This is a genomic window from Streptomyces sp. NPDC090741 (assembly GCF_044769045.1).
Classification (GTDB): domain Bacteria; phylum Actinomycetota; class Actinomycetes; order Streptomycetales; family Streptomycetaceae; genus Streptomyces.
Genome location: NZ_JBIVXF010000015.1, coordinates 55526 through 113196, shown reverse-complemented (window position 1 = coordinate 113196; position 57671 = coordinate 55526). Strand labels below are relative to the sequence as shown.

Here is a 57671-nt window from a genome sequence, read left to right as displayed (position 1 = left end):
ACCTCACCGGCCAGGTCCCGCACGACTGCGTCACCTGGACCAACCTGCGGCCCAGCGGCACCTGCGACCCCGTCACCTCCGTGATGCCCGACTGGAGCGGGCGCATCTGGTGGGTCACCCGCCAGGGCCGCGTGGGCACCGTGGATCCGCGGACCTCGCAGATCCGCTCGATCAGCCTGCCGGGCGAGGAGATCCAGAACTCCTTCTCGGTCGCCGAGGACGGTGTGTCGATCGTCTCCGACCACGCCCTCTACAGCTTCCGCGCCGCCGCCGACGGCACCCCCGAGGTGCAGTGGCGCCAGACGTACGACCGCGGTACGGGAACCAAACCCGGCTCCGTGAACCAGGGTTCGGGCACCACCCCGGACCTCTTCGGCGACGGCTACGTCGCCATCACCGACAACGCCGACGACCGGATGAACGTCCTGGTCTACCGGCGGGGCACGGAGGTACCCGCCGACCGGCGGCTGGTCTGCAAGGTCCCGGTGTTCGGCAGCGGTGCCTCGACCACCGACAACTCCCTGATCACCTGGGGCAACAGCATCGTCGTCGAGAACAACTACGGCTACGAGAACCTCACCAGCCTGCTGCTCGGCAAGTCCGTCGTCGGCGGGGCGAGCCGGATCGACGTCCGCGCCGACGGCAGCGGCTGCGACACGGTGTGGCAGAGCCCCGTCCGCTCGCCCTCCGTGGTCCCGAAGCTCTCCACCGCGAACGGGCTGCTCTACTTCTACGAGAAGGAGCCCAACGCCTGGGGGATCGACGCCTGGTACCTGACGGCGGTGGACTTCCGCACCGGAGAGCGCCGCTGGCGGCAGCTGACGGGCACCGGGCCGCTGTACGACAACAACTGGGCGCCGATCACGCTCGGGCCCGACGGCACCGCGTACGTAGGCGTCTTCAACGGCATCGTCGCGGTACGCGACGGCGGCTGACGCCGGGCCGGCCGACGCGCGATCCGCGTGGGCCGGCCCCTCAGTCCTCGGGGCGCTCGGCCTGCTCGGGCTGCCACAGCGGGTGCTCGCACTCGGCCCAGGCACGGCCTACCGAGCCGGTACGCAGCCCGCGGCGCGCCTCGGGGTCGGCCAGGGCCTTGCCGATGTGCGCGGCGAGCACGACGGCGACGGCGAGGGCCAGCCAGTCGTGGACGAAGGTGGCGGCCGTCCGCTGGACCAGCGGTACGAGCCCGGTCCACCACATGAGCATGCCGGTGCCCGCCATCACCAGTACCGCCCCGGCCAGCCAGCCCGCGTACACCTTCTGCCCGGCGTTGAACTTCCCGGCGGGCCGCCTGGTCACCCGGTCGCGCCGCAGGGCGGCCCGCAGCCAGACCCTGTCGTGCGGCCCGAACCGGCCCAGGCGCCGCAGATCGGCGCGGAAGGCTCGTGAGGCGAGCCCCAGCAGGAAGGGCACGACGAGCAGCAGCCCGGACCAGACGTGCACGGTGACGACGAGGTGGCGCCGGCCGACGATCTCGGCGAGCGGAGGCAGGTACAGACAGGCCGCCGTGGCGACGCACAGGCCCATCAGCGCGGCGGTGGACCGGTGGATCCACCGCTCGGCGCGGCTGAACCGGTGGATCCGCTCGGCGCGCTGCCGTACCGGATCAGACGGTCGGGGCATCGTCGCGTCCGTTCGACCGGCCGACCCAGGCGTCGACTTCGTACCCGAGGTCCTCCCAGTAGCCGGGTTCCACGTCACGGGTGAGGGTGATGCCGGAGAGCCACTTCGCGGACTTGTAGAAGTACATGGGGGCGACGTACAGCCGGACGGGACCGCCGTGCGAGTGGCTCAGCGGCTTGTCCTGCATGCGCAGCGCCACCATGACGTCGTCCCGGCGGGCCTGGGGGAGGGTCAGCGACTCGGTGTAGGTGCCGTCGAAGCAGCTGAAGCGGATGGCCCGGGCCTCCGGGCGCACCCCCGAGGCGTCGAGCAGCCGCGCCAGCGGCACCCCCTCGAACGGGGTGCCGGGAACCCGCCAGCCGGTGACGCACTGGACGTCCCGTACGACGCGGGTCTGCGGAAGCGCCCGGAGCGCGTCGAGGGTGTACGTCATGGGGCGGTCGACGAGGCCGTCGACGGTGAGCCGGTAGTTCTCGGGGCCGCGCTCGGGAACGGAGGAGGCCACCGAGTAGTAGCGGAACCCGCCGCCGTTCGGCAGCAGGCCGGTGAGGCCGGTGGGGTCCTTGGTCGCGGCCGCGCCGAGGAAGGCATCGAAGCCGCCCTGGAGGTACGGGGCGGTGACCAGCCCGGCGGCGCCGAGTCCGACCATGCCGAGGACCAGGCGGCGCCCGACGGGCGTGCCCTGACCGTCGGGGTCCGGTGGCTGGGGTGCGGGTACGGCTGCGGGTGCTGGGCTCACGGCCCGATTCGACCACCGCACGCCGCGTCCGCGCCAGGCCCGGCGGTGTTCCGTCAGACTTCCGTCACACTTGCCCGGCGAACAGGGGTGGGCCGTTGGGGCGACCGGTAGGGTGCCCGTTGATCAAATCCGTTCATCGGGCAGTCACACACGGAAGCGGCAATAACGCAATGAGCGCGTCGAGAGCCATCGGACACCCAGGGCCGGGGGCCGTGCCGGGGAGCGGCGCCCGCCTGGCCGCCCTGGACGGCGTCCGGATCGTGGCCGCGCTGGGTGTCGTCTGCTACCACTACCTGGCACTCGACAGTGGTTGGGGAGAACCGGCCGCCACCGTCTTCCCCGTCATGAGCACCTGCGCCGCCTACGGCTGGCTGGGCGTCGAGATCTTCTTCGTCGTCAGCGGGTTCGTCATCTGCATGAGCGCCTGGGGCCGAGGTGTGGGCGAGTTCGCCGCTTCCCGCATTGCCCGGCTGTTTCCGGCCTACTGGGCGGCCGTCCTCTTCACGGCCGGCGTCCTGTTCGCCTGGCCGGAGGTGCGCGGGATCAAGGCGTTCAGTGACGTCGTGGTCAACTTGTCGATGCTCCAGGGCGGCATCAAGGTCCCGCACATCGACGACGCGTACTGGACCCTCTTCGTCGAGCTGAAGTTCTACGCGCTGTTCGCGCTGGTCGTCCTGCGCGGCGTCACCTACCGGAACTGCGTGGTCTTCTGCACGGTCTGGACCGTGGCCGGCGTGGTGGCACCCACCGCTGACAGCGGAGTGCTGTCCTTCTTCGCGATCCCGACCTTTTCGCCGTACTTCATCGCGGGAATCGCCTTCCACCTCATGCGCCGCTTCGGGCCCAACGCCGTCCTGTGGGGTATCGCGGGCCTTCAGTTCGTCCTCGCGCAGAGCTACGTCCAGGGCCGGATGATCAGCAATCTGGGGAGGGGCGTCGCCGCGCAGACGCCCGTCTGGCCGGCCCACGTCGTCATCGCCTGCGGGTTCCTCGTCATGGCGGGGATCGCCCTCGGCGCCTTCGACCGCGTCCGGTGGCGCTGGCTGCGGCACGCGGGGGAGGTCACCTACCCGCTGTACCTGATCCACATGATGGCCGGGCTGACGGTCATCCACCACTTCCGCCACGACGTGCGGCCCGTCCCTCTCGTCCTGGGCGTCACCGCGCTCATGGTGGCGCTCGCCTGGCTCGTGCACCGGCTCATAGAGCGCCCCTTGGGGCGTCGGCTGCGCACCGGAATGCGCCGAGCCGTGCACGACATCCGCCGGCACACCGCGCACCCGGAACCGGTCCCCGCGATCCCGGCCCAGCCGCCGGCACCCGAGGCGGAGCGCGTCCCCTCGCCCCGCCGCTGAACCGGCGGCCCAAGGCCCGCGGCCGGGCTACGCCTTCCAGAAGAAGACGGCCGTCATCCGCTTCTCCTCCAGGGTCTGGCCCCAGTAGCCGGTGGCGCTGTGGATCAGGTTCGCGGAGTAGAGCAGCAGCCGGTTGGCGCGATGGGGGACCCGTACGTCCTCGGTGAAGGATTCGGGGGAGACGAAGCGGGTGCCCAGTGCGTCGACCAGGTTGTTGTGCGGTGCGATCACCTGGTTGCCGCCCAGCGCACCGCCGGGCAGGCTCTGGCGGTAGAAGCTCGTCCCGCAGTCCTTCGGCACCTTCGGGTTGAGGTAGAGCACGGCGGCGTAGCGGCACAGGCTCCGCGAGTCGGTGTGCGGGCGCGGCTCGCTCTCGCCCTCGCCGACGACCTGGACGCAGTTGTGGTTGAACGTTCCGCCGCCCGCTGGCCGTTCGGCCCAGATCTTCGGTGCGCCGGTGGACTTGCGCACCAGCCGCTCCACCAGGGCCAGTTCATCGGGCTCCAGACCCGGCATCGCGCGCAGCCCCGGCCAGCTCTCGGGCTTGTGCGGATAGCCCTCGGTCCAGTCGTCCTTGGCCAGGCAGCGATCCCGTACGGCGTCCGGGTCCGGCAGTACGTCGTCCAGTACCCAGTAGTCGCGCCCACGGGTCGGCTTGCGGTACGGGAGGACCGGGAGGGGAGGAGGTAGGGGCATGGCAGGGACGGTAGCCACCGGGCCCGGTGCGGCTCACTCCCGATGGAGTCAACGTTCCGTCAAGTGTTCGCCATGGGTGGCGAGATCACCGGGACACGCTTGCGGGCGCGCGCCGCCGTGCGGACCGGGTGGTTCACTGGCGGCATGCCGCTCGAAAACTACGGAGTGCTGTCCGGAACCCTGCACCGCCACTTTCGTGACCGGCCCGACGACCAGGGCCGCTGGTTCCACGTCCACCTGGAGGTCGACGCGCCCGCCGGCCGCTACGAATGCGCCATCGACGTGGACAGCAAGCACTCCACGATCGGGGTCCAGTGGAAGGTCTTCACCCTCCACGCCTCGGTGCTCGACCCCGTCGCCTCGCCGGCGCCCGGGTACCACGACCTCGCCCGGACCTCCGGATCGGGCGCGCTCGACTACCTCCGGCACCCGGCGCTCGCGGACCGGCCCGGCTGTCTGCTCGGCGGCCACCCGCCGCAGTGGTTCCAGCGGATCCTCGACCGGTTCAACCCGCCCCGGCCCTGGATCTCGGGCTCGTACCTGGAGGCCTCGCAGGCGCTGGAGCCGATCCTCGTCGTGGGCCGGCCGGTCCTGGTCTTCGGCGAACCCTTCGACGAGGGGCTCGGCATGCACAACATCCACCAGAACCAGGGTGACCCGTACGGCAGCCAGTGGTGGCCTGACAACGGCATCTGGCAGGACGGGGCCACGCTCACCCGGCGCCCGGACGGCCTCTTCGACGTGTTCATCTCCAGGTTCTCCACGCAGATGGAACCCACCGACGCCGACGGCCATCCGGTCTCCTCGGCGGCGGCCACCCCTCAGTGAGCCGCGCGGCAGGCCCCGCTCGCGTCGTTCGCGGAGACGCCGACCGCCTGGAGGCTCGCGGCGCAGCTGGTCTGGTTGCCGATCTGGCCCTCGTAGCACGCCTGCCCCACGCCGTCCGTGACCTGCTTGCCGTGTTGTACGAGGTACTGCTCGCACTCCTGGACGCCGGTGGGGGCGGCGGTGGCGGCCGGGGCGGCGAAGAGGGCACCCCCGGCGGCGAGGACGAAGCCGGCGAGGACGCTGGTGATACGGGCCGACGGACGCATGCGGATGTACCTGCTCTCTCGGTCGGTCACGCGGTCCGCCGGTGCGCCGGACCACGGGCGGGGGCGGCGCGGAGCGGGCACTCCGGGGGGCGACGGGCTCGACGCATCGGTCATCCCCGCCCTTCCGGCGCTAGAGCACCGGGCGGCGGGTCGCCACCGCCGCGCAGACCGCCGCGAGCGGCAGCTCCGCGCACACCGCCAGGGCCAGGGCCGTCGCCCGGGCGCCGCCCGGAGCCGAGGTCGTCACGTCGAACCAGGCGTCCATCAGCAGCAGCGCGGCCGTCGCGGCGGCCAAGGGAGCCGCGCGGGGATCGTGGCGCCTGAGCAGCAGACCCGTACCGCTCAGTCCCGCGGCCAGCAGGGCGTCCAGCCCGATCCAGGCGGTGGACCAGTTCGCGACCTCCGCGGTCTGCGGCAGCGTCTTCGCCAGCACCACCATCCACGGCAGCAGCGCCACCCCGGCGCCGGTGAGCAGCGTGGCCGGCCGGGGCCAGGGCGTGCGGCGGGCCTGGAAGCGCGGGGCGACGAGGGTCATGGCGGTGGAGCTCCTTCCGGCCCCGGTGGTCCGTCCTCCGGGTACGACGATCACTCTGGTCGCGCGGGGGACGGGAATCAGTAGCGGCACCGTCCGAACCGGGGGTGGCACTGGCTACACCCCCGACCGGGCACCAGGGTGATGGAGCGGCTCTGACCAGTGCGATTACCGTACGGGCATGGGACTTTCCGGGGCGCTGAGGCGTACCACACGCTGGATCGCCGACCACGCGCCCTGGTCGGCGTGGGCCTGGCGCAGCACCGCGTTCACCGCCGCCGCGATCCCGATGGCCCTGCCCGCCGTATCGGCGTTGGTGTTCCTCAAAGCCGCCCCGCTCACGCTGCTCGCGCTGCTGCTCCTGACCCCGCTGCTCACCCGGCTCCAGCGCAGCCGGTTCCGGGAGCTGCTGGAGCGGGAGATTCCGGCCGTCGCGTACGGGCACCGGCCGCTGCGTCCGCGGGCGTTGCTCGAACGGCTGCGCTCCGAGTCGACCTGGCGGCAGTACGGGTACCACCTGCTGGTCAGCCCGCTCGCGGGGGTGGGCGGGGCGCTGATCGTCCTCGCCTGGGCGTGCGGGTTCGCCGGGGCCACTGTGTACGGATGGTCGTGGCTGCTGCCCGTCGAGGAGGCGTACCCGGGCTGGACCCGGGCCTACGACACCGCCACCGTGCTCGGCGCTCTGCTGCTGCTCGCCACCCCGTGGCTGGCCGCCGCCCTGGCCCGGCTCGACGCCTTCGCCGCGGCCTCCCTCCTCGGACCCAACCGGGCCAAGGAGTTGGAACGCCGCGTCGAGGACCTGGCCGAGAGCCGGGCCGGGGTCCTCGACGCCGCAGACCTCGAACGCCGCAGGATCGAACGGGACTTGCACGACGGCGCCCAGCAGCGCCTGGTCGCCCTCGCCATGAACCTCGGCATCGCCCGGGCCACGCTCACCGATCTGCCGCCCGAGGCGAAGGCGGTGATCGACGAGGCCCACCGGGAGGCCAAGGAGGCCATCGAGGAGCTCAACAGCCTCGTACGCGGCCTGCATCCGGCGGTCCTGGAGGACCGCGGACTCGACGCGGCCCTCTCCGGGATCGCGGCCCGGGCACCCCTGCCCGTCGAACTGACCGTGGAGCTGGCGCACCGGCCCGGCCCCACCGTCGAGGCCGTCGCCTACTTCGTCGTCTCCGAAGCCCTCGCCAACGTGGCCAAGCACGCCAAGGCCTCCCGCTGCCGCGTGGAGGCCCGCCGGGACGCCGACACGCTGCGCATCACCGTCACCGACGACGGGGTGGGCGGCGCGGACCCGGCCCGGGGCACCGGGCTGGTGGGCCTGCGCAAACGCGTAGGGTCGGTCGACGGAACCATCCTGATCAACAGCCCCCTCGGGGGCCCGACCGTCGTGACTGTGGAGCTGCCGTGCGGGCTGTGATCGCCGAGGACTCGGTCCTGCTGCGAATAGGACTGGTCAAGGTCCTCGAAATGGCCGGGTTCGAGGTGGCCGCCGAGACGGGGGACGCCGAGGGACTGCTCGCCGCTGTGGCCGCGCACGAGCCCGACCTCGCGCTGGTCGACGTCCGCATGCCGCCCGGATTCACCGACGAGGGCGTACGCGCCGCCCTGATGATCCGTCAACAGTGTCCCGGGACCTCGGTCCTGCTGCTGTCGCAGTACGTGGAGGAGCGCTACGCCGCCGATCTGCTGGCCGGCCGGGCGGGCGGCATCGGGTACCTGCTCAAGCAGCGGGTCGCCGACGTCGAGGAGTTCATCGACGCCGTCAGGCGGGTCGCGGCCGGCGGCACCGCCCTCGACCCGCAGGTCGTCTCGCAGCTGCTGCTGCGCCGGGGCGGGGGCCTCGACCCGCTGGAGCGGCTCACCCCGCGCGAGCGGGAGGTGCTCGCGCTGATGGCCGAGGGGCGCTCCAACGCGGGGATCGCGGCGCAGCTCGTCGTCAGCGAGAGCGCGGTCGCCAAGCACATCAACAACATCCTCGCCAAGCTCGACCTGCCCCAGGCCGACGGCGACCACCGACGGGTGCTCGCGGTCCTGCGCTTCCTGGACGGTGCCTCGTGAGCGGGGGCGGACGCCCGGGCGGGTCGCGTCCCCGGCGCACGGCGTGGATCGCTGCCGCGGCCCTGAGCGCCGCCTCGGTCCTCGCCCCCGCCGCCTGGCAGGTCTGGTCGTACACCTCCAGCGAGAGCGGGACGCTGAGCGGCGGCAGCGGCGAACGGCCGGTGTCCGCCGTGGAGATCGACGCGGGCGGTGCCGACGTACGCCTCACCCCCCGCTCCGACGGACAGGTGGTCTACCGGGCCGAGACGCGCTGGTCGGTGGCCGCCCCGAAGATCGAGGAGAGCTGGCTCGGCGACACCCTGAAGCTGACGCCGCACTGCCCCGCGGTCGGGGACCTCGTGACATCGGGCATCGGCTGCTCGGTCGATCTGGGCGTCACCGTGCCCGCCGGCATCCCGGTGAAGGTGACGGCCGGCTCCGGCACGGTGGTGATCAGCGGGCTGGGCGGCGCCGTCGACGCCGAGGTCGGTGCCGGGACGCTCCGGCTGAGCGCGCTGCGCGGACCGCTGCGGGCGAGCGTGGGCTCGGGCTCGCTCGAAGCCTCGGGGCTCAGCTCGCCGCGGGCCGAGATCCGGGCCGGGGCGGGCTCGGCCGTCGCCCGGTTCGCCGCCCCTCCGGAGCGGGTCACCGCCCGGGCGGGTGCGGGTCGGCTCCGGCTCACCGTGCCCGCGGACACCCGCTTCCGGGTCACGGCCCGTGCCGGGGCGGGCCGTTGTGACGTCGCGCCCGGTATGGACGACCCCGCCGCGCCGGGCCGGCTGGACATTTCGGCGGACGCGGGCCGCGCGGAGGCGGGCTATTGAGGGCCGTGCCCCTGGGGAGTGTGCTGCGGCGGCCACGGCAGGGCGCCGTGGCCGCCGTGGCCGTCAGGCGCGGGGCGGTACCCGGGAGGGGCGGCCGCCGCCGCGGGTGAGGGAGTACCCGAAGATGCCGGCGAGGGCGCCGAGCAGTCCGCCCGCCGCCGTCCAGACCCAGCGGTCGGACCACCGGCCGCCGGACCAGCCGTCGGCCGGCTCGCCGACGGCCGCCGGCTGCGGGGCCGAACTGCCCGAACCCGCCTGCACGGTCTTGCCGATGCCGGGTACGAGCGGTGCCGCGAGGGCGCCGTCCACCGCGAAGGCGCCTCCCGTGTCGCGGGTGGAGACCTCGACCTCGGCCCGTACCGGAAGACCGAGGTCCTCCTCCGCCACGCCGACGACCGTCAGACGGACGTAGTAGCTGCCGGGCAGCGGGTCGTTGGCCCAGGGCTCCGCACCCGGGCGCACGGTGCGCAGGGTGCAGGACAGCTCGACCGAGGCGGCCTCCTTGGCCGCCGCGGCCTGCTGCGTGCCGTACGTGCACGCCTGGCGGCGGCGCAGCCCGTCGTAGACGTCGAGCTGCCAGGTCGAGGCCCCGTGCCGGTTCGCCGCCGGAGGCAGCTTCACCGTGGCCTTGACGGTGGCCCGCTGCCCCGAGTCCAGCGGGACCGCCCAGTACAGGTAGTCACCGGTGGACGCGTCGGCCGTGGCCCGCTGGCCCGGCTGGATCGCCGTGGCGGTACGGAAGGCCGTGCCCGCCTCGGTCGGCCCGGAGGCCTTGCCGCCCGGGCTCGCACCGGCGCTCGCGCTCGCCGACGGGGTGTCCGCCAGGGCGGCGCCCGCCATGCCGAGCACACCGCCTGCGGCGAGGGCGGCGGCGGTCAGTATGCGTACGGTACGCATCAGTTGGTCCTCCAGACCGAGATACGCCAGCGGGAGATCCAGCCCCACAGCAGACCGGCGACGAGACCGGCGAGCACCAGCACGCCGAGCAGCCACCAGCCGCGGCCGAGACCGAACGCCGCCGCGTCGGACGCGTCGTCGGGTCCGTCGACCACGTCGATGGTGAGCTCGACGGGCAGGCCCGGCGTGGTCTTGACCGAGGCGGGCGCCGAGAAGGAGTTGCTGACCTGCAGACAGACGGTCTCCACCGCCGGCTTGCCGTCACCGTTCTTGTCCGCGTCGGAGTCGTCGAGTTCGGCCTTCGGGTAGCGCAGACCGGTCGAGATCATGTCGGTGCGTCCGTCGCCCGCCTCCGAGCCGCGGACGATCTCCCGTCCGTGCACGGTCGTCGCGCGCAGCATGACCCCGTAGTCGTTGCTGACGGCGCGGTCGGCGCCGATGCTCACCGAAGCGCGCAGCTCCTGGCCGGGCTTGACGTCCACCCGGTACCAGCGGTGCTCGCCGAACGTCTCGCGGTCGGTGTACAGGCCCGCCCCGAGCTGCGGCGCGCCGGCGCACTGCTTGGCGCCCTCGGTCGCCACCGGGGTGACGACCGGGGTCGCCGCCCGGTCCACCAGCTGCTTGACGCGGCCGGAGAGTTCGGCGGTGTGCTGGACCGAGGTGTAGGTGCCGCCGGTGGCCTCGGCGATGCAGATCAGCTGGTTGCGCGTCTTGGCGTCGGGGACGAGCCCGAGCGTGTCGATGACGAGGTGGATGCCCTGGGCCGCGATGTCACGGGCCACCTCGCACGGGTCGAGCGGGGCACAGGTGTCCTCGCCGTCGGTGATGAGCACGATCCGCCGGGTGGCGTCACCGCCCTTGAGGTCTTCGGCCGCGCCCAGCAGGGCCGGCCCGATCGGCGTCCAGCCGGTGGGGGCCAGGGTGGCCACCGCCGTCTTCGCCTCGGTCCGGTCGAGCTTGCCGACCGGGTAGAGCTGCTTGGTGTCCTTGCAGCCGAGCTGCCGGTCGTCACCGGGATAGGTGGCCCCCAGGGTCCGTATCCCGAGCCGTACCTCGTCCGGCGTGGCGTCCAGTACCTCGTTGAACGCCTGCTTCGCCGCGGCCATCCGGGACTTGCCGTCGATGTCGGTCGCCCGCATCGAGCCGCTGACGTCGAGGACCAGCTCGACCTTGGGGGACTCCTTCGCCACCGGTTCACCGGCGGCGGCATTCGCCGGGAAGAGCCCGACCGCCAGAGTGGCCAACAGGCCGCAGGCCCCGGCCGCCACCCATTTTCTTGTGATCATCGCCGGATCGTATTGAGGATCGGCCCCCGGAACCAAAACGCTCCCCCCGGGGAAGCCCGGCTGCCCGGCCGCCCCCCGGCCGACCTGCCGTCGGCGCCGCCCGCGGCTACGCTGGACGGGGGGCTGTCCGCAGTGCCCCGACGGAGGCGATCTCATGAGACGACGCCATCACTTCCACATCGATCATGCGGGGCACTCCGTCAGCGCCACCGTCGAGACCGGCCGCCACGTCGAGGTGGAGATCCTGGTCGACGGCAAGGAGACCGGGCACGGAACGACGCACCACGACCGGCCCGTCACGGTGCAGGTGGAACTTCCGACCGATCCTCCGACATCGGTGTCCGTACGTGCGACACCCGGCCCAGGGGTCCCGCGCTGTGTCCTGGAGGCCCCGGACGCCGTTCCCCAGGTCATGTCCCCGCGTCGTTACTGACGAGGCCGAGCGGCACGCGCCCCGGCCGCGGGGCCGGGTCGCATGCCGCTCGTGGAGCGGATCAGGAGGCGGGCGTCAGCTCGCCTGGAGGGTGACGTCGTCCACGACGAAGGAGGTCTGGAGGGACTGGTCCTCCACGCCCTGGAACGTCAGGGTGACGGTCTGGCCGGCGAACCGGGACACGTCGTAGCTCTTGAGCACGTAGCCCGGGGCCGCGTCCAGGTTGGACAGGGTCTCCAGGGTCTGGCCGCCCACCGAGACGGTGAACCGGTCGTAGACCACGTTCTCGTCCTCGTCGGTGTCGATGTGGAGGTAGAAGGCCAGCCGGGCCGTGGCACAGCCGGCCGGGAGGGCCAGCGACTGCGATGCGCTGTCGGTGTGCGAGGCGCCGTAGCCGTTCAGCCACGCCATGTACGCGCCGCTGTGCGAGACCTGGCCGGACTGGTTGGTGACGACCCCGGCGGTGGCGGTCCACGGGCTGCTTCCGCTCTCGAAGCCGCCGTTGACCACGACCTGCTTCGGGGTGCACGTACCCCCGCCGCCGCCGACGGTCAGGGTGTAGGTGGTGCTGTGGGCGACCGTGCCGGTGCCGGTGACGGTCAGGGTGTAGGTGCCCGCCGCGGTGGCCGCGCCGACCTGCACCGTGAGCGTCGAGGAGCTGCCGGACTGCACGGAGGCCGGGCTGAGCGTCGCGGTCACCCCGGACGGGGCGCCGGAGACCGACAGGGCGAGCGTCTGCGGGCTGCCGCTCACGGTGGTGGTGTTCACCGTGGAGGTGACGCTGGTGCCCGGGGTGGCGGAGCCGGCGGCCGGAGAGGTACCGATCGAGAAGTCCTGCGCCGGGGTGTCACCGCCGACGGCCTGCTTCCAGATCGCGTAGGCGACCCCGTCGGCGCTGCGGTCCAGCACCGTCGCGTTGATGTTGTTCGCCGTGTCGCAGGAGCTGTGGTAGCAGGAGTCGTACGCCGCGTTCGCGGTGCCGCCCCACTTGGTCGCCTGCGCCGAGGTCTTGCGGGCGCTGGCGCCGGCCGCGTAGCCGGAGGTGGGGATGCCGCCCTGCTGGAAGGAGTAGTCGTCACTGCGGCCCTGGCCCTCGGTGTTCTCCTCGGGGGCGAGGTTCAGCGAGGCCCAGTACGCCTTGAGCGGCGCGGCCGTGGTCGAGTCGAGGTTGTTGATGAAGTAGCCGCCGTTGGGCGAGCCGACCATGTCGAAGTTGTAGTAGCCCTTGATGGCCGCCTTCTCGGCGCTGCTGAGCCGGCCCACGTAGAACTCCGAGCCGTTCAGGCCCTGCTCCTCGTCGGTCCACCAGGCGAAGCGCACGTGCTTGGTCAGGGTGGGGTTCTTCTGCGCGAGGACGAGCGCGTTCTCCAGCAGGGTCGCGGAGCCCGAGCCGTTGTCGTTGATGCCCGGGCCCGCCGAGACGCTGTCGAGGTGGGCGCCGAACATGACGGTCTGGTCGGCCGGACCGCCGGGCCAGTCCGCGATCAGGTTGTTGGACGGGTAGGTGCACGAGGTGCAGTTCTGCTCGGTGACGGTGAAGCCGGCCGCCTGCAGCTTGCCCTTGATGTACGCCACGGACTGGGTGTAACCGGCGCTGCCCGCCCGGCGGTTGCCGCCGCTCTGCGAGGCGATGGTGTTCAGCTGGGTCAGATGCGCCTGGACGTTGGCCACGTTGATGTTCGGCGGGTCGTTCCCGGGCTGGGTGCTGCCGACGTTGAGCGCGTAGTCGACGGTGTGCGCGAGGCTCGGGCCCTGGCCCTTGACCGTGACGGTGAAGGAGCCGGGCGCCGAGTTGGCCGTGGCGGACAGGGTCAGCGTCGAGGACTGGCCGGACTGCACGGTGGCCGGGTTGAAGGAGGCGCTCACCCCGGACGGCAGGCCGGTGGCGGTGAGCGTCACCTGCTGCGCCTGGCCGGTGGTGGTGCTGGTGCTCACGGTGGTGGTGACCGAGGCGCCCTGCTGGACGGTGCCCGAGGACGGGTTCAGCGCCATCGAGAAGTCGTCGTTCTGCCCGCTCGGGGTGCAGGTCGGGTCGCCCGACTGGGCGGGCACGCTGATCGCGTCCCAGGCGGCCTTGGTCCTGGTGAACAGGTTGCAGGTGGCCGGGTCGAGCGACTTGGCGGAGCTGAGGGTCGCCGTGCGGTACTTCTTGTAGGACATGCTGCTGGTCTTGAGCAGCATCCCGCCGTAGAAGATCTTGCCGGCGGTCTGCACGCCGACGCCGGTGACCGTGGACTGGTTGCAGGTGGGGCTGCTCGGCTTGCCGCCGCCCGGGTTGCTGCCCTCGGCCAGCAGGTAGAACCAGTGGTTCAGGGGCCCGGCGGCCGCGTGCACCTCGGTGCCGGGTATCGCGGAGCTGTAGCAGGCCGGGTCGTTGTTGACGGCCGGCGGGTTGTACATGTTCCGGATCGGCCCCCGGCCCTGGAGATTGATCATCTCGCCGACGGTGTAGTCCGGTGTGTCGTACGGCGCCGGCTCGTTCGCGTACGCCTCGGTCAGCGCGCCGAAGATGTCGCCGGTGCCCTCGCCGAGACCGGACTCCTGGCCGCTGGTGCCGCCGGGGGTGTTGGAGTCGATGGCGTGCCCGTACTCGTGGCCCACCACGTCGATCCCGGCGATCCACTCGTTGGCGCTGTTGTGCCCGATGGTGACCGAGCTGCCGTCCCAGTAGGCGTTGAGGTCGCCCAGGCCCACCTTGCCGGGGAAGCTGCGGCCGTTGCCGCTGACGCCGTTGCGGCCCAGCCACTGGCTCAGCATGTCCCACTGCTTCTGGGCGGCGAACATCAGGTCCGTGCAGCCGGTTTCCTTGGACGTCGCGTTGCCCGTGCCCCAGGAGTCCGAGGACTTCGTGAACACGCTGCCGGTGCTGTAGTCGGCGCAGCTCAGACCGGGCCGGTTCGGGTCGCGCAGCGAGTACGAGCCGCCCGAGGCGGTGGTGTCGACGGTGAGCGGGTTCGGGCCGTTCCACTTGCTGGAGCCGCTGCCGGCGACGACCTCGTCGTGGCGGTCGACGACCTTGCCGGTGCGGGCGTCCACGAACACGTGCAGCTTGCTGGGCGCGGTCCTGGTGCTGCCGGAGAGGACGGTCTCCCAGGCGAGGACCTGCTTGTCGTCCTTGATCTTCACGACGAGCCGGCTGCCCCGCACCTCGTCGACCTTGGCCAGCTCCGCACGCGAGACGGCCTCCGCCGCCTTCGCGGTGACGGAGGGGGTGGTCGCCACGTCGATCGCGGTGGCGGAGGCCGACTGGACGGCGCGTACGCGGCCCTCGCCGTCGGCGAGGACGACCGCGTCGCCGCCGACGACCGGCAGGCCGCGATAGCTGCGCTCGTAGGAGACGGAGTACAGGTCCTGCACCCAGGGGGTGACCAGGCGCCGGTCGTACTGCTGTTGGGGCGAGTTGACCAGGGTGTCCAGGCCGCTGCGGACCGCCGCGTCGGCGGCGGCTACCGCGCGCTCGGCGGACTTGGCCTGCGGGGAGGGTGCGGGGGGCTGGGCCTGTGGTGAGGCGGACGCGGCGGTGGCCAGCGTGCCGGCGAGGCCCGCGGTCAGCGCCATGGCCGCCACGGAGGCCATCCATCTGGTGGGCTGCAAGAGTCCACTCCGATCGTGTGTGGGGGGTACTACGGGTGGGTGCTGGCGCCGAGTATGAGCGTGGACATGGCGAGATTGGGACATACCTGCGCGCATAAGGTCCGCGTTATGGTGCCGTGGGGTCACGCTGCGTAAGCTGCGTGAATGCAGCTGGAGTTGAGGCATCTGCAAGCCGTGTGCCAGATAGCGGAGTCCGGCAGTCTCGGTGGCGCGGCCCGGCGGCTGGGGGTCTCCCAGCCCGCGCTCTCCGCGCAGCTGCGCAGGATCGAGCGGGTCACGGGCGGCGAGCTCTTCGTCCGCGGCCGGAGCGGGGTGGAGCCCACCCCGCTGGGCCAGTTCGTCCTGGCCAAGGCGCGCCGCGTGCTCACCGAGATGGAGACCCTCGGCGCCGAGACCCGCGCGATGGCGACCGACGCCCCGCTGCGCCTCGGCTGCATCCTGCTCGTCCTGATCGACGGACTGCTCGCGCGGACCGACCTGACCCTGTCCGGGCGGGAGATCACCGTGGACGTGGAGCATTCGGTGACCGCGCTCGTACGGATGCTCGGAGCGGGCCGGTTCGACGTCATCGTGTACGGCGAGGTCAACGACCACGAGGTCGCGCTGCCCCAGGGAACCCTGGCCCGGACCCTGGTGCCCAAGGAGCCCTTCTGCATCCGGATGTCCACCCGGCACCCGCTGGCGGGGCGGGAGGTCCTGGACCTCGCCGAACTGGCCGGCGAGCAGTGGATGACCCTGGTGGAGGACGACGACGGCGGCCCCGAAGCGCTGGTCGAGGCCTGCGCGAAGGCCGGCTTCGCCCCCTCCCTGCGCCACCGGATCACCGACCGCAAGATGCGGCACGACCTGGTGGCGGCGGGCCGGGCCATCTCGCTCACCCAGCCCACGGCCCCGGCGGTGGAGGGCACGGTGATGCGCCCGCTGCTCGGCACCCCGATCACGGGCCGTATCCGGCTCGCCTGGAACCGCTCGGCGGTCTCCGCCGGCCAGGCGGACTCCCTCTACCGCGCGGCGGCCGGCGCGTACCTGGCCAACGTGGACAACAACCCGTTCCACCGCGCGTGGTGGAACGCCCACCCGGAGGCGCACCCGGTCCTCGGGTGAGCGTGCGCGGCACTGAGGTGAGCGTGCGCGGCCCTCAGGGGCGGAGGGGCCCCGAGGACGGCAGCAGCCGGTCGTCGTGGACGAGGCCGGCCACGTGGTCGGACACCATGTCGAGGATCGCCGCCGCCGCGGCCGCGTCGCCGAGCACGAGGAAGTTCAGGGTCAGCCCGTCCGTCATCGCCGCCAGGTAGCGGGCCAGCACGGGGACGGGGACGCGCAGTCCGGTCCCCATGCCGAGGTGGACCTGCTCGATCAGTTCCGCGTACGTCGCGCAGTACAGCTCGTGCTGGCGCCGCGCCAGGTGCTCGAACCCCGGCTCGCGCAGGGCGTACTGGGTGAGCTCGTACGTGAGCATGTGCTCGGCGGGGTGGGCGCGGACGTGGTCCCAGTAGGCCTGGAAGCCGGCCCGGACGGTCTCGCGGAGGGTGGCGCGCGGCAGGATCGCCTCCTTGACCACCGCCAGATAGTGCTCGGTGATCGTCTCGATGACCGATTCGAGCAGCGCCTGCTTGGAGTCGAAGCAGTAGTGGAAGACGCTCAGCGACACGCCCGCCTCGGCGGCGATCGACCGGGTCGTCGTCCGGGGGACGCCGTCGCGGGCCATCGCGCGGATCGCGGCCTCGGTCAGCTGCCTGCGCCGCTGTGCCAACGGCATCCGTGCCATGCGGAATCGGTTCCCTTCGTACGGGCGGAGGTACGGCCGGGGCCGGGGCCGTCGGAATCGGACGAGCCGATCCCGACGGCCCCGGCCCACGGGCGCCGCTTGGGCCGTCAGCTGCTGTAGACGCCGACTTCGTGCAGGGAGTAGCCCCACTGCGTGCCGCGCCCCGCTCCGTGGATGCGTACGTACCGGGCCGGGACCCCGGCGAACCGCGCCGTGTCCAGGCCGCCGTCGCCGGTGGTCGTGGACCACGCCGTCTGCCAGTTCACGTCGTCCGTCGAGACCTCGATCCGGTACGACTTGCCGTACGCGCGCTCCCAGTCGAGGGTGACGCGCTTGACGAGGCCGGGGGAGCCGAGGTCGATCCGCAGCCACTGGTCGTCGTTCCAGTCGCTCGCCCAGCGGGTGCCCGTGTCCCCGTCCACGGCCCGGCCGGGCGCGTAGCTGACGAACGGGTTCCACTCGGCGGAGCTGGCCGAGGCGGGCGCGCCCGCGGCGAGGTTGACGCCGGCCTTGTGCTGCTCGGACGCCCCCCAGGTGCGCAGGTAGGACTCGGCCCCCTTGAAGAGGTCGTCCACGACACCCTGGCCGCCGACGAGCCGGATGTCCTCGATCCAGTCGGGGACGAGGCCGTAGTGCGCGGCGCCGTCGGTGTTGAGGTCCCAGGTGCGCTGCCCGGTGGTCTGCCTGTCGATGACGGAGCCGCCGTCGGTGCTGCGGAACGGGTACTTCACCGGGTTCGGGGTGTCGGCGCCGCGCGGGCCGGGCCAGCCGCCGACCCCGTTCATGTCGGTGCCGTACCCGTAGCCCACGTGGTACTTCTCGCGCAGCGCGTCCGTGCGCGCGGCCTCGGCGCTGAACCCCTCGGCGCCGTTCATGTACTGGGCGGCGAACCCGCCCAGCTTGTAGAGGCGTTCGGTCCAGCCCAGGTCCATCCAGCTGTGCGAGGAGATCACGCCCGGGTAGGACTCGGATTCGAGGATGTCGAAGGCCCGGCCCGCGGCCTTGACGCTCATGTGGTCGACTTCGAGCATCATCTTGCGTTTCATCATGCCGCGCACGGCGTATTCACCGAGGTCGGTGAGACCGCGGGTGTTGCACTGCGCGTCGGCCGCGTACGAGGGGACCGACACGCCCGCCGGCAGCTCCTTCTGCGCCGAGGGCGCCGGGGCCAGGCCGATCGGGTTGTCGTGCTGCGGGCCGGTGCACTGCTCGGTCTTCCAGAAGGTTCCGGTGGACAGGAACTGTCCGACGTTGATCGCCGTTCCCAGGGCGCCCTCGTCGAAGCGGACCCCGCACAGGGCGTTGTCGAACTTGTGGCAGAGGAACATGCTGCGCACGCCGAGCCGGTACAGCTCGTCGAGGCCGCGGTCGATGTCCGCCTTGCTGCACTGGGAGACGTCCAGGATCTGCTTGCAGCCGAACGGCTCGGAGGTCTCCACGCCCAGGACCACGGCCAGCTTGCCCTGCTGGACGACGTCGCGGGCCTGCGCGGAGTCGGTGACGATCCGGAACCAGCCCTTGCCCGGGCCGCCGTACATCTTGTCGATGAAGGCCTGCATGTCGTAGGTCTTCTGCGCCTCCAGGCGGATGGCGGTCATCTCGTCGCAGCTGCGGTCCTTGAAGAAGTAGACCGAGCAGATCACCCCGTTGGTGACGAGGTCGTTGACGAGGACGCGCTGGCCGCCGCGCCAGGCGCGCTCGATCCAGGCGTAGTAGTTCTGCTGGTGGGTGAGGGAGTCGTGGGCGGGCCAGTCCTTGAACGTCGGCCAGCCGGTGGGGTCGTGCTTGCCGTCCCCGCCCTTGGTGATGAAGTCGAAGATCGCGAGGGAGCCGTCGGGGTAGTGCTCGGGGCAGTCCTTGAGGGCGTCGGCCACCCCCAGGTCGGAGAACGCCTTGCCGCAGATGAGCCGGCCGCCGAAGCCCTCGTTGGACATGATGTGGTCGTGGGCGTCGACGAAGCCCCGGACCTGTCCCTGGGCGTCGGTGCCCTTGAACGGCTCGCCCGTGACGTTGATCTGGGAGTCGGGCGCGGGTCGCGCGGTGGGGTTCCACCAGCCGGCATCGCCCTCGGCGGCCGCGCCGGGCGCGGGGCCGAGGGCCATGGCCACCATGGCGAGGAGAAGGGCGAGCAGCGCGAGGGGCCTGCGCCTTCGGTGCGGGGCTCGGGTCATGGTCATCACTCACGTCATCGGTCGGTGGATGGCGCGGTCGAGGACGCATACCGGCTGAGGGAGTCGGCTGATTGTCATGTCCCGCGCAGGCATTGCGACGAGAATGGCTACCGGCGGTAACAGAGTCAAGAGTCCGGGACGGATGACCTGATGGAATGTCAGGTGTTGGGCGGGGTTGATCCGGGGGCGCCGCGGGCGGACGCCGGGGCTACTCGGCGCCCTCGTCCAGGACCGCCGCGACGCCCTGCGCGAGACAGGGGACCCGGTGCGCCGGGATCCCCGCGATGTTGACCCGCCCGGCCGTCGTCCCGTAGATGGCGAACCGGCTGCGCAGCCGCAGCATCTGGCGTGCGGTCAGCGGAAGCATCGAGAACATCCCCTTCTGCCGCGCCAGCACATCGGCCTGCGCGCCGCACCCCAGAGCGGTCAGTTCCGCGGTCAGCCCACGCCGGTTGTCTTCGATCCGGGCCCGCATCCCGTCCAGCTCGGCGCGCCACAGGGCTCGCAGTCCGTCGTCATCGAGGATCGCCGTCACCACCGCGGCCCCGTGCTCCGGCGGCATCGAGTAGAGGGTGCGGGCCGCGTTCTGCAGCGCCGTCTCCACGTGCCGCAGCGACTGCCGCGAGGCGCCGAGTACGACGGCGCAGCCGGTCCGGTCGCTGTACAGCCCGAAGTTCTTCGAACAGCTGATGGCGACGAGCATCTCCGGCACCCGCTCCGCGAGCAGCCGCGTGGCCGCCAGGTCGGCCTCCAGGCCGTCGCCGAGCCCGTGGTACGCGAGGTCCACGAACGGCACCCAGCCGCGCTCGGCGGCGAGCTCGGCCACGGCCTCCCAGGCCTGCGCGGACGGGTCGACCCCGGTCGGGTTGTGGCAGCAGCCCTGGAGCAGGACGACGTCGTCGCGCCGCGCCCCGCCGAGGTCGCGCAGCATTCCCGCCGTGTCGGAGCGGCCCTCGGCGTCGAGCCAGCCGTACGTACGCACGGTCAGCCCGGCGGCCTCCAGGATGGGCCGGTGGTTGACGTACGCCGGGTCGCTGATCCACACCGTCGTGCCCGGCCGGGTCCGGCAGATCAGATCGGCCAGCAGCCGCAGCGCGCCGCTGCCCGCGACGGTCTGGACGGCAACGGCCCGCTCGGCCGCGCCGCCGGGGCCCAGGACCAGCGACAGCATCGCCCGGTTGAAGGCGGCGTTGCCGGAGAGCCCCCGGTACTCCTTGGAGGCCGAGCGCTCCGCCAGGCGCATCTCGGCCTCGCGCACGGCCGCCATGACCGGGGTGCCGCCCGTCTGGTCGCGGTAGACGCCGAGCACGAGGTTCAGGCGCTCGGGCCGGGCGTCGGCGCCGTAGGCCTCGGTGAGGTCCCACAGCGGGTCGACGGGTGGCGGGAGGAGGAGCTCAAGCATGATCGGGAACCTCGGGCTGGATGCGGGGGAGGGGGCGGTTGCGCGGGCGCCGGTTGGCGAGGGCGACGCCCGCGGTGATGAGGGGTACGCCGACGAGCACGGCGGCGGTCGGCGACTCGCCGAGCAGGGGGATGGCGAGCAGCACCACGGCGACCGGGCTGAGGCTGCCCACGGTGGAGCTGCGCTCCGCGCCGAGGCTGCGGATGGCGAAGGCGTACAGCAGGCCCGCGCACAGGCCGACCCCCAGCCCCTGAACGACCAGGAACAGGGCGATGTCGCTCCCCGCGGCCGAGGCCAGGCCGGTGGGCAGCACCCCGGTCAGGACCAGGAGCGCCATCACCGCGAACGAGGGCAGGCACAGCAGGCCGATCGATCCGACGGGATCGAGGTCCACTTCCTTCAGCCCGACCGTGTACAGGGCCCACAGCCCGCTCGCGACGAGCAGGATGCCCGCGCCGGCCAGCACCTGCGTGTTCAGCGGGACGACGTAGCGCCAGACCAGGGCGACCACGCCGACCGCGATCAGCCCGAGGCCGGCCGCCTGCGTGCCCCGGGGCGCGCCCCGGCCGCCGGCGACCATCAGGGCGGAGACGAAGAGCGGGACCATCCCGGGGACGATGGAGCCGACGAACGCCGCCGAGGTCAGCGAGCCGCCGTACATCGCGGCCAGGAAGAACGGCACCCCGGCCCCACAGGCGATCTTGAGCGCGGTGGCCGGGCGGACGGCGGCGATCCGCCGGCGGCGCCGCCACAGCGCGGGCGCCAGGACGAGCAGCGGGACGCCGAAGCGCAGCAGGGCCGCGTCTGCGGGCAGCAGGGAGGAGGAGCTCAGGGCCCGGGCGCTGAGTGCGAAGGCGGCCCAGATCAGCACGGTCACGACCAGTGCCAGGGTGCCCTTCGCCTGCGGGGACAGGCGCGGGAGGCCGGCGGCGCGGGCGGCCGGCGGGGTCGCCGTCGCGGGTCCGGCATTCGTGGTGACCAAGGGGGCTCCTCCAGCCTCGGGGGGCCGGTTTCGGCCATGGAGCAACGCTAGGTCTTTTGCCGGGGCAGCCGATTGCCAGTTCTGCCTCTCGGACATACGTTTGAGGCAGGATCTGCCAAGAAGGAGCCGAGGAGGGGTGATGGACGCAGTCGATCTTCAGATCATCCGCGAATTGCAGGCCGACGGAAGGCTGTCCAACCAGGACCTCGCCGACCGGGTACGGCTGTCCCCGTCGCCCTGTCTGCGCCGGGTGCGGCGCCTGGAGGAGGCCGGCCTGATCCGCGGCTACACGGCCATGGTCGACCAGGTCGCCTTCGGCCTGCCGATCACGGTCTTCGTCCGGATCCGCCTGGACCGCCACACGAAGGAGGCGGTCGCCGTCTTCGAGGGGCACGTCGCGCTCATCGAGCACATCCAGGACTGCTACCTGATGGCCGGAAGTAGCGACTACCTGCTCCGGGTGGTGATCGAGAGCCTGGAGGCGTACGAATCCCTCGTCCGCAACCGGATCCACGCCATCCCCGGCATCGCGTCGATCGAGTCGAGCTTCGCCTTCGGCAGTGTGAAGCAGTCCAGGGTCTATCCGACCCCCACGTGAAATCCTGGCGGGGAACGGGCGGCTGACGGGGAAGTTTCCCAGGCGGTATGCAGGCTGGCGGCGTCGCGCTGCTGATCTGCGCGGCCGGCCGCCCCTGGTGCGCGTCGAACGCCCCGTCATGCGGCGATGGGCCCGCCTTTCCCGCCGACCGCCACACCGTCATCACCCCCGACTGCTCCGGCAGCGGCCGGACCCCTCTGCACGCGGACGAGCTGAGCCGCTTCTCCCTCGGCGCGGTCGTCGCGGCCGCCGTCGCGGCTTAGTGCCCCGAACTCGTCCGCCGGCTCGTCGTCATCAACGGCTGGGCCCGCAACGACGACCCGCGCCGGCAGCTGCCCACCGACCTGTGGCGGCGGCTCCCGGCCGTCGACGAGGAGGCCTTCGCCGCGTACAGCGCGCTGCTGATCTTCTCGCGCCACCCTTCCTTGCCGTCTTCGGCAGCGAGGGCGTCAAGGCCACCGTCGCCGGGGTCAAGGCCGAGGAGCGGACGCTGCAGCAGATCGAGCTCGACCGCCATGTCGACATCACCGACCGGCTCCCCGCCATCACCGCCCCCACCCTGGTCATCGGCTCCACCCGGGACGTACTCATCCCCGTGGAGCACTCGCGGGAACTGCACGCGGCCGTGGCTGGCGGCGAGTACGCGGAGCTGGAGAGCGGCCGTGTGGTCATCTTCGAGAAGACGGCCGAACTCGTCGAGCTGCTCACCGGATTCCTCGACCGGGACCGACCGCGGCCGTTCGTCTCCGCGGGGCCGGAGCGGGAGCACCGGCCCGCCCGCTCCGGCCGCACGGCTTCGCTCCCCGGCAGCCCGGAGTCCCTACTCTCTGTGACGGTCTGCGACAGCTGTGGACCTCTGTGATTCCCAGGCCGTACGACCTGCGTTGGATGTCCGCATTTGCCCTGACTTGGTGGGTGAACAAGATCACTCTCGGCAAGGGATTGCGCATGGATGTCAGGACCTGGGGCAGGCGGCCGGATCGTGTCGGTGCAACCGGCAGGGGGATTCAGAGGACGAAAGGCAATACGCAACGTGACCGCAGCACAACAGAGCATCCACGTGGGCGGAGAGTGGCGCGCAGCCCTCTCCGGCGCCACGCGCGAGATCATCGACCCCGTCGACGCGACCGCCTTCGCGGTCGTGGCGGAGGGCGGCGTCCAGGACACCGACGAAGCCGTGGCGGCGGCACGGGCCGCGTTCGACGACGGTGCCTGGCCCCGTACGCCGGTCGCCGAGCGGGCCGCCCTGCTGCGGCGGGTCGCCGCCCTGCTGGAGCGCGACCGCGAGCGGATCGGCGCCCTGGAGAGCCAGGACGCGGGCAAGACCCTGGAGGAGGGCCGCATCGACGTCGACTGCGTCCGCGACGCCTTCCTCTACTTCGCCGACCTCGTGGCGAACGAGAACGGCGGACGGGTCGTCGACGCAGGCTCCGACGAGATCCGCAGTGTCGTCGTGCACGAGCCGGTCGGGGTCTGCGCCCTGATCACGCCGTGGAACTACCCGCTGCTCCAGGCCAGCTGGAAGATCGCGCCCGCCCTCGCCGCCGGCAACACGTTCGTGATCAAGCCCAGCGAGATCACTCCGCTGACCACCGTCGCGCTGATCGAACTGCTGCTGGAGGCCGGACTTCCGCTCGGCGCGGCCAACATCGTCACAGGTCCCGGCGGCACGGTCGGTGCCCGGCTCGCCGAACACCCCGATGTCGACCTCATCTCGTTCACGGGCGGTCTCGCCAGCGGCACGAAGGTTGCCAGGGCGGCCGCCGACAGCGTGAAGAAGGTCGCCCTCGAACTGGGCGGCAAGAACCCCAACGTCGTGTTCGCGGACGCCTGTTCGACGCCCGAAGCGTTCGACACCGCCGTCGACCAGGCACTCAACGCCGCCTTCATCCACAGCGGCCAGGTCTGCTCCGCCGGCTCCCGCCTCATCGTCGAGGAGCCGCTGCGCGAGCGCTTCGTCGCCGAGCTCGCCCGCCGGGCCGAACTGATCCGCCTGGGGCGCGGCACCGACGAGGGCGTCGAGTGCGGCCCGCTCGTCTCCGCGGCCCAGTTGGCGAGGACCGAGGAGTACGTCGCCTCCGCCCTCGCCGAGGGCGCGGTCCTGCGGGCCGGCGGCGAGAAGCCGGCCGGTCCCGGCTACTTCTTCCGGCCCACGGTCCTGGACCGGTGCCACCGCGGCATGCGCGTCGTCCGCGAGGAGGTCTTCGGCCCCGTCCTCACCGTGGAGACCTTCCGCACCGAGGAAGAGGCCGTCGCCCTCGCCAACGACACCGAGTACGGACTCGCCGGAGCGGTGTGGACCTCCGACGGGGACCGTGCCCGGCGGGTCGCGGCCCGGCTGCGTCACGGCACCGTCTGGATCAACGACTTCCACCCCTACCTGCCGCAGGCGGAATGGGGCGGCTTCGGAAAGTCCGGCATCGGCCGCGAACTGGGCCCCGGCGGTCTCGGCGAATACCGCGAGGCCAAGCACATCTACCAGAACCTCGCCCCGCGCCCCGTGCGCTGGTTCGCGGGCGCGACGGAGAAGGACCAGGCATGAACGACCAGCACGTGTACGACTACGTTGTCGTCGGCGGCGGCACCGCGGGTTCCGTGATCGCCTCCCGGCTGACCGAGGACCCGGACGTCAGCGTCGCCGTCATCGAGGGCGGCCCCAGTGACGTCGGCCGCGACGACGTCCTGACCCTGCGCCGCTGGATGGGGCTGCTCGGCGGTGAACTGGACTACGACTACCCCACCACCGAGCAGCCCCGGGGCAACTCGCACATCCGCCACAGCCGTGCGCGGGTGCTGGGCGGCTGCTCCTCGCACAACACCCTCATCGCGTTCAAGCCCCTCCCCTCCGACTGGGACGAGTGGGCGCAGGCCGGCGCCGAGGGGTGGGACGCGGCCGCCATGGATCCCTATTTCGCCCGGCTGCGCAACAACATCGTCCCCGTCGACGAGGCCGACCGGAACGCGATCGCCCGGGACTTCGTCGACGCGGCGCAGACCGCGCTCGGTGTGCCGCGCGTCGAGGGCTTCAACAGGGCTCCCTTCCACGAGGGCGCCGGCTTCTTCGACCTTGCCTACCACCCGGAGAACAACAAGCGGTCCTCCGCCTCCGTCGCCTATCTGCACCCCTTCCTGGACCGGCCGAACCTGCACATCGCCCTGGAGACCTGGGCGTTCCGGCTGGAACTGGAGGGCACCCGCGCCACCGGCGTGCACATCCGTACGAAGGAGGGCGCGGAGCACGTCGTACGCGCCCGGCGCGAGGTCCTGGTGTGCGCCGGGGCCGTGGACACCCCGCGCCTGCTGCTGCACTCCGGCATCGGGCCGCGCGCCGACCTGGAGAAGCTCGGCATTCCCGTCGTGCACGATCTGCCGGGCGTCGGCGAGAACCTGCTCGACCACCCCGAGTCGGTCATCGTGTGGGAGACGCACGGTCCGATCCCGGAGAACTCCGCGATGGACTCCGACGCCGGGCTGTTCGTCCGCCGGGATCCGCAGGCCGAAGGCCCGGACCTGATGTTCCACTTCTACCAGATCCCCTTCACCGACAACCCCGAGCGCCTGGGCTACGAACGGCCCGCGCACGGCGTGTCGATGACCCCGAACATCCCCAAGCCGCGCAGCCGTGGCCGGCTCTACCTGACGAGCGCCGACCCCGAGGACAAGCCCGCCCTCGACTTCCGGTACTTCACAGACGAGGACGACTACGACGGCCGGACCCTCGTCGACGGGATCCGCATCGCCCGGCGGATCGCGGCGAGCGAACCGCTGGCCGGATGGCTGAAGCGCGAGGTCTGCCCGGGGCCCGAGGTGACCTCCGACGAGGAACTCGGCGCGTACGCCCGCCACGTGGCGCACACCGTCTACCACCCGGCCGGGACCTGCCGGATGGGGGCCGTCGACGACGAACTCGCCGTCGTCGCGCCCGACCTGAGGATCCGGGGCCTCGACGGCATCCGGATCGCCGACGCGTCCGTATTCCCCACCATGACCGCCGTGAACCCGATGATCGGCGTCCTCATGGTCGGCGAGAAATGCGCCGACCTGCTGGGAGGCACACCCCGATGAGCACTGCCAACACTGCGCCGCACAGCGCAACGACCACCCCGCCGCAGGCACCTGCGGAACCCGTCTTCTCCGTACGCGACCTGTGGAAGGTCTTCGGCCCGAAGGCCGACCGCGTGCCCGCCGACAAGGAACTCGCCTCCCTCGACGCCGCCGAGCTGCGCGAGCGCACCGGCTGCACCGCCGCCGTCCGCGACGTCTCCTTCGACGTCCGCAAGGGCGAGGTCTTCGTCGTCATGGGCCTGTCGGGCTCGGGCAAGTCGACGCTCGTACGCTGCCTGACCCGGCTCATCGAGCCGACCTCGGGCGCGATCTCCATCGACGGGGAGGACGTGCTGTCCATGGACACCGGCCGGCTCCGCGAGCTGCGCCGCCACCGCGCGGCGATGGTCTTCCAGCACTTCGGGCTGCTGCCGCACCGGACGGTGCTCGACAACGTCGCCTACGGACTGGAGATCCAGGGCGTGGGACGCGGCGAACGGCGCGAGCGGGCGGCGGAGTTCGTCGCCAAGGTCGGCCTGGACGGCATGGAGCACCGCAGGCCGAACCAGCTGTCAGGCGGCCAGCAGCAGCGCGTGGGCCTTGCCCGCGCACTCGCCGTGGACCCCGAAGTGCTGCTGTTCGACGAGCCGTTCAGCGCGCTGGACCCGCTCATCCGACGGGACATGCAGGAGGAGGTCGTACGGCTGCACCGGGAGGAGGGACGCACGATGGTCTTCATCACGCACGACCTGAGCGAGGCGCTGAAGCTCGGCGACCGCATCGCGCTGATGCGCGACGGCCGGATCGTACAGCTCGGTACGCCGGAGGAGATCGTGGGCGCCCCCGCCGACGACTACGTCAGGGACTTCGTCCGGGACGTGCCGCGCGAACAGGTGCTGACCGTCCGCTCGGCCATGCGCCCCGCCCTCGCCGGCGAGCACGAGGCCGGCCCCGCGCTCGACCCCGGTGCCACCGTCCACGAGGCCATCGAGGCCGTCGCCCGTACGGGCGAGAACGCGCGGGTCGTGGAGGACGGCCGGTGCCTCGGCGTGGTCGACCACGCGGGACTCCTCGGTGTCGTCGCCGGGGTCCCGGTCGCGACGGGAAAGGCGGTGGCCTGATGTACGCCCATACGACCTGGCCGCCGCCGGGCGGCACGACCGGCTCCGACGCCGGACGGTGGGGCCGATGACCACCACCGCCACCACCCCTGCCACCACGGGCTCCACGGGCTCCACGGGCTCCACGGGCTCCACGGGCTCCACGACCGACTCCTCCGACGCCGGGCCCGGCGCGCTGCGCGCGCTCGTGCGCCACCGCGGCCGGCTGATCGGCGCGGGCGCGGCCCTCGCACTCCTCCTCGGTTCCCTGCTCCTGGGCGGCGGCAGCTGGCCGGCGTCGCTCGCCGTCGACCTGTCCGGGCCGCTCGACCGCGCCAGCGACTGGATCATCGACAACCGTGACGGCCACCCGCTGTTCCTCTACTTCCTCGGGCACGTCAGCAACCTCGTGGTCGTGTCCGTCCGCGCGGTGTACTTGGTGCTGCTCGCCCTCGGCTGGGCCGGCGTCACCGCCGCCGCCGGGCTGCTGGCCTGGCGTGTCGCGGGAGTCCGGCTCGCGCTGACCTCCACCGCCGCCTTCGCCGTGTGCGGACTGCTCGGCATGTGGGTGCCCACCCTGCAGACGCTCGCCCTGATGGTGGTCGCCGTGGCCGCGTCCGTACTGCTCGGAGGCCTCCTCGGGCTGGCCGCAGGCCTGTCGGACCGCATGCACCGGGTCCTGCGGCCCGTGCTGGACACCATGCAGGTGCTGCCGGCTTTCGCGTACCTCCTGCCCGTCGTGCTGGTCTTCGGCATCGGCGTGCCCGCCGCCGTCCTCGCGACCGTCGTCTACGCAGCCCCGCCCATGGCCCGCCTGACCGCACTCGGGCTGCGCGGCGCGGACGCCGGAGTCGTGGAGGCCGCCACCTCCCTCGGCGCCACCGGCCGGCAGCGGCTGCTGACCGCCCGGCTGCCGCTGGCCCGCAAGGAACTGCTGCTCGGCGTCAACCAGTCGATCATGATGGCGCTGGGTATGGCCGTGATCGCGTCCGTCATCGGCGCGGGCGGCCTCGGCGACCGCGTCTACCAGGCGCTGGCCTCCGTAGACGTCGGCGCCGCGCTCGCCGCCGGTGTGCCGATCGTGCTGCTCGCCATCGTCCTGGACCGGGTCACCGCCGCGGCGGGGGAGCGGATCGGCGCGGCCGAGGCCGGCCGGTCCCGGCTCGGCTGGGCCGTCGCGGCCGCGGTGACCGCCGCCGTCGCCCTCGGGGGGCGCCTGACCGGCCGGCTCTCCTGGCCCGACGGGTGGACGGTGCACATCGCCGAACCCGTCAACCGGGCGGTCGACTGGATGACCGCCCACCTCTACTCCGGGGTGCCCCTCGTCGGCGGTACCGCCGACTGGGCGGGGCACTTCACCACCTGGGTCCTCAACCCGCTGCGCCACGGCCTGCAGTGGCTGCCCTGGTGGGCGGTCCTGCTGACCGTGGGCGCCCTCGCGCTGCTCATCGGCACCTGGCGCACCGCCGCGACCGCCGTCCTCGCCATGGCCGCGATCGGCGTGCTGGGCGTCTGGGACCCGGCGCTCGACACGCTGTCCCAGGTACTGGCCGCCGTCGCCGTGACGCTGCTGCTCGGCTTCGCGCTCGGGGTCGCCGCGGCCCGCAGCACCCGACTGGGACGCGCCCTGCGTCCGGTCCTCGACGTCTTCCAGACGATGCCGCAGTTCGTGTACCTGATCCCCGTCGTCGCCCTGTTCGGTGTGGGCCGTGCCCCGGCTGTCGCCGCCGCCGTGGTCTACGCGCTGCCCGCGGTGGTCCGGATCACGGCCCAGGGAGTGCGCGCCGTGGACCCGGCCGCTCTGGAGTCCTCGCGCTCGCTGGGCGCGACCGGGCGCCAGCAGCTGTTCCAGGTCCAGCTGCCGCTGGCCCGGCCCGCACTGCTGCTGGCCGTCAACCAGGGCGTCGTGCTGGTCCTCGCCGTGGTCGTCATCGGCGGTCTCGTGGGCGGCGGAGCGCTCGGCTACGACGCGGTCTTCGGTCTCGCCCAGGGCGACCTGGCGACCGGCCTGGTCGCCGGTGCGGCGATCGTCTGCCTCGGCCTGGTGCTCGACCGCCTCACCCAGCCGACGCACCGCCGCGACCCCGCCGGAAAGGGGGCCTGAGATGGCTCGCACACGCACACGCACACGCACTCGCACTCGTACACGCATCACCGCGGCCCGTACCCGCTGCGCCGCCCTCGCCGCCGCCGTCGCCCTGACGGCCCTCACCGGCTGCGGGGCCGCCGACATGACCCGCCAGGCTTCCCCGTACGCCGACGCGAAGGGCTCCCGCACGGTGACGCTTTCCGTGCAGTCGTGGGTGGGCGCGCAGGCCAACGTGGCCGTCGCCCAGTACCTGCTGGAGCACGAGCTCGGCTACCGGGTGGACACCGTCCAGATCGACGAGGTACCCGCCTGGGACGCGCTCAGCCAGGGCCGGGTCGACGCCATCCTGGAGGACTGGGGCCACCCGGAGCAGGAGAAGCGGTACGTCGACGACAAGGCGACGATCAAGCGGGGCGGCGATCTCGGGGTGACCGGCCACATCGGCTGGTTCGTGCCGACGTACTTCGCCGAGCAACACCCGGACGTCACCGACTGGAAGAACCTCAACAAGTACGCGAACGACTTCCGTACGGCGGAGAGCGGCGGCAAGGGCCAGTTGCTGGACGGCTCCCCGTCCTACGTGACGAACGACAAGGCGCTCGTGAAGAACCTGGGCCTGGACTACCAGGTCGTGTTCGCGGGCTCGGAGGCTGCGCAGATCACGCAGATCCGGCAGTTCGCCAAGGAGAAGAAGCCGTTCCTGAGCTACTGGTACAACCCCCAGTGGCTGTTCGAGAGGGTCCCGATGACGGAGGTGAAGCTGCCCGCCCACGAGGAGGGCTGCGACGCCGACCCGGAGAAGGTGGCCTGCGCGTACCCGCACACCCCGCTGCAGAAGTTCCTCAACGCCCGCTTCGCGGACGGCGGAGGTGACGCCGCCGCCTTCCTGAAGAAGTTCCGCTGGACGACCGAGATGCAGAACGACGTCGCCCTGATGATCGCGGAGGAGAAGCTGGCGCCGCAGGAGGCGGCCGCCCGCTGGGTGAAGGAGAACGAGGCCACCTGGCGGGCCTGGCTCCCGTCCTGACCTGGGAGCGGCTCACTCGGGCGATCCCGCGCACGATCACGCGTACGAGGCCGCCAGCTCGCTGCTGCGGTCGCGAGCGGCTTCGAGGGCCGCCATCAGGGCGGCCCGTACGCCGTGCCGTTCCAGCTCCCGCACCGCGCTGATGGTGGTACCGGCCGGCGAGGTGACCGCCTCACGGAGCTCGACCGGGTGCGTACCGGAGTCGCGCAGCATGACCGAGGCGCCCACGGAGCTGCGGACGACGAGCTCGTGGGCCTTGTCCCTCGGAAGCCCCAGCAGGACGCCCGCGTCGGTCATCGCCTCGACGAGGAAGTAGAAGTAGGCGGGTCCCGACCCCGAGAGGGCGGTCGCGGCGTCCTGCTGGGCCTCCGGCACGGTGAGGGTGTGGCCGACGCCGCGGAACAGCTCCGCGGCCTGCTCCACGTGCTGCTGCGAGGCGTGGCTGCCGCCCGAGAGGACGGTCATCCCCTCGTCGACCAGCACCGCCGTGTTGGGCATCGCCCGGACCACCGCGACGCCGGCCGGGACCCGTTCCTCGAAGAAGGCCGTGGTGAGCCCGGCCGCCACGCTGATCAGCAGGGTCCCGGGGGCGATCGCGGGGGCGATCTCCTCCAGCAGCGCGCTCATGTCCTGCGGCTTCACCGCGAGGATCAGCACATCGGCCCACGCGGCGGCGTCCGTGTTGCCCAGCGCCGCGATCCCGTGGCGCGCCTCCATCTCGGCGGCGCGCTTCTTGCGGCGGCAGGTGACCCCGAGTGCCTGCGCCGGCCAGCCGGAGCGCAGCAGGCCGCCGAGGAGCGCCTCACCCATCTTGCCCGCGCCGAGCACGGCGACCTTGCACGTCATGACTTGCTCCCTCGTGGTGGAAGTGACGGAAGAGAAGAAGGGGCCGGCCGGCCGGGTCACGCAGTACTCGTCTCCGCGTACGTGTACGCGTATGGGTGCGCGTGCGCGTGCGCGTGCGGTGCGAACAGGGCCACGTCCTGCGCGCTGACGACCTCGGGGTACGCCATGGCTCCCGGCCCCTCGTCCGGTACGGGGAACCCGGCGAGCAGCCGGACCAGATCATCGGAGGCCAGCCGGGCGAGGCCGCGGGCTACGGGCCTGCCCGCGCCGTCGGTGAGGTCCACCGGGTCGCCCGCCGTGAACTGCCCCTCGACAGCGGTGACTCCGGTCCACAGCACGGGCCCGCCGTGCTCGCGCACGTCCCGCACGGCGGCGGCGTCGAGGACGATCCGTCCCTGCGGCGCCGTGGCGTGGGCGAGCCAGAACAGTTGCTCGGCGGGCCGCTGCCGGGCGGCGTGGAAGTACGTTCCCGTCTCCCCGCCCGCCAGCGCCCGTGCGGCGTGCCGGGCCGCGGCCAGCACCACGGGGATTCCGGCGCTCGCAGCGGTCATCGCCGCCTGGACCTTGGCCCCCATGCCGCCCGTTCCCACTCCCGAGCGTCCCGGGGTGCCCGTACGGATCCCGGCGAGGTCGGCGGGTCCGCGGATCTCGGCGATCGGGCGGGTTCCGGCGGACAGCGGGTCCCCGTCGTACAGCGCCTCCACGTCGGAGAGGAGGACGAGCAGGTCCGCGCCGATCAACTCGGCGACCAGCGCGGCGAGCCGGTCGTTGTCCCCGAAGCGGACCTCGTGGGTGGCGACGACGTCGTTCTCGTTGACGACCGGCACGATCCCCATGTGCATGAGCTTCTTCAGGGTGCGCCGGGCGTTGTGGTAGTGGTCTCGGCGGGTGATGTCGCCGGCGGTGAGCAGCACCTGCCCCACCTGGATGCCGTACCTGCCGAACTCCGCGCCGTACGTGCCCATGAGCAGCCCCTGGCCGACACTGGCGGCGGCCTGCTGCTCGGACAGTTCATCGGGCCGCGCGGTCATGCCCAGCGGGGCCAGTCCCGCCGCGACGGCGCCGGAGGAGACCAGCACGACGCTCTTGCCCTGCCGGTACAGCCCGGCCAGGACCTCGACCAGGGCCGCCGGCCGCCCCGGATCGAGCCGTCCGGAGGCCGAAGTGAGCGAGGACGAGCCGATCTTGACCACGATCCGGTGGGCCCCGGCCACGTCCGCACGTTCGATGCGCGGATCGCCCGGCGCGGTTTCGGGTGTCACGGGAACTCTCCTCGGGGGCAGTGGGGAGGTGGCTGCGGGGCTCCGATTCATTCATGCGCCATTACCTTTTCCTTCCCGTTCTCCGGGAACCGTTCGGGACCGATTCGGTACCCGCCTGCCCCAACTTTGCGGGGCATCAGCAGGCCCGTAGCGCAAAAACAAAGAAGGGAGTACGGAGTACGGTGTATTCGTCATTCACTGAGAAAATGGCACAACCGGATCTGATAGATCTCGGCGACGGAATATATGTCCTCCGGTTCGAGGTCATGAAGGTGACGTCGGTCTACCGGGCGGTCAAGGAGCTCCTGGCGCGCGGGGTGATCCGGCACGGCCAGACCCTCGTCGACAGCTCCAGCGGTATCTACGGCCACGCACTCGCCCTGGTCTGCCGGGAGCTGGGGCTGAAGTGCCACGTCTTCGCGTCCGTCGCGGTCGACGACGGGATCAAGACGCAGCTCAAGTACCTCGGTGCCACCTACGACCAGGTCGGCGGCGGCGGAGGCAACCTCCAGCACGACCAGGAGGCCCGCGTCCGGCTCGTCCACGACTACCTCCGGCGCAACCCGGACGCGTACTGGATGCAGCAGTACCACGACGACGTGCACTACGCCGGCTACGAACACGTCGCGGAACTGCTCCTCAAGGAGCTGGGCTGGGCCGAGATGACCCTGGTCGGCGGCGTCGGCACCGGTGCCTCGACCAGCGCGATGAGCCGCTACCTGCGCGAGTCGTGCCCCAACGTCCGGGTGGCCGGCATCCAGCCGTTCGGCAGCCGCTCCTTCGGCTCCGAGAACTTCCCGCTCGACGGGTTCATCATCGCCGGCATCGGCAGCGGGATCCGCTTCGACAACATCGACTACAGCGCCTACGACGACATCCACTGGGTCGACTTCGACGTGTCGGCCGCGGGCTGCCGCCACCTGCTCTCCACCACGGGCGTCTTCGCCGGGCTGTCCGCCGGTGCCGGCTGGCAGGCCGCCCGGTACATCCGCTCGACCGAGCCCTCCGGCGGTCCCGTCGTCTTCATGGCCGCCGACCCCGGACACCGCTACATCAAGCAGGTCTTCCCGCCCGACGGCCCGCTCGTCGAGGACCCCGAATACCGGCCCGTCGTCATTTCCGCACTGGAGGAGATGACCGGACCCTGGTGCACGATGAACTGGGGCCGAAGGCAATACAGCGTCCAGGACGACCTGCCGGTGCTCGCCCTGCAGGGCTGAACGGCCCGCGGGGCGCAATGCCCGCACGGCCGACCCGGGATCGCCGAATTCCACCGTAAAGAATCAGAGGCCGCACCCATGACCGATGTCGCCATCATCAACTATGGCGCCCAGCACGACTATCCGGCCATGCTCCACGAGCTGGCGGACGGGCTCCACGTCTTCAGCCACAACCCGCTCGCGCACACCGCGGGGCTCGGCTCCTACGAACACGTAGAGGACTGCGAGTTCGTCCCCTACGCCGAACTGCGCATCCGGCAGCTGGCACGGACCCGGTCCTTCTCCCACGTCATCACCGACAACGAGTACGACCTCGAACGGGCCGCGCGCATCCGTGAGGACCTCGGCATTCCCGGCCAGTCGGCGCGCAGCGCAACGCAGTTCCGCGACAAGGTCGTCATGAAGCAGACGGCGGGCCGCACCGTCGCCACCCCGCGCTACGCCCGGCTGGCGACGATCGTCGACCTCACCCGGTTCATCGACGAGAACGACTACCCGGTCGTCGTCAAGCCGGTCAGCCAGGGCGGTTCGCGCGACATCGTGGTGCTGCGCGACGAGGACGACCTGATGGCGTTCAGCCGCCGCCACTGGCGCGAGGACCTCATGGTCGAGGACTTCGTCCACGGCGAGATCTACCACGTCGACGCGATCCTGGCACCGGGCTACCGCTTCGTGGCCTCCTCCCGGTACCTGCGCGACTGCCTCGGCGTCCTCTCCGGCCAGAACAACGGCTCCCTCCAGCTCGACCCGGGCGGCAAACTCTCCCAGCGGCTGGAGGAGTTCCTCGACCGGGTCCTCGAATCCTTCGACACCCCGGAAACCGGCGCCTACCACCTGGAGGTGTTCCGCACGCCCGAGGACGAGTTCGTGCTGTGCGAGATCGCCTCGCGCGTCGGCGGCTCCCGCATCCCCGCCCTCACCCGCCTCACCTACGGCCTGGATCTGCACGCCACCTGGCTGCGGCTGTCCTGCGGTCTGCCCGTCGACCCCGCGCCGACCGCCCCGCCGGCCGAACTCCGCGGCTCCATCGGCATCGTCCCCCAGGGCCGACCGGTGCGCGCACCGCAGACCCTGCCGTTCGACTGGGTCGAGCACTACCAGGTCAACGAGCAGCTCGCGCTCGGCGCCGTGGCACAGAACAGCACCTCAAACCTCTGCTTCGCCCTGGTCCGCGGAGCCGACACCGCCGAGGTGGAGCAGCGTCTGCTCCAGGTCGAGGAGTGGATCCTGAACCACCTGATCGAAGCCGACGGACCCGCCCGGCTCCCCGCGTCGTGAACGCCTGGCGAGAGGCGTCGCCCACCGCGCGCCTCCTGCTGGTGGCGGTGCTCTTCACCGGCCTGACCACGTTCATGTTCCTGCCCCTGCTGGCCATCGAACTGACGGCGCGGGGCATTCCGGCGGGCCGCACCGGCTTCCTGGTCGGTCTGCTCGCCTTCTCCGGCCAGGCGTTCTCGCTGCTGACCGGGCTGCTGGTCGACCGGTTCGGCGCCCACCGGGTGATGTCCGCCGGCTTCCTCCTGCGCGTCCTCGGCTACGTGCTCCTCGGGCTCGGCGGCGGCAGCGCTCCGGCGCCGCTCCTCGCCGGGATCGTCGCCGTCGGGGTCGGCGGTTCGCTGCTGGGCCTGTCGACCAAGACGCTGTTCGTCTCGCAGGACGGCACCGACCCGCGCACGATGCTCGCGCTGCGCTCGACGTTCGTGAACGTCGGTGTCGTGGCCGGGCCCGCGCTGGGCGCCGCGGTGTACCCGCTCGGGTTCGGCTGGATCCTGGCGGCCTGCGTGCTCTCGCACCTCGTTCTCGGCACCCGCCTGCTCCTTCGACGGTCCGTGACGGCCTCCCGGTCACGGCCCGCCGCGGGACGGGCCCCCGCCCCCGCCCGGGCGGCGGACGGGGCGCTCGCCCCGCCGTGGACACTGCGCCAGTGGCTGCCCCTGTGCGGGCTGGGGGTCGCGTACTGGGCGATCTACAGCCAGCTCAACGTCCTGCTCCCGATCACCGCGAACGAGATGACCGGCAGCACCGCGGCGATCTCGGTGGTCTTCACGGTCAACGGCCTGCTCGTCGTGGTGTTCCAGTACACCCTGCTGCGCCACGTGTTCCGCCGCGCCACCGCCCGCACCCTGCTGGTCCTCGGCTTCCTCGCCTTCGCCTGCGCCTACGCCACGCTGATACCGCTCGCCGGGTGGTACTCGCTGCTCGCCTTCGTGGTGCCGGTCACGCTGGCGGAGATGCTGATCGGCCCCAGCCTCGACGAGCAGGCGGTCAATGCCGCCGCCACCCGCCGCACCGGAATGGCACTGGGCGCGATGAGCGCGGCCGGAGCCCTGGGCAGCCTCTTCGGCTCCAGCGCGGGCGGCTACCTGCTGCAGAGCGCGCAGGGCGGCAGCGAGGTGTGGCTGCTGCTCGTCGGATCCTCCCTCGCCGCCGCGGCGATCTGTCTCCTCCTACCGAAAGTGCGTACGCGCCATGTCTGACACACAGCCGACCGCCGTGCTGCTCAATCCCCGCAGTCATGTCCTGGCCGCGGCCCGGAAGCTGGGCGCCGCCACCGTGACCGTCCCCGAACCCGGCAGGCCACTGCCCGCGGACGGACCGGGACTGGCCTTCCACTCCCCGTGGACGACCGACCCCGAGGACCTCATCGACCGGCTCCGGGCCCTCGACCTGACCGCCCCGGTCAGCTGCTTCGGTTTCGGCGAACTCGGCTGCGTCGTGGCCGCGCTGGTCAACCAGCGCCTCGGCTGGCCCGGCAACCCGCCCGAAGCCATGGAGGCGTTCAAGGACAAGGCGAAGCTGCGGTCCGCCGTCGCAGACCGGGCCGGCGCGCCCGTCGCGTACCGGCTGTGCACGGAGAAGGGCGAGATCCGCCCGGCCGTCGAGAACATCGGCTACCCCTGCATCGTGAAGCCGGCCGACGGCACCGGCAGCGCCGGGGTGCGGCAGCTCGCGGGACCGCAGGATCTCGACACCTACCTGGACTCACTGGACTTCAAGTCCCCGCATCTCGTCGAGGAGTTCCTCGTGGGGACCGAGTACAGCGTGGAGGCGATGAGCTCGTCCGCGGGCCACCGGATCCTCGCCATCACGGAGAAGGCGACCACCGGCGCCCCCGGATTCGTCGAGACCGGCCACACCCTGCCCGTACGGCTCGCCCCGCAGGACGAGGAGGCCGTCGAGGCTCTGGTCACCGCGACCCTGGACGCGGCGGGCTACCGTACGGGCCCCTCGCACACCGAGGTCATGCTCACGGCCGAGGGGCCCCGCCTCATCGAGTCGCACGGCCGCCCCGGCGGCGACCGCATCAGCGACATGCTGGACCTGGCCCTCGGCGAGGACCTCTTCGAACAGGCCATGGCCGACTCCCTCGGCCTGCCCGTCCCGGGCGCCCCCACCCGCGACCGCGTCGCCGGGATCCGCTACGTCACCTTCGACCGTACGGCGCCGGTCACGGTCACGGACGCGGAGACCGCGAAGGTGGCCGCCCTGCCCGGGGTCACGGAGGTCGCCATCGCCGTCCCGGCGGGCCAACTCCCCCCGGAGGTGCACCGGTCCGGGGACCGGCACGGCTTCGTGGTCGCCTTCGGCGCGAACCGCGAGGAGCTGGAGAGCCGTCTCGACCTGGCCGTACGCACCCTCACCGCCGGCCGCTGAGCCTCCCCGCCCGCTCCGCCACTTCTTCCCTCCCCACCCCCCCCGCACACCAACAAGCCAGCGCCCGAAAGGCACTTCCATGTCGTACAAGATCCTGGTCCTCGTCTCCGAGGCGGCGAAGTTCCGGCTCGACAACCACTCGATCATTCCCAGCGCCCTCCACCGCGAGGGGCACGACGTCCACATCGGCGACATCGACACCCTCTGCCTGCACGACAACATCGTGGTCGTCGACCGGGTGCAGCTCAGCGAGGAGTACCTGACCGGCCACGACTTCCCGGCGCTGAGCGAGTCCTACGCCTCCGCCGAGGACTTCGACCTGGTCTGGGTCCTCACCGGCACCCACCCCGAGGCGCTCGCCGACTCCTTCCAGCTGCTGTGGCTGCTCAACCAGCGCGTCCCCTTCGTCAACGACGCCTCCGCCCTCTTCTACCTCAACTCCAAGATCACCCTCAGTGCGGCGGTGCCCGCGGAGCACCTGCCCGCCTCCTACGTGTCGAACGACTTCGAGTACCTCACCGAGCTGGTCGAGTCCGACGAGAACCGCACCTGGGTGCTCAAGCCGACCAACGAGGGCTGCGGCGCCGGCGTGTACTTCGTCAACAAGAACGAGCGCAACCGCCCCGCACTGCTCCAGGCCGCCACCGGCAACGCCGTTCCGCGCTACGAGATGTACAGCCGCAACATCATCGGGCTCTCCAAGCGGTACACGGCCGTGCAGGAGTACATCCCCAACGTCCGCAGCAACGAGAAGCGCGTGATCATCGCCGGCGACGTCCCGGTCTGCGGCTTCCGCCGCTTCCACTTCGAGAACGACGACCGCGCCAACGTCACGCTCGGCACCAAGTTCGAGGGCCTCACCCTCACCCCGGAGGAGGACGAGTTCGTCCGGGCCCTGGGCAAGCGCATGATGGACCTGGGCATCTTCTACTCCGGCATCGACATGGCGTACCCGTACATCATGGAGTTCAACCTGGTGAACCCCGGCGGGCTCAACTACTCCTTCCGGGCCACCGGCGTCGACCAGTCCTCCGAGACCGTCAACGCCGTGCTCGCCGCGCTGCGCGCCGCCGGGAAGATCTCGTGACCGCCTGGTCCTCGCTCGACCCGCGGGCCACCGCCGCCTGGACGGAGTTCGCCGCCACCGGCGCGGCCGACGCGGACAACGAGCGATTCCAGAAGCGGCTGCACCGCCCCGGCTGGGTGCACGCGTATCCGCCCGTGGTCTTCCACGGGGCCGCCGCCGACGAGGTCACCGACCTCGGCCTGCGCCTCGCCGAGCTGGTCTCGGACTTCCCGCGCCGCGCCTTCGGCGACGACCTGGAGGCCTGGGCCGCGTACCTCGGCATCCCCGCCGAGGACGCGGAGCTGATGATCAGCGCGCTGCGCCACCCGCGCACGGGCCGCACGGCCACGGCGGTCATGCGGCCGGACCTGGTGGTCACCGACGACGGACTCCAGCTGGTGGAACTGAACGTATCCACTCCGATGGGCGGCATGAGCACGATCGCCCCCTACACCGAGGCCGCCCTGGACTCGGACTACGCCCGCTTCCTCGCGGCGCGCGGCCTCACCCCGGGAGCCGCCGCCACCTCGCACGTCTGGCTGGACATGTTCGTCGGCCTGCTGCGGGAGCACGACACGGAGCGGCCGCTCCACGTGTTCGAGGCGATCGCGAACCCCGCGGACTCCGACTCGGGCCGGCGCTTCTTCGTCGACATGATCCGCTCGGGAGGGTACGAGATCAGCTGCGGCCTCGTCACCGACCTGGAACTCGACGAGGAGGGCGCCTCGTTCGAGGGCAAGCGGATCGACGTGGTCGTCACCATGTACACCTGGCACGAGACCAAGAAGCACGTCCCGCCCGCCCTCACCCGCAGGCTGATGGAACTCGACATCGCAGAGAAGATCGACTTCATCGGCGCCCCGGCGACCGCCCTCCACGACAACAAGGCCAACCTGGCCCTGCTCACCGAGCCGGAGTTCGACCACCTCCTGAGCGACGAGGAGCGGGCCCTGGCGCGGGCGCACGTCCCGGTGACCTTCCGGCTGCGGACGGACACCCTCGACCGCGCCCTCGCGGAGCGCGAGGAGCTCATCTGCAAACCCGCATCGGCCTACGGGGGCAAGGACCTGGCCTTCGGATTCGCCCAGGACGACGGTCAGTGGTGCGCCCTGCTGGAGCAACGCCTCGCCGACCCGCGCGAGACCTACGTCCTCCAGCGGCGGCTGCGACCCGCCGTCGTCGACGTGCCCGGAGCCGACCCGGCCGGGCGCGAGGTCGTCCTGGCACCCCTGGTCTTCGGCGGCCGCTTCGCCGGGACGTTCCTGCGCCAGGCCCCGCCGAGGTCCGCCTCGGCGATCAACGCCTCCAGCGGCGCGGAGGCGGCCGGGGTCCTGACCTTCGACACCCCCTGACCCGCACCCCCATCCCCCGTCGTTCGCACACAAGGAGTTCTGTCGGATGCTAAGGATCGCGGTTCCCAACAAGGGCTCCTTGTCCGAGCGGGCTTCGGCCATGCTGAGGGAGGCCGGTTACCAGCAGCGCAAGGAGGCCAAGGAGCTCGTCCTGGTCGACCCCGGAAACCAGGTCGAGTTCTTCTACCTCCGCCCCCGGGACATCGCCGTGTACGTCAGTGCGGGGCGGCTCGACCTGGGCATCACCGGCCGCGACCTGCTGCTGGAGTCGGGTGTCAACGCCGAGGAGGTCCTGGCGCTCGGCTTCGCCCGCTCGACGTTCCGCTACGCGGTCAAGCCCGGCTCGGCGCGGGACACGGCCGACTTCGACGGCATGACGATCGCCACCTCGTACGAGAACATCGTGGCCAAGCACCTGGCGAACAGCGGCATCCAGGCCTCGGTCGTCCACCTCGACGGCGCCGTGGAGACCGCCGTGGAGCTGGGCGTGGCCCAGGTGGTCGCGGACGTGGTGGAGACCGGAACCTCGCTGCGCAACGCCGGTCTCGAAGTGATCGGCGAACCCATCATGGAATCGGAGGCCATCCTCGTCCGCCGCCCGGGGACGCAGGATCCGAGGGCCCTGCAGTTCCTGCGGCGCCTCCAGGGCGTCCTGGTGGCCGGCGCCTACGTGATGATGGACTACGACTGCCGCGCCGAACACCTGGATGACGCCGTCGCCCTGACCCCCGGGCTCGAAGCGCCCACCGTCTCCCCGCTGCACAACGAGGGGTGGGTCGCCGTCCGGTCCATGGTCCCGGCCAAGGACGCGCAGCAGATCATGGACGGCCTCTACGCACTGGGTGCCCGCGCGATCCTCACCACGGCGATCCACGCCTGCCGACTCTGAGGAGTCAGCATGTGAGCGGGTGGCGGGCCAGGAACCGGGCCAGGGCCTCGGCGACCGGCCGGGACCGTTGGACGTGGAGCAGGTGGCCCACTCCGTCGATGACGCACTCCTCGGCATCGGGCACGTTCGAGCCGAGGAACGCGGCGACCTCGACCCACAGCGGTTGGGTGTCGCTCCCCAGCATGGAAAGCACCGGCTGGCGGATCCGCGCGGCGTCGGCGGGCCCGAACCGCCATTCGGCCAGGGCGGGGAGCTCGACCCCGAAGAACGTGTCGGCGTCCTTGACCGCCTGCTCGATGCTGCCCGGCAGGCGCTCGTCGAGCAGGGCCCGGCAGCGGTCCCGGTCCGTTCCGCCGACGAGGGACAGGAACAGTCCGATGGCGAGTTCCGGCTCCCCGTCGGCGTACGCCTGGAACGCCGGCGCCGCCTGTGCGAAGAACGCCTCGCCCGCCGGCACCGACAGCAGGGAGAGCTCCAGCAGGGAGACCGTGGCGATGCGGTCGGGGTGGTCCATGGCCATCTGGGCGGCGACCGCCGCGCCGCTGGAGTGCCCGGCCACGTGGGTGCGGTCGATGCCGAGGTGGTCGAGCAGCGCGATGGCATCGGCGGCGTGGTCGGCGATGGCGACCGCCCCGAGGGTGTGGGTGCTGCCGCCCCAGCCCCGCTTGTGGTAGCGGATGAGCTGGTGGTGCTCGGCGAGTGCCGGTTCGGCCATGAGCGGGACGAACCCGTCGGCGAGGACCGGGCTGATGAGCAGGACCGGCTCCCCGGCTCCGCGGATCTCGTATTCGAGCTGGATGTCGTTCACCGTGACGGTGTCCATGATGTCCTCCCATGAGGTTGTGGCTCACCATGGAGGCGTAAGCGGGACGATTACCGCCGTAAACCGACCAGACCGGGATCGAGGACTGCGCGTGATCCATGCCACCGGGGACGCAAACGCCCTGGCGCGGGCGCGGAACGCTGCGGCCTGCGGAGCGTGGACGGACGCCTACGCCGGGTATCTGGCGGCCCGGGAAGCGGGCGGCCTCGGTCCGTCGGAGCTCGCCGAATTCGCCGACGTCGCGTATGCCGCCGGACATCTTGACGTCACGATCGAGACCTGGGAGCAGCTCCACGGCGAACTGTCCCGGCTCGGCGAGGACGCCGCCGCGGCCGGGGCCGCCGTACGGGTCGCCATGCACCTGCTGTTCGACACCGCGCTCATGGCACCCGTACGAGGGTGGCTGCGCCGCGCGGAGCGCCTCCTCGATCCCACGGCGGTGACCGGAGCGCACGCGTGGTTCGCGGCGGTGCGCGCCTTCGAGCGCTTCCTCAGCGGTGACCTCGAAGGGGCCCGGGACTGGGCCGAGCGGGCGATCGAGACCGGCTCGCACACCGATCCGGCGGCAGCGGCGGTCGGGCGCGTGGCCCAGGCCCGGCTGGTGATCCTCGACGGCGATGTCGAACGGGGTCTGGAGCTCCTCGGCGACGCCGGCACAGCGGCCATGTCCGGCGACCTCGACCCCCTGTCGACCGGGGTCGTCTACTGCGAGGTGGTCTGCGCACTGCAGGGCCTGGCCCAATACGAGCTGGCCGAGGAGTGGACCGAGGTGATGGAGCGCTGGGCGCACACGAACGCGATCGGCAGCCTGCACGGCCGGTGCCGGGTGCACCGGGCCGAGATCCTGCGCCTGCGGGGCCAGTGCGCGAGCGCCGAGCAGCAGGTGCTGCTGGCCTGCGACGAGCTACGCCCCTACGTGCGACGCGAGCTGGGCTGGCCGCTGACGGAACTGGGCCGGATCCGGCTGCGGCGCGGCAACCTGACCGGTGCCGAGGAGGCATTGCGCGCCGCACATCGCCTCGGGTGGGATCCCGAACCCGGTCTGTCGCTCGTCCGGCTCGCCGGCGGCGACGTCGACATCGCCGCCGACGCGATCCGGGAGGCACTGGCCCGGCCGCTTCCGGTGCCGTCGAAGGAGCTGCCGCCCACCTCCGAGCTGCGGCGGGCACCGCTGCTGGACGCGCAGGTCAGGATCGCCGTTGCCCGCGCCGACCTGGACACGGCGCGGGTCGCGGCCCGCGAGCTGGACGAGGTGGCCGTCCGCTTCGAAAGCAAGGCGCTCGCCGCATCGGCACTGCGGGCCCGCGGGGAGGTCCTGCTCGCCGAGGGCGATGCGGCCGGCGCGTCGGCGTTCTTCGCCGACGCCGTCCGCGGCTGGAACGAGGTCGGTGCCCCCTACGAGACGGCCGAGTGCCGGCTTCGGCTCGCGGACGCGCAGCGCGCCCTGGGCAACCTCCGGGCCGAGACCCTTGAGCGGGAGGCGGCGCGTACCGAGCTCGAACGGATCGCCCGCGCGCCCGCGGCCGGCGAGCCGCAGCCGGGCGCCGAGCCCGTCACGGCCGAGCCGGACACGTTCGTCCGGGAGGGCGAGTACTGGAGGGTCGTCTTCGACGATCGGCGCGTGACCGTCCGCGACAGCAAGGGCATGCACCACCTCGCCCGGCTGCTCGCCGCGCCGGGCCGGGAGTTCCACGTCCTCGACCTGGCCGCCGCCGACACCGCCGACCCCGCCGTCGCCGCCGGGCTCGCTCGGACCGGTGACGCCGGTCCCCTCCTGGACGACCGCGCCAAGCGGATGTACCGCCGGCGGCTCGCCGAGATCGAGGACGACATGGAGGAGGCCCGCAGCGACAACGACATCGCCAGACAGGAGCAGGCCGAACTCGAACGTGGATTCCTGATCGACGAGCTCGCCCGGGCCGTCGGGCTCGGCGGGCGCGACCGGCACGCCGGCGCCGCCTCCGAACGGGCACGCTCCGCCGTCACCCAGGCTGTGCGCAAGGCCATCGGCCACCTCCGCGACGCCTCTCCGGAGCTCGGTGACCACCTCGACCGCACGATCCGCACGGGGACCTACTGCGTCTATGTCCCCGATCCGCGCGTCCCTTCCCCATGGTCCCTCTGACGCATGAGGGCGGCGCCTGAAGAGGTTCGCGGGGATGAATCGATTCGTCTGCCATGTGCGTCAACCCCACGCGAAATATGCCAGGTTGAGAGGAACCTGAACCTGTTGCGGTACGTGTCCTTCTGGCTACATACTGTGATTGCTTCCACCGCCTTCCGCGTGATGGGAGCGCTCTCGCACGAGTCTCGTCGTCGCCTTGAAGAGGAGTGCCATGCCTCGGTTATCGGCGCGAGATGTAGTGGCTATGGCGGCTCAACCCGTCCTGCTGCTCGCCGCCGTCGCCGTCTTCGCCCTCACCGAGTGGCGCGGATGGGCACCGGGTATGGCTACCTTCCTCTTCCAGTTCGCGGTACTCGGCCTTCTCGTGGTGCTGGAGTTCCTGATCCCGTACAACCCCTCGTGGCGGCCCGACCGCCAGGAGTGGGGGTACTACGCCGTGTACTACGTCCTCACCGCGATCGGGGGCGCGCTCGGGCAGAGCCTGGTGCTCTTGGCCGTCGGCGCGGTGGCGAATCCGTATCCGTTGCTTCCGCTGTGGGGTGAGATCCCGCTGGCACTCCTGCTCGGCTCCCTCGCGAGCTACGCGGTGCACCGGGCCGGACACACCTACGCATGGCTGTGGCGACTGCACGGAGTGCACCACGTGCCGGGCAAGGTCAACGTCGCCAACAACGGTGTCAACCACGTGGCCGACGTGGTCATTTCACAGGGCTTCGTCCAACTGGCCCTCGCGCTGGTGGGATTCTCCGAGCGCGCGGTCTTCGGGGTGGGGCTCTTCGTCGTGGCGCAGGGCTACTTCGTCCACGCCAATATCCGGGTGCGGCTCGGGCCCTTCAACCATGTCCTCGCCGGTCCCGAGCAACACCGACTGCACCACAGCACCGACCTGTCCGAGGCCGGTCACTACGGCTCCGACCTGTCCGTATGGGACAGACTCTTCGGCACCTTCACCTGGCGTCCCGGCCGTGAGCCGGCGGCGGTCGGACTGACCGATCCCCGCGCCTTCCCGGCCACCGGTCGCATTCTCAACACGCTCGTCCACCCCTGGCGCCGCTCCGCCGGGTGACGGGTCTCCGCTCTCCGCACCATCTCTCCCCGCCTTCTCTGTCTCCTGCCTGCTCACGTTCATGCGGCGCGCGCCGCTCCTTTCGCGCGCGCCCGTTTCGCGACTCGAGGAACGCCCATGTCTGCACGAGCCCGTACGTCCCCGCCGGTCACGCCCGCAACGCCCCCGGAGAAGATCGCCGTCATCGGCATCGGCTGCCGTTTCCCGGGCGGAGCCAACGACCACCGGTCCTTCTGGCGAAATCTGATCGAGGGGAAGGACTGCATCACGCCGACGCCGGCCGACAGGTACGACGCGGCGGGCTTGGGCAGCAGGGACAAGGCGAAACCGGGCCGCCTCGTGGGCGGGCGCGGCGGCTACATCGACGGCTTCGACGAGTTCGATCCGGCGTTCTTCGGCATCAGCCCCCGCGAGGCGCACGCCATGGACCCGCAGCAGCGCAAACTCCTGGAGGTCGCCTGGGAGGCACTGGAGGACGGCGGACAGAAGCCGGCGGAACTCGCAGGGCGGGACGTCGGGGTGTACGTCGGGGCGTTCACCCTGGACTACAAGATCCTGCAGTTCTCCGACCTCAGGTTCGACACCCTCGAAGCCCATACGGCGACCGGCACGATGATGACGATGGTCTCGAACCGGCTCTCGCACTGCTTCGACTTCCGGGGCCCCAGCCTCTCCATCGACTCCGCCTGCAGCTCCTCCCTCGTCGCCGTGCACCTGGCCTGCGAGAGTCTGCGACGCGGCGAGAGTTCGCTGGCCTTGGCGGGCGGCACGCTGCTGCATCTGACACCGCAATACACCATCGCCGAGACCAAGGGGGGCTTCCTCTCACCCGAAGGCCTCTCCCGGACCTTCGACGCCGACGCCAACGGCTACGTCCGAGCCGAGGGTGTGGGCATCGTCGTTCTCAAGCTCCTCGCGGACGCGGTCCGCGACGGCGACCCGATCCATGCCGTGATCACGGAGACCGGCGTCAACCAGGACGGACGCACCAACGGCATCACCGTCCCCAGCGCCGACGCCCAGGCGGCGCTGATCGAGCAGGTCTGCGCCCGGGCCGGGATCACCCCGGGCAGCCTCCAGTACGTGGAGGCCCACGGCACCTCCACGCCGGTGGGCGACCCGATCGAGGCGAACGCGCTGGCGAGCGCCCTCGCCATCGGCCGTAAGCCGGGCGCCGCCTGCTACATCGGTTCCGTCAAGACGAACATCGGGCACACCGAGTCCGCCGCCGGGATCGCCGGTCTCATCAAGACCGCGCTCAGCCTCGAACACCGGCTGATCCCGCCGCACATCAATCTGGAACGCATCAATCCCGCGATCGACCTGGACGCCGCGCCCTACGAGATCCCGGACCGGGTCACCCCCTGGCCTCCTCACGAGGGACCGGCCCGCGCGGGCGTCAATTCCTTCGGATTCGGCGGCACCAACGCACACGTGCTGCTCGAAGAGGCGCCCGCACGCACCGCCGAGGACACACCGACGCGCGTCCCCGAGCAGGGTTCCGCCACCGACGGCCTCCCGTTCAACGTGCTGCCGCTCAGTGCCCACGACGCCTCCGTGCTGCCGGGTCTGGCCGAGGCCGTCCGAGCCGAACTGGCAGCCCAGGGCTCGCACGCGGCCGACCCCGCGGCCGATCCCGCCTCCGTCGCGGACCTCGCCCACTCCCTCGCCCGCCGCAGGCAGCACCATGACGCCCGGCTGTCCGTGGTGTACGAGACGCGTCACGATCTGGACGAGGCGCTGGCGGCGTGCGTCCGGGGCGAGGACCACCCCCGCGTCTTGCGCGGCAGGCGCCGTGAGGGACAACAGGACTTACCCGCTTGGGTGTTCACCGGCATGGGGCCGCAGTGGTGGGCCATGGGCCGCGAGCTGTTCGAGACCTCGCCCATCTACCGGGAGGCCGTCGAGGCCGTCGACCGGGAGATCGCAGCACAGGCCGGCTGGTCGCTGACCGCGGAACTGAACGCCGCCGAGGACGAGTCCCGGATGGCGCAGACCTGGCTCGCACAGCCCGCCAACTTCGCCGTCCAGGTCGGCCTCGCCGCGCTCTGGCACGCCCACGGGGTTCACCCCTCCGCGGTCGTCGGTCACAGCACCGGCGAGATCGCCGCGTTCTACGAGGCCGGGGTCTACAGCCTGCGCGATGCCGTACGGATCGTCCTGCACCGCAGCCGCCTGCAGCACCGGCTCGCGGGTACGGGCACCATGCTGGCCGTCGGTCTGCCCGAGGCCGAGGCGTCACGGCGCGCGGCGACTTTCGGGGACCGCCTGTCCGTCGCCGCCGTGAACAGCCCCGGCGCGCTGACCCTGGCAGGGGAGAGGGCGGCGCTCACCGAGTACGCGGAAGCGCTGCACGCCGACGGCGTGTTCGCCAAGTTCCTGGACGTACAGGTCCCCTATCACAGCGCCGGGATGGAGGAGATCAGGGCCGATCTGCTGAGGGAGCTCGCCGGGATCGAACCGAGTCCCGCGCGGCTTCCCCTCTACCTCACCGGCCGGGAGGGGCGCGCCGAGGGGCCCGAACTCGACGCGGGTTACTGGTGGAACAACGTCCGTGACACCGTCCGGTTCCGCTCGGCCGTCGACGCCATGATCGACGACGGACACCGCACCTTCCTGGAGATCGGACCCCACCCGGTGCTCGGACACTCCATCAAGGAGTGCTTCGCCGCCCGTGCGGGCGACCCCACGGCCGTCATCACGTCCACGGCCACGGCCACGACCACGGTCACGCCCGGGGCCGGGGCCGGGGGCTCGCACCAGACCGTGACCACCCTGCCCTCGATCCGGCGCGCCGAAGGCGAGGCCCTGCGCTTCACGACCTCCCTGGCCGCGCTGTACAGCCTCGGCTGCGCCGTCGACTGGGAAACACTGCACCCGCGCGGGCGGCGGGTACCGCTGCCCCGCTATCCGTGGAAGCGGGACCGGTACTGGACCGAACCCGCGCCCGTGGCGCAGGTCAGGCTGGGCGAGGTCGACCATCCGCTGCTGGGCCGGCGTCTCGCCACCGCGGAGCCCGCCTGGGAAGTGGCGCTCGACGTGGAGAGCACGCCCTACCTGGCCGATCACCGCATCCAGGGGCGGACGTTGTTCCCGGCGGCAGGCTACGTCGAGATGGCGTACCAGGCGCTCCGGTCCCTGACCGGTGGCACGGACGCCGAGCTGGGGGACATCGAACTGCGCAAGGCCCTCTTCCTGCCCGAAGACGCTCCCCGCGCCGTCCAGTTGTCGCTCTCCGGACAGACCTCCGCCTTCACCGTGGCCACCGGCGGCGATACCCCCTCCGTACACGCCTGTGGCGTGGTGCGCGGCGGAACCCCGCCCGCTCGTACCTCCCCGCTGGACGGGGAGGCGATCCGGGCACGGGCGGACCGGCGCCTCGACTCCACCGCGTGCTACGACACGCTGAGCGCCCTCGGGTACGACTACGGCCCCGCGTTCCGGGGCATCGGGGAAGTGTGGCGGACACAGGGCGAGGCCCTGGCTCTGATCCGGCCACCCGTGTGCGTCGGCAGCGCTGCCGGACACCATGTGCATCCCGTTCTGCTCGACGCCTGTTTCCAGACGCTCCTCGTCGCGGGACTCTCGTCCGCGCACGCGGCTCCCGAGAGCGGGATGCTCCTGCCGCTCACCATCGACGCGGTGCGCACGGTCCCGGTCGGCGACCGGCCGCTGTGGGCGCACGCCACCGTCACACGGCGGGCGGGGGACGAACTCGTCGGTGACATCACCCTCTACGCCGAGGACGGCGAGCCGCTCGGGTACGTCCGCGGGTTCCGCGCCGCCGACGTGGAACGGACGTCGGCCACGGTGGGTGTTCCCACCATCGACGGATGGCTCGCCGAACTCACCTGGACGCAAGCACCGCTGGAATCCGGCGGCCGGGACGCCGAGACGGCTGCGGACCCGTCCGTGGCCCCGGACCCGGGTCCGTCCGCCCACGGCACCTGGCTGCTGTTCGCGGACAGGCCCGGCGCAGTGGCGGACCGCCTCGCGGCACTCGCCGTCACGAGCGGCGCGCACTGCCACCTCGTACGGCCGGGGGACGGCTATGCCTTCGACCCGGAAGGACGGGACTCCCGGGTGGTCCCCGGCAGCGCCGACGACCTGCGCAGGCTGCTCGCCGACCTCGCCGACCTCACCGCCGACGATGGCCCGGCCCTCGACACCGTCGTCCACCTCTGGAACCTGGATCTGCCCGCCCTGGAGGACACCGGGCGCGGACACCTCGACGCGCACAGCGCACTGGGCGCCTACTCCGTGGTCGCACTGGCCCAGGCCCTTCAGGACGACCCCCGGCAGTCGGCCGCGCCGGCCGCCCTGCACCTCATCACCCGGGGGGCCCAGGCGGCCGTCCCCGGAGACCCGGTCGAACCCCTCGGCGCGCCCGTCTGGGGCATCGGCCGGGTGCTGCGCCACCAGGAGCTGACCGCGCACCGGGGCAAGCTGATCGACCTGCCGCTCCCATCGGCAGACACCCCGGACGGGTCCGGCCCGCAGACCTCGCAGGCCTCGCAGGCCTCGCAGACCTCGCAGACCTCGCAGACCTCGCAGGGCTCGCAGACCTCGCAGACCTCGCAGGACACCGCGACGCAGGCCGACGCCGAAGCCGAAGCGCTGCTCCGGGAGATCCTCGCCCCGTCAGCCGCGGACCGGCCGCAGGACGAGGTCGCCCTGCGCAACGGCCGACGCCTCATCAGCGGCCTCGCCCGCCCCGAGGGCCTCACCCGCCCCTTCCCGCCCAGGTTGCGCCCGGACGGCGCGTACCTCGTCACCGGGGCGTTCGGCGCGCTGGGCCGGCTGCTATGCCGCTACCTCGTCCACCGGGGCGCCCGGCACCTGATCCTCGTCGGCCGCACGGAACTCCCCGACCGCGCCACCTGGCGCGCCCTCGACCCGGACTCCCCGGCGAACTCCCCGGTTCGCTTCGTCAAGGAACTGGAGGCCCTCGGCGCCCACCCCGTCCATGCTGCCCTCGACATCTCCGACGAGCACGCCCTCACGCGGTGGCTCGCCGACTACCGGGACCGGGACGCGCCCGCGGTGCGGGGCGTCTTCCACCTCGCCGGGCACGTACGCGACACGCCGGTCCGGGCCGTGGACCGCACCGCGTTCGACTCCGTCTTCGACCCGAAGGCCGCGGGCGCCTGGCTCCTGCACCACCATCTGCGCGACGAGCCGCTCGACCACTTCGTCCTCTTCGCCTCCGTCGCGTCCCTGCTCACCACCACCGGCCAGACGAACTACGCCGCGGGCAACGCCTTCCTCGACGCCCTGGCCCATCACCGCAGGTCCCGTGGGATGCCCGCGCTCAGCCTGGACTGGGGGCCCTGGGCGACCGGCATGATCGAGGAGCTGAGCCTGGTCGAGCACTACCGCACCGTCCGGGGCATGAGTTCGCTCTCCCCGTCGGCGGGCATGGCCGTCCTGGAGCGGGTCCTCGGCCAAGGCCGCACCCAGCTCCTGATCGCCACCGTCGTCGACTGGAAGACCTTCCTCGCCTGGTACCCGTCGCCGCCCCCGCTGGTCAGGGAGCTGGCCGCCGAGGCCGCGAAGGCCACGGCGGCGGACCGCTCCGCCGCGGGCGGCGGCGCACCGGACGAACAGGCCCGCTATCTGGACCGGTTCCGGGACGCCGCCCATGAGGAGGAGCGCACCCGGCTCGTTGCGGACCTCTTCCTCGGCTGCGCGTCGTCCGTACTGCGGATGAGCACCGACCAGCTCGACCTGGACGCGGGCCTCAGCGCCCACGGCATCGACTCCCTCCTCGCCATGGAGCTGCGGGCCAGGATCCAGGCGGCCACCGGGGTCGCGCTGCCGGTCGTGGCGCTGCTCAGCGGGGCCCCGTTGTACGAACTGACCGCGCAGCTCCACGATGCCACCAGGGAGCTCGCAGCGAGGGCGGCGGGCCCGGATCCGGCGGCGGCGGTGGAGGTCCACGAGGACCCGTCCCGCCACCCCCTGACCCAGAACCAGAAGGCCCTGTGGTTCCTGAAGCAGCTCCACCCGGACGGCTTCGCGTACAACATCGGCGGCGCCGTCGAGGTCCGCACCGAGATCGATCCCGAGCTGATGACCGCCGCCGTCCGTGCCCTCGTGGCGCGGCACCCCGTGCTGCGGGCCAACTTCGTCATGGAGGACGGCCGGCCGCTCCAGACCGTCTCGGACGCCGTCGAGCCGGACACGGAGGTCTTCGACGTCGAGGGCCTGGAGTGGGACGAGATCCGCGAGCTGATCGTCCAGGAGTACCGCAGGCCGTACGATCTCGCGCACGACCGGCTGATGCGCTTCCGGCTGTTCCGGCGCGGTCCGGACCGGTGGGTGCTGATGAAGGCGGTCCACCACATCGTCTCCGACGCCATCTCCACCTTCACCTTCATCGAGGAACTGCTCGCCCTCTACGAAGGCATGCGCACGGGCCGCGTCGTCGAACTGCCGCCCGTCCGGGGCCGGTACGTCGATTTCCTCAACCGGCAGAACCGGTTCCTGGCGTCCCCCGACGCCGACCGCATGCTGGACTACTGGCGCGGCGCGCTGCCCGCCGAGGTTCCGCCGCTCACCCTGCACACCGACGCGCCCCGGCCCGCCGTGCAGACCCACAACGGATCCTCGGAGTTCTTCGTCCTCGACGGCGAACTCAGCGCCCGGGTCCACGCCCTGGCCCGCGAACACGACGTGACCGTCTTCATGGTGCTGCTGTGCGCCTACTACCTGCTGCTGCACCGCCACTCCGGTCAGGACGACGTCGTCGTCGGCAGCCCGGTGACCGGACGCACGGACGAGGACCTGTCGTCCGTGTACGGCTACTTCGTCAACCCCCTGCCGCTGTACGCGAACCTGGCCGGTGACCCGACCGTCGCCGACCTGCTCGCCCAGGTCCGCAGGACGGTGCTCGGGGGGATCGACCACCAGGAGTACCCCTTCGTCCTGCTGGTCGAGAAGCTGGGCCTCCAGCACGACCCCAGCCGCTCCGCGGTCTTCCAGGCGATGTTCATCCTGCTCGCCCACAAGGTGTCCTCGGAGCAGTACGGCTACCACCTCGACTACATCGAACTGCCCGAGGAGGAAGGGCAGTTCGACCTCACACTGTCGGCGTACGAGGACGAGTCGGAGCGGCGCTTCCACTGCGTCCTGAAGTACAACACCGACCTGTTCCGGCCCGAGACCGCCCGTCGGCTGGCCGGGCACTACCGCAACCTCCTGGACGCGCTGACCCGTGCTCCCGGCGAGCGAGCGGTGGCCGGGCTCGACATGCTTGGCGAGGACGAACGCCACGAGATCCTGCACGGCCCGGCCGCCAGGGGACCCGTACTGGCCCCGGAACCACCGGTGCACCTCCGGTTCGCGCGGGCGGCGGCCCGTACCCCGGAGGCGGTCGCGGTCACGGTTCCCGCCGCGGGTCCGGGGGGCGCCGCCCGCCACATGACCTACGCGGAGCTGGAACGGGCCTCCGCCGTCCTGGCCGGGCGGCTGCGGGCCCGGGGAGCGGGCGGCGGCGTCGTCGCGGTGTGCCTGCCGAAGTCGCCCGAACTGATCGTCGCGCTGCTGGCCGTACTGCGTGCGGGGGCCGCCTACCTGCCGCTCGATCCCGACCACCCCGTGGAGCGGCTCGCCTTCATGGCGGGCAACGCGGCCGCGCGCCTGGTCCTCACCGACCCGGCGGGCGCCGGGCGGCTGGACGTGCCCGGCGCCGAGTTCCTGACCGACGTCATGGCGCAGGACCTCGAAGACCCGGCCGTCTCCGCCGCCACCTGCGCCGACGACGCACCCGTCGGCCCGGACGCACCCGCGTACGTCATCCACACCTCCGGTTCGACGGGCCGGCCCAAGGCCGTACAGGTGTCCCACGGCGCCCTCGCGGCCCTCTGCGCCGCCTGGCGCGAGGAGTACGGACTGGAGGCCGGCCCGGGCGTCCATCTGCAGATGGCCGGCGTGTCCTTCGACGTGTTCACCGGTGACCTGGTCCGTGCCCTGTGCTCGGGGGGCCGGCTCGTCCTCGCCGACCGCGAGCTGCTCCTCAACACGGCGCGGCTGCACGAGGCGATGACCGCCGAGGGGGTCGACTGCGCCGAATTCGTCCCCGCCGTGGTCCGCGCGCTGATGACCCACTGCCAGGAGGGCGGTCACCGGCTGGACTTCATGCGGCTGATGATCGTCGGATCCGACACGTGGAAGGTCGCCGAGTACGAGCGGCTGCGCGCGCTGTGCGGCCCGGACACCCGGGTCGTCAACTCCTACGGCCTCACCGAGGCCACCGTCGACAGCGCCTGCTTCGACGGCCCCACCGACGGCCTCGACCCGAACAGCACGGTTCCCATCGGTACCCCGCTGCCGAACTGCGTGCTGCACGTCCTCGACGCCCACCGGCGGCCCGTACCGGCCGGGGTCACCGGCGAGCTGTGGGCCGGCGGATCCGGCCTCGCCCTGGGCTACGCCGGCGACCCGGAGCAGACCGACCGCCGGTTCGTCACCGTCACCCTCGACCGCGGCCCGGGTGCCGTCCCCGAGCGGCTCTACCGCACCGGGGACCTGGCGCGCAGGGACGCCCGGGGCCGCATCCACCTGCTCGGCCGCGCCGACGCCCAGATCAAGCTGCGCGGCCACCGCATCGAGCCGGGGGAGATCGAGTCACTGCTGACGGCGCTCCCCGAGGTCGCCGACGCCCATGCCATGGTCCGGACCGACTGCGGCGCCGAGCCGGCCCTCTGCGCCTACGTGGTCCGCGCCGCCGGCACCGAGCCGGACACCCGCGCCCTGCGCCGCCACCTCGCCGCCCACCTGCCCACGTACCTCATCCCGGCCCGCCTGGAAACAGTGGACGCCCTTCCCCTGACCGCGAACGGAAAGGTGGACCCGGACGCACTGCCCGTGCCCCGGGCCGAGCCCGCGCAGGAGGGCCACGAACCACCCGTCACGCTCTACGAGGAGCGCGTGGCAGCCCACTGGAAGGGGGTGATCGGCCTCGAAGTCATCAGCCTGCACAGCGACTTCTTCGACTCCGGCGGCAGCTCCATCACCCTCATCGAGCTGATCCACCGCCTTCAGAAGGAGTTCGGCATCGCGATCCCGGTCGGCCTGCTCTTCAAGGTGACCACCCTGCACGGCATGGCCCGTACGGTCGAGGACATCGTCACCGGCCGGATCTCCGGGAACCTCTCCCACCTCTCCTTCAACACGGGCGAGGGACCGCTCGTCTTCTGTTTCCCGCCGGCCGGCGGTCACGGCCTCGTCTACCGCCACTTCGCCGCACACCTCCGGCCGTACGAGCTGATCGCCTTCAACCACGTCGACGGCGACAAGAGCACGCGCTACGCCGACCTCGTGGAGTCGCTGCACCCCGAGGGGCCCTGCCTCCTCCTCGGCTATTCCCTGGGCGGCAACCTCGCCTTCGAGGTCGCCAAGCAGCTCGAACGGCGGGGGCGCGTGGTGGCCCAGGTCGTGATCATGGACTCGCACCGCATCGAGGAGGAGTACGGGCTCTCCGCCGAGCACACCGACGCGTTCGAGCGCGAACTGCGGGACCACCTGCGCCGTCACACCCACTCCGAGACCGTCGCCGCTCAGACCCTCGAACAGGCCAGGGACTACCTGGAGTACTGCGGGCGCACCCCGAACCACGGAGCGGTCGCAGCCGTGGTCACCGTCATCTCCGACGAGGCGAAGGCCGAGTTCTACGCGGCCGGACAGCGCGGCAGCTGGCACAGCGCCTCCACCACCGTCAGCCGACTGGTACGCGGCGCGGGCCTGCACGCGGAGATGCTCGACGAGAAGCCCGCCGAACGGAACGCGGCCCTGGTCCTCTCCGCGTTCGGCGACGACAGCACGCAGGGGGCTCCCTGTGGCGCGTAACGACAGGCCCGTATGGGAGGACCGGGGCCGGTGGGCCCCGGGAGGCGGCCGTGGCCCGGGAAGGGCGCCCCGCGTGATCGTCATCGGCGCGGGCATCGGCGGCCTCTCCACCGGCTGCTACGCACAGATGAGCGGCGCGGAGACCCGGATCTTCGAGCGCCACGTCCTGCCCGGCGGCTGCTGCACGGCATGGTCGCGCCAGGACTACGTCTTCGACTACTGCATCGAGTGGCTCACCGGCACGGGACGGGGCAACGACGCGAGCCGGGTCTGGCGGGAGCTCGGCGCCCTCGACGGCAAGTCCATCGCGAACTTCGAGATGTTCAACACCGTCACCGACGAGACGGGCCGCTCGGTCACCTTCTACAACGACCCCGACCGCCTCGAAGCGCACCTCCTGGAGATCTCGCCGGGCGACGCCCGCCCGATCCGTGCGTTCTGCCGCGACCTGCGGCGCTTCACCCGCATCAACCTCTACCCCTTCCTGACCCCGCCGCCGCTCCAGTCCGCGGGCGAGAAGCTGGCCACCCTGCGGGCCGTCCTGCCCTCGTTCGCGCTGCTGTGGCGCACCGCCGTGACCCGCATGGAGAAGTTCTGCGACCGGTTCGAAGACCCTTTGCTGCGCCGGGCCTTCCCGTTCATCTTCTTCCAGGACCACGAGGTCTTCCCGCTGCTGCCCTACCTGTTCAACATGGCCAGCGCGTTCCACCTCAACGCGGGCTTTCCGCAGGGTGGTTCCCTGGGCCTGGCCCGCTCGGTGGAGGAGCGCTACACGGCACTCGGCGGGCGGGTCGACTACCGGGCCAGGGTGGAACGCGTCCTGGTGGAGAACGACCGCGCGATCGGAGTGGAACTCCGGGGCGGGGAAAGGCACTTCGCCGACCACGTCGTCTCCGCCTGCGACGGCGCCACCACCATCGAGGGGCTGCTCGGCGGCCGCTATACGAGCCCGAAGATCGACAGGCTCTTCAGCGAGATGATGAGCCGACCGGACGTGCTCTACCCGGGGGTGGTCTCGGCCTTCGTCGGACTCGACGGCGAACTGGACCCGGCCGCCCGGCACAGCACCACCTACCTGCTCTCCGACGAGGACAGCGCGGCGCTGCCCGGCGTCCTCCAGAAGAGCCTCGTCGTACAGATGCGCTCGCGCTACTCCGACGGTTTCGCCCCGCCCGGCAAGTCCGTCGTCCACTGCACCTACTTCAGCGACTACGACTCCTGGAAACGGCTGCGGACCAGCGACCGCAAGGCGTACTGGGCCCGCAAACAGGAGGTGGCCGACTTCGTCCGGGGCTTCCTGGAACGGCACCACCCGGGCATCGGCCGCGCCATCGAGGTCGTGGACGTGGCCTCCCCCGCGACCACGGAGCGGTACACCGGCGTACGGGGCGGCAGCATCCTCGGCTGGAAGTCCTTCACACCGGCCGACGACGTGATCACCGGCCTGATCAACAAGGACCGGATGCGGCTGCCCGGCCTGGACGGCTTCTCGATGGCGGGCCAGTGGTTCGGGGGCGGCAGCCTGATCCGCGCTGCCGCCAGCGGCCGGTTCGTCACCCAGTACCTGTGCAAGGAGCTCGGTCTGGACTTCCGTGCCTGGGAGAGCGGCGGCACGGTCCCCTGGCATCCGGACAAGCTCGGAAGGCTGCCCCAGCTCGAAACCCGCAGGGTGAGGTGACCGTCAAGTGACCGCGACGACAACGGCGACGACAACGGCAGCGGCAACCGCAACGACACGCAGGAACAGCATGATCATCATCGGTGGGGGCCTCGGCGGCCTCTCCACCGGTGCGTACGGCCAGATGAACGGCTACCGCACCCGGGTCTTCGAGATGCACGAGATCCCGGGAGGCTGCTGCACCGGATGGGGCCGCGGTGACTTCACCTTCGACGCCTGCATCAGCTGGCTGCTCGGCAACGGTCCGGGCAACGAGATGCACCAGATCTGGCTCGAACTCGGCGCGCTCCAGGGCAAGGAGATGCGGCACTTCGACGTGTTCAACACCGTGCGGGGCAGCGACGGCCGCACCGTCTACTTCTACTGCGACCCCGACCGGCTGGAAAGCCACCTGCTGTCCCTGTCCCCACCCGACGCCCGCGCCATCCGGTCCTTCTGCGCGGGACTGCGCAAGTTCATCGCCTGCCTGCCGACGTACCCCTTCCTCAAGCCGGTGGCGCTGATGAGCCGCCGTGAGCGCTGGCGGATGCTGGCCGGCTTCCTGCCGTACTTCAACCTCTTCCGCACCTCGATGTCCGTGCTGATGACGGAGTACTCGGCCCGCTTCAAGGACCCGCTCCTGAGGGACGCCTTCAACTACATCCTCTACGAGAAGCACCCGGGCTTCCCCGTCCTGCCGTTCTACTTCCAGATGGCCGCGCAGGCCCACCGGTCGGCCGGGGTGCCCGAAGGCGGCTCCCTGGGGCTGGCCCGCTCCATCGAGCAGCGTTACCTGAGCCTGGGTGGCGAGATCACGTACAACGCCATGGTCGAGGAGATCCTGGTCAAGAACGACCGGGCCGTCGGCGTGCGCCTCTCCGACGGCCAGGAGCACTACGCCGACATCGTCGTCTCGGCCTGCGACGGCCCCACCACGCTCCTCGACCTGCTCGACGGCCGCTACCTGGAAGGCGAGTACGCCACCCTGTACCGGGAGACCCTGCACCAGCCGGGCATGGTCTTCCCCGGCTACGCCAGCGTCTTCCTCGGCCTGCGCCGCCCGTTCCCGGACGCCGACCCCACCACCACCCATCTGCTGGACGAGGCGACGGCCTCCCGGCTGACCGGCATCCGGCACCCCAGCCTCAACGTCCAGTTCCGCAGCCGCTTCTACCCCGAGCTCTCGCCCCGGGACACCACCGTCATCTACGCCACCTACTTCTCCGACACCGCCCCCTGGCGGGAGCTCGCCGAGGGACCGGAGCGGCTCAGCCGTGCCCGCAGGGGGACGGAACTCCACACCCTCCCGGTCCGGCGCGGCAAGGCCTATGCCCTCGCGAAGCGGCGTACCAGGGACGCCGTCGTCGACTTCCTCGACGGGCTGTATCCGGGGCTGAAGGACTCCGTCGCCGTACGGGACACCTGCACCCCCCTCACCCAGATCCGCTACACCGGCAGCTTCGAGGGCACCTTCCTCGGCTGGCAGCCCTTCGTGGAGAGCGGCGAGGCGATGGAGGAACTCGTCAAGAAGAACGGACCCGTCCTGCCCGGCCTGGAGAACTTCTACCTCT

The 57671-nt window shown here is 71.7% G+C and carries 43 protein-coding genes (2 of these 43 running past the window's edge); 28 read left to right on the top strand and 15 right to left on the bottom strand.

Going from position 1 to position 57671, the window contains the following annotated elements; genetic code table 11:
- On the top strand, positions 1 to 935 hold the 3' portion of the coding sequence (locus ACIQU4_RS32420) for a hypothetical protein (RefSeq protein WP_403738347.1). 634 nt of this gene lie to the left of the window's left edge; 935 of the gene's 1569 nt are visible here — the last part of the coding sequence; its start codon lies off the left edge, out of view; it ends in the stop codon at positions 933 to 935.
- 40 nt (positions 936 to 975) lie between these two features.
- Here ACIQU4_RS32420 and ACIQU4_RS32415 read toward each other — a convergent pair whose 3' ends face one another.
- Together ACIQU4_RS32415 and ACIQU4_RS32410 are read right to left on the bottom strand one after the other, a co-directional pair.
- Positions 976 to 1623 (bottom strand): cytochrome b/b6 domain-containing protein, encoded by a 648-nt coding sequence (locus ACIQU4_RS32415; protein ID WP_403738344.1) that lies wholly within the window; start codon positions 1621 to 1623, stop codon positions 976 to 978.
- A complete protein-coding gene (locus tag ACIQU4_RS32410; RefSeq protein WP_403738604.1) occupies positions 1607 to 2272 on the bottom strand; it encodes a molybdopterin-dependent oxidoreductase in 666 nt (221 codons plus the stop codon). Before ACIQU4_RS32410 ends, ACIQU4_RS32415 begins: the two co-directional genes overlap by 17 nt.
- Positions 2273 to 2532: 260 nt before the next feature.
- Here ACIQU4_RS32410 and ACIQU4_RS32405 point away from each other — a divergent pair, with 260 nt between their 5' ends.
- Complete coding sequence (locus ACIQU4_RS32405) at positions 2533 to 3717, top strand: acyltransferase family protein (protein WP_403738341.1); 1185 nt, start codon at positions 2533 to 2535, stop codon at positions 3715 to 3717.
- Between the two features lie 27 nt (positions 3718 to 3744).
- Here ACIQU4_RS32405 and ACIQU4_RS32400 read toward each other — a convergent pair whose 3' ends face one another.
- Positions 3745 to 4413 carry a DUF6445 family protein gene (locus ACIQU4_RS32400; protein ID WP_403738339.1) on the bottom strand — a complete coding sequence of 223 codons (669 nt, stop codon included), beginning with the start codon at positions 4411 to 4413 and terminating at the stop codon, positions 3745 to 3747.
- A gap of 144 nt (positions 4414 to 4557) precedes the next feature.
- Between ACIQU4_RS32400 and ACIQU4_RS32395 the strand changes: the two genes are divergently transcribed.
- Positions 4558 to 5241 carry a DUF2278 family protein gene (locus tag ACIQU4_RS32395; RefSeq protein ID WP_403738338.1) on the top strand — a complete coding sequence of 228 codons (684 nt, stop codon included), beginning with the start codon at positions 4558 to 4560 and terminating at the stop codon, positions 5239 to 5241.
- Here ACIQU4_RS32395 and ACIQU4_RS32390 read toward each other — a convergent pair.
- Both ACIQU4_RS32390 and ACIQU4_RS32385 read right to left on the bottom strand, forming a co-directional pair.
- Positions 5235 to 5537 carry a hypothetical protein gene (locus ACIQU4_RS32390; protein WP_403738335.1) on the bottom strand — a complete coding sequence of 101 codons (303 nt, stop codon included), beginning with the start codon at positions 5535 to 5537 and terminating at the stop codon, positions 5235 to 5237. The genes ACIQU4_RS32395 and ACIQU4_RS32390 overlap by 7 nt on opposite strands.
- Before the next feature lie 100 nt (positions 5538 to 5637).
- A complete protein-coding gene (locus tag ACIQU4_RS32385) occupies positions 5638 to 6042 on the bottom strand; it encodes an LPXTG cell wall anchor domain-containing protein (protein WP_403738333.1) in 405 nt (134 codons plus the stop codon).
- A gap of 178 nt (positions 6043 to 6220) precedes the next feature.
- Between ACIQU4_RS32385 and ACIQU4_RS32380 the strand changes: the two genes are divergently transcribed.
- From ACIQU4_RS32380 to ACIQU4_RS32370, 3 genes are read left to right on the top strand one after another with little or no spacing between them, the layout of a single operon-like run.
- Entirely contained in the window at positions 6221 to 7456 is a 1236-nt protein-coding gene (locus tag ACIQU4_RS32380) for a histidine kinase (protein ID WP_403738330.1), read from the top strand.
- Complete coding sequence (locus ACIQU4_RS32375) at positions 7444 to 8097, top strand: response regulator (protein WP_403738327.1); 654 nt, start codon at positions 7444 to 7446, stop codon at positions 8095 to 8097. The genes ACIQU4_RS32380 and ACIQU4_RS32375 overlap by 13 nt, the downstream gene beginning before the upstream one ends.
- Positions 8094 to 8900, top strand: a complete 807-nt coding sequence (locus ACIQU4_RS32370) for a hypothetical protein (protein ID WP_403738325.1) — start codon at positions 8094 to 8096, stop codon at positions 8898 to 8900. The genes ACIQU4_RS32375 and ACIQU4_RS32370 overlap by 4 nt, the downstream gene beginning before the upstream one ends.
- Positions 8901 to 8963: 63 nt before the next feature.
- Here ACIQU4_RS32370 and ACIQU4_RS32365 read toward each other — a convergent pair whose 3' ends face one another.
- Positions 8964 to 9797: a hypothetical protein gene (locus tag ACIQU4_RS32365; RefSeq protein WP_403738322.1), complete on the bottom strand. Its 834-nt coding sequence runs from the start codon at positions 9795 to 9797 to the stop codon at positions 8964 to 8966.
- The gene (locus tag ACIQU4_RS32360) at positions 9797 to 11083 is read right to left on the bottom strand and encodes a VWA domain-containing protein (protein ID WP_403738319.1); all 1287 of its coding nucleotides are present in this window, start codon (positions 11081 to 11083) and stop codon (positions 9797 to 9799) included. The genes ACIQU4_RS32365 and ACIQU4_RS32360 overlap by 1 nt, the downstream gene beginning before the upstream one ends.
- Positions 11084 to 11237: 154 nt before the next feature.
- Here ACIQU4_RS32360 and ACIQU4_RS32355 point away from each other — a divergent pair, with 154 nt between their 5' ends.
- Positions 11238 to 11516, top strand: a complete 279-nt coding sequence (locus tag ACIQU4_RS32355; protein WP_053688931.1) for a hypothetical protein — start codon at positions 11238 to 11240, stop codon at positions 11514 to 11516.
- Positions 11517 to 11591: 75 nt separating this feature from the next.
- Here ACIQU4_RS32355 and ACIQU4_RS32350 read toward each other — a convergent pair whose 3' ends face one another.
- Positions 11592 to 15092 carry a M28 family peptidase gene (locus ACIQU4_RS32350; RefSeq protein WP_403738601.1) on the bottom strand — a complete coding sequence of 1167 codons (3501 nt, stop codon included), beginning with the start codon at positions 15090 to 15092 and terminating at the stop codon, positions 11592 to 11594.
- Between the two features lie 162 nt (positions 15093 to 15254).
- Between ACIQU4_RS32350 and ACIQU4_RS32345 the strand changes: the two genes are divergently transcribed.
- Complete coding sequence (locus ACIQU4_RS32345) at positions 15255 to 16214, top strand: LysR family transcriptional regulator (protein ID WP_403738316.1); 960 nt, start codon at positions 15255 to 15257, stop codon at positions 16212 to 16214.
- Positions 16215 to 16248: 34 nt separating this feature from the next.
- Here the strand turns inward: ACIQU4_RS32345 and ACIQU4_RS32340 are convergent, their stop codons facing one another.
- From ACIQU4_RS32340 to ACIQU4_RS32325, 4 genes are all read right to left on the bottom strand, one after another.
- Positions 16249 to 16878 (bottom strand): TetR/AcrR family transcriptional regulator, encoded by a 630-nt coding sequence (locus ACIQU4_RS32340; RefSeq protein WP_403738313.1) that lies wholly within the window; start codon positions 16876 to 16878, stop codon positions 16249 to 16251.
- 107 nt (positions 16879 to 16985) lie between these two features.
- The gene (locus ACIQU4_RS32335; protein ID WP_403738311.1) at positions 16986 to 19055 is read right to left on the bottom strand and encodes a discoidin domain-containing protein; all 2070 of its coding nucleotides are present in this window, start codon (positions 19053 to 19055) and stop codon (positions 16986 to 16988) included.
- A 202-nt stretch (positions 19056 to 19257) separates the two neighbouring features.
- Positions 19258 to 20451, bottom strand: coding sequence for an aromatic amino acid transaminase (locus tag ACIQU4_RS32330; RefSeq protein WP_403738308.1), 1194 nt, complete (start codon positions 20449 to 20451; stop codon positions 19258 to 19260).
- Positions 20444 to 21433, bottom strand: a complete 990-nt coding sequence (locus ACIQU4_RS32325; protein ID WP_403738307.1) for an EamA family transporter — start codon at positions 21431 to 21433, stop codon at positions 20444 to 20446. Before ACIQU4_RS32325 ends, ACIQU4_RS32330 begins: the two co-directional genes overlap by 8 nt.
- A 139-nt stretch (positions 21434 to 21572) precedes the next feature.
- Between ACIQU4_RS32325 and ACIQU4_RS32320 the strand changes: the two genes are divergently transcribed.
- From ACIQU4_RS32320 to ACIQU4_RS32285, 8 genes are all read left to right on the top strand, one after another.
- Complete coding sequence (locus ACIQU4_RS32320; protein ID WP_403738304.1) at positions 21573 to 22031, top strand: Lrp/AsnC family transcriptional regulator; 459 nt, start codon at positions 21573 to 21575, stop codon at positions 22029 to 22031.
- A 47-nt stretch (positions 22032 to 22078) separates the two neighbouring features.
- Positions 22079 to 22294: a hypothetical protein gene (locus ACIQU4_RS32315; protein ID WP_403738302.1), complete on the top strand. Its 216-nt coding sequence runs from the start codon at positions 22079 to 22081 to the stop codon at positions 22292 to 22294.
- Positions 22295 to 22377: 83 nt separating this feature from the next.
- Entirely contained in the window at positions 22378 to 22893 is a 516-nt protein-coding gene (locus ACIQU4_RS32310) for an alpha/beta fold hydrolase (protein WP_403738300.1), read from the top strand.
- A gap of 171 nt (positions 22894 to 23064) precedes the next feature.
- A complete protein-coding gene (locus tag ACIQU4_RS32305) occupies positions 23065 to 24573 on the top strand; it encodes an aldehyde dehydrogenase family protein (protein ID WP_403738298.1) in 1509 nt (502 codons plus the stop codon).
- A complete protein-coding gene (locus tag ACIQU4_RS32300) occupies positions 24570 to 26096 on the top strand; it encodes a GMC family oxidoreductase (protein ID WP_403738296.1) in 1527 nt (508 codons plus the stop codon). The genes ACIQU4_RS32305 and ACIQU4_RS32300 overlap by 4 nt, the downstream gene beginning before the upstream one ends.
- Entirely contained in the window at positions 26093 to 27196 is a 1104-nt protein-coding gene (locus tag ACIQU4_RS32295; RefSeq protein ID WP_403738293.1) for a glycine betaine/L-proline ABC transporter ATP-binding protein, read from the top strand. The genes ACIQU4_RS32300 and ACIQU4_RS32295 overlap by 4 nt, the downstream gene beginning before the upstream one ends.
- 67 nt (positions 27197 to 27263) lie before the next feature.
- Complete coding sequence (locus ACIQU4_RS32290; protein ID WP_403738290.1) at positions 27264 to 29279, top strand: ABC transporter permease; 2016 nt, start codon at positions 27264 to 27266, stop codon at positions 29277 to 29279.
- 1 nt (position 29280) lies between these two features.
- Complete coding sequence (locus ACIQU4_RS32285) at positions 29281 to 30291, top strand: ABC transporter substrate-binding protein (RefSeq protein WP_403738288.1); 1011 nt, start codon at positions 29281 to 29283, stop codon at positions 30289 to 30291.
- 36 nt (positions 30292 to 30327) lie between these two features.
- On the opposite strand, the gene proC is transcribed toward ACIQU4_RS32285, so the two are convergent.
- Both proC and proB read right to left on the bottom strand, forming a co-directional pair.
- Positions 30328 to 31137, bottom strand: coding sequence for a pyrroline-5-carboxylate reductase (gene proC, locus ACIQU4_RS32280; protein WP_403738285.1), 810 nt, complete (start codon positions 31135 to 31137; stop codon positions 30328 to 30330).
- 56 nt (positions 31138 to 31193) lie between these two features.
- Positions 31194 to 32351, bottom strand: coding sequence for a glutamate 5-kinase (gene proB, locus ACIQU4_RS32275; protein WP_403738598.1), 1158 nt, complete (start codon positions 32349 to 32351; stop codon positions 31194 to 31196).
- A 254-nt stretch (positions 32352 to 32605) separates the two neighbouring features.
- Between proB and ACIQU4_RS32270 the strand changes: the two genes are divergently transcribed.
- From ACIQU4_RS32270 to hisG, 7 genes are all read left to right on the top strand, one after another.
- Positions 32606 to 33619, top strand: a complete 1014-nt coding sequence (locus tag ACIQU4_RS32270; protein ID WP_403738282.1) for a pyridoxal-phosphate dependent enzyme — start codon at positions 32606 to 32608, stop codon at positions 33617 to 33619.
- A 78-nt stretch (positions 33620 to 33697) separates the two neighbouring features.
- A complete protein-coding gene (locus ACIQU4_RS32265) occupies positions 33698 to 34897 on the top strand; it encodes an acetyl-CoA carboxylase biotin carboxylase subunit family protein (RefSeq protein WP_403738279.1) in 1200 nt (399 codons plus the stop codon).
- Positions 34894 to 36096, top strand: coding sequence for an MFS transporter (locus tag ACIQU4_RS32260; RefSeq protein WP_403738277.1), 1203 nt, complete (start codon positions 34894 to 34896; stop codon positions 36094 to 36096). The genes ACIQU4_RS32265 and ACIQU4_RS32260 overlap by 4 nt, the downstream gene beginning before the upstream one ends.
- Positions 36089 to 37273 carry an ATP-grasp domain-containing protein gene (locus ACIQU4_RS32255; protein WP_403738274.1) on the top strand — a complete coding sequence of 395 codons (1185 nt, stop codon included), beginning with the start codon at positions 36089 to 36091 and terminating at the stop codon, positions 37271 to 37273. The genes ACIQU4_RS32260 and ACIQU4_RS32255 overlap by 8 nt, the downstream gene beginning before the upstream one ends.
- A 79-nt stretch (positions 37274 to 37352) precedes the next feature.
- Entirely contained in the window at positions 37353 to 38360 is a 1008-nt protein-coding gene (locus tag ACIQU4_RS32250) for a RimK family alpha-L-glutamate ligase (RefSeq protein ID WP_387283222.1), read from the top strand.
- A complete protein-coding gene (locus tag ACIQU4_RS32245; RefSeq protein ID WP_403738271.1) occupies positions 38357 to 39691 on the top strand; it encodes a hypothetical protein in 1335 nt (444 codons plus the stop codon). The genes ACIQU4_RS32250 and ACIQU4_RS32245 overlap by 4 nt, the downstream gene beginning before the upstream one ends.
- Positions 39692 to 39737: 46 nt before the next feature.
- A complete protein-coding gene (hisG, locus tag ACIQU4_RS32240) occupies positions 39738 to 40580 on the top strand; it encodes an ATP phosphoribosyltransferase (RefSeq protein WP_403738268.1) in 843 nt (280 codons plus the stop codon).
- 4 nt (positions 40581 to 40584) lie between these two features.
- On the opposite strand, the gene ACIQU4_RS32235 is transcribed toward hisG, so the two are convergent.
- Positions 40585 to 41403 carry an alpha/beta fold hydrolase gene (locus tag ACIQU4_RS32235; protein ID WP_403738265.1) on the bottom strand — a complete coding sequence of 273 codons (819 nt, stop codon included), beginning with the start codon at positions 41401 to 41403 and terminating at the stop codon, positions 40585 to 40587.
- Positions 41404 to 41494: 91 nt separating this feature from the next.
- Here ACIQU4_RS32235 and ACIQU4_RS32230 point away from each other — a divergent pair, with 91 nt between their 5' ends.
- The 5 genes from ACIQU4_RS32230 to ACIQU4_RS32210 all read left to right on the top strand — a co-directional run.
- The gene (locus tag ACIQU4_RS32230; protein ID WP_403738262.1) at positions 41495 to 43528 is read left to right on the top strand and encodes a transcriptional regulator; all 2034 of its coding nucleotides are present in this window, start codon (positions 41495 to 41497) and stop codon (positions 43526 to 43528) included.
- 244 nt (positions 43529 to 43772) lie between these two features.
- Positions 43773 to 44594, top strand: a complete 822-nt coding sequence (locus ACIQU4_RS32225; RefSeq protein WP_403738258.1) for a sterol desaturase family protein — start codon at positions 43773 to 43775, stop codon at positions 44592 to 44594.
- Between the two features lie 117 nt (positions 44595 to 44711).
- Entirely contained in the window at positions 44712 to 54443 is a 9732-nt protein-coding gene (locus ACIQU4_RS32220; protein WP_403738256.1) for an amino acid adenylation domain-containing protein, read from the top strand.
- A gap of 73 nt (positions 54444 to 54516) precedes the next feature.
- On the top strand, positions 54517 to 56121 hold the full coding sequence (locus ACIQU4_RS32215; protein ID WP_403738253.1) for a phytoene desaturase family protein: 1605 nt from the start codon (positions 54517 to 54519) through the stop codon (positions 56119 to 56121).
- A 70-nt stretch (positions 56122 to 56191) separates the two neighbouring features.
- A protein-coding gene (locus tag ACIQU4_RS32210) for a phytoene desaturase family protein (RefSeq protein WP_403738250.1) crosses the window boundary here: on the top strand, positions 56192 to 57671 show its 5' portion. Its footprint extends 164 nt past the window's final position; the window shows 1480 of its 1644 coding nt (coding positions 1–1480); the start codon lies at positions 56192 to 56194; its stop codon lies beyond the right edge, outside the window.

Bases quoted from the DNA above. Each gene is read 5' to 3' on its own strand.
- ACIQU4_RS32385 (WP_403738333.1), bottom strand. From the start codon at position 6,042: ATGACCCTCGTCGCCCCGCGCTTCCAGGCCCGCCGCACGCCCTGGCCC.
- ACIQU4_RS32250 (WP_387283222.1), top strand. From the start codon at position 37,353: ATGTCGTACAAGATCCTGGTCCTCGTCTCCGAGGCGGCGAAGTTCCGG.
- ACIQU4_RS32300 (WP_403738296.1), top strand. From the start codon at position 24,570: ATGAACGACCAGCACGTGTACGACTACGTTGTCGTCGGCGGCGGCACC.
- ACIQU4_RS32400 (WP_403738339.1), bottom strand. From the start codon at position 4,413: ATGCCCCTACCTCCTCCCCTCCCGGTCCTCCCGTACCGCAAGCCGACC.
- hisG (WP_403738268.1), top strand. From the start codon at position 39,738: ATGCTAAGGATCGCGGTTCCCAACAAGGGCTCCTTGTCCGAGCGGGCT.
- ACIQU4_RS32320 (WP_403738304.1), top strand. From the start codon at position 21,573: ATGGACGCAGTCGATCTTCAGATCATCCGCGAATTGCAGGCCGACGGA.
- ACIQU4_RS32225 (WP_403738258.1), top strand. From the start codon at position 43,773: ATGGCGGCTCAACCCGTCCTGCTGCTCGCCGCCGTCGCCGTCTTCGCC.
- ACIQU4_RS32315 (WP_403738302.1), top strand. From the start codon at position 22,079: ATGCAGGCTGGCGGCGTCGCGCTGCTGATCTGCGCGGCCGGCCGCCCC.
- ACIQU4_RS32265 (WP_403738279.1), top strand. From the start codon at position 33,698: ATGACCGATGTCGCCATCATCAACTATGGCGCCCAGCACGACTATCCG.
- ACIQU4_RS32360 (WP_403738319.1), bottom strand. From the start codon at position 11,083: ATGATCACAAGAAAATGGGTGGCGGCCGGGGCCTGCGGCCTGTTGGCC.
- ACIQU4_RS32330 (WP_403738308.1), bottom strand. From the start codon at position 20,451: ATGCTTGAGCTCCTCCTCCCGCCACCCGTCGACCCGCTGTGGGACCTC.
- ACIQU4_RS32415 (WP_403738344.1), bottom strand. From the start codon at position 1,623: ATGCCCCGACCGTCTGATCCGGTACGGCAGCGCGCCGAGCGGATCCAC.
- ACIQU4_RS32290 (WP_403738290.1), top strand. From the start codon at position 27,264: ATGACCACCACCGCCACCACCCCTGCCACCACGGGCTCCACGGGCTCC.
- ACIQU4_RS32405 (WP_403738341.1), top strand. From the start codon at position 2,533: ATGAGCGCGTCGAGAGCCATCGGACACCCAGGGCCGGGGGCCGTGCCG.
- ACIQU4_RS32335 (WP_403738311.1), bottom strand. From the start codon at position 19,055: ATGACCATGACCCGAGCCCCGCACCGAAGGCGCAGGCCCCTCGCGCTG.
- ACIQU4_RS32395 (WP_403738338.1), top strand. From the start codon at position 4,558: ATGCCGCTCGAAAACTACGGAGTGCTGTCCGGAACCCTGCACCGCCAC.
- ACIQU4_RS32365 (WP_403738322.1), bottom strand. From the start codon at position 9,797: ATGCGTACCGTACGCATACTGACCGCCGCCGCCCTCGCCGCAGGCGGT.
- ACIQU4_RS32295 (WP_403738293.1), top strand. From the start codon at position 26,093: ATGAGCACTGCCAACACTGCGCCGCACAGCGCAACGACCACCCCGCCG.
- ACIQU4_RS32380 (WP_403738330.1), top strand. From the start codon at position 6,221: ATGGGACTTTCCGGGGCGCTGAGGCGTACCACACGCTGGATCGCCGAC.
- ACIQU4_RS32410 (WP_403738604.1), bottom strand. From the start codon at position 2,272: ATGGTCGGACTCGGCGCCGCCGGGCTGGTCACCGCCCCGTACCTCCAG.
- ACIQU4_RS32350 (WP_403738601.1), bottom strand. From the start codon at position 15,092: ATGGCCTCCGTGGCGGCCATGGCGCTGACCGCGGGCCTCGCCGGCACG.
- proC (WP_403738285.1), bottom strand. From the start codon at position 31,137: ATGACGTGCAAGGTCGCCGTGCTCGGCGCGGGCAAGATGGGTGAGGCG.
- ACIQU4_RS32340 (WP_403738313.1), bottom strand. From the start codon at position 16,878: ATGGCACGGATGCCGTTGGCACAGCGGCGCAGGCAGCTGACCGAGGCC.
- ACIQU4_RS32355 (WP_053688931.1), top strand. From the start codon at position 11,238: ATGAGACGACGCCATCACTTCCACATCGATCATGCGGGGCACTCCGTC.
- ACIQU4_RS32345 (WP_403738316.1), top strand. From the start codon at position 15,255: ATGCAGCTGGAGTTGAGGCATCTGCAAGCCGTGTGCCAGATAGCGGAG.
- ACIQU4_RS32235 (WP_403738265.1), bottom strand. From the start codon at position 41,403: ATGGACACCGTCACGGTGAACGACATCCAGCTCGAATACGAGATCCGC.
- ACIQU4_RS32270 (WP_403738282.1), top strand. From the start codon at position 32,606: ATGGCACAACCGGATCTGATAGATCTCGGCGACGGAATATATGTCCTC.
- ACIQU4_RS32285 (WP_403738288.1), top strand. From the start codon at position 29,281: ATGGCTCGCACACGCACACGCACACGCACTCGCACTCGTACACGCATC.
- ACIQU4_RS32220 (WP_403738256.1), top strand. From the start codon at position 44,712: ATGTCTGCACGAGCCCGTACGTCCCCGCCGGTCACGCCCGCAACGCCC.
- ACIQU4_RS32255 (WP_403738274.1), top strand. From the start codon at position 36,089: ATGTCTGACACACAGCCGACCGCCGTGCTGCTCAATCCCCGCAGTCAT.